Raw genomic sequence first — 57,671 nt, 5'->3', positions numbered from 1 at the left:
TGGGTAGAAGTAAACGAAGCTACAGCAGTAGTAAATCCGGCAACAGGTGAGACGGTTGTCCAGGTTCCTTTATCGGGTTCAACCGATGTGGATGAAGCAGTTGCTGCAGCAAAAAAGGCACAAAAAGAATGGGCATTGGTACCAGCTCCACAACGGGCGGAAGTATTGTACCAGGTTGGCTATTTATTGAAGGAACGCAAAGAGAGAATGGCACAGTTATTAACGCAAGAAAATGGGAAAGTAATTGAAGAAGCACGTGGTGAGGTACAGGAAGGTATTGATATGGCCTTTTATATGGCTGGGGAAGGACGGCGTCTATTCGGGCAAACAACACCAGCTGAATTAAAGGATAAATTCGCGATGAGTCAGCGTTGTCCCGTTGGGGTTGTTGGCATTATTACGCCATGGAACTTTCCTATCGCGATCGCTACATGGAAGTCATTTCCAGCTATTGTGGCAGGAAATGCGGTTGTTTGGAAGCCAGCTACAGAAACACCAATCATGGCATATGAATTGGCTAAGATTTTTGAGGAAGCGGGACTGCCTAAAGGTGTATTGAATGTTGTGTATGGTAGAGGATCAACTGTTGGCGACGCGATGGTTCAACATGAAGGAATTCGGGTGATATCGTTTACCGGATCTGGTGACACTGGTCGGAACATTGCAAGTGAATGTGGCAAGCAATTGAAGAAGGTTTCTCTGGAGATGGGCGGTAAAAACGCAATCATTGTCATGGACGATGCCGATATTGATCTTGCAGTGGAAGGCATTCTGTGGAGTGCCTTTGGTACAAGCGGACAGCGCTGTACAGCTTGTAGCCGCGTGATTGTTCATGAAAAAGTGAAAACTTCATTAGAAGAACGTTTATTAGCAGCGATGGAAAAACTATCGATTGGAAATGGCTTGGATGAATCTATCAAAGTTGGTCCAATTATAAATCAAGCAGGTATGGATAAGATTAATAGTTATATGGAAATTGGTAAAAATGAAGGCGCTAAATTGCTTGCAGGGGGATACGAATATACAGAGGATGTTGATCAGGGAGGAAACTATTTCGCTCCAACTTTGTTCACGGATGTTACAGCAGATATGCGGATTGCACAGGAAGAGATCTTTGGTCCGGTAGTATCTTTAATTCCGGTAAAGAGCTTTGAAGAGGCAATCGACGTAAATAATGGCGTCGAATATGGACTTTCCAGTTCGATTTATACGAGTGATGTGAATCGTGTGTTTAAGGCACAGCGGGATCTGGATACAGGGATTGTGTATGTCAATGCAGGTACATCTGGTGCAGAGATCCATCTGCCATTTGGCGGAACCAAAGGAACAGGAAATGGACATCGTGATTCTGGTGTGCAGGCTTTAGATGTATTTACAGAATGGAAAGCCATTTATGTGGATTACAGTGGCAAACTGCAACGTGCACAGATTGATGTGGAGTAATTTAGTGAATTTCCAGTGCCATGATGAGGATCATGGCACCGGGATAAATATAGCAGGGGCTTGCATAATTTATACAGGGAGTGGATGATATGAAGATTGGTGTATTAGGTTCAGGTTTAATGGGGAAAGAAGCTGCACGTGATTTGGCGGCAAGTGAAGGGGTAACAGCAGTCGGATTAGCGGATATTGATTTAAAGCGCGCGCGTCAAGTCTGTGATCAACTAGGCGACTCAAAGCTCACAGCCTATCAGGTGAATGCGAGTGATGAGCAGGAATTGGCAAACTATATGCGTCAATTTGATGTGATTATTAATGCTTTGTTTTACTCCTTTAATGAAGTTGTGGCGAAAACAGCGATTAAGGTCGGCGTAAATTCTGTTGATCTTGGTGGCCATATTGGGCATATGACAGATAAAGTATTGGCACTTCAGGACAAAGCAAAGGCTGCAGGTGTTACCCTGATACCTGATCTGGGGGTCGCACCAGGCATGATCAATATTTTGTCCGGACATGGGGCAGGCAAGCTGGATCAATTAGACGCGATTAAATTGTATGTCGGTGGTATACCAGTGCGACCAGACGCTCCATTGGAATACAATCATGTATTTTCAATGGAAGGCGTCTTTGATCATTATACAGATCCCTCGCTCATTATCCGTAATGGCGTGAAACAGGAAATTGCTTCCTTATCAGAAATAGAGCGGGTTTATTTTGATAAATTTGGTCCGTTGGAAGCATTCCATACATCAGGCGGAACATCCACATTATCTTTATCCTATCCGGATTTGAATACATTGGAATATAAGACGATTCGTTTCCCGGGACATGCAGAAAAATTTCAATTGTTGGTTGATTTAAACTTAACGCGAATGGATTATGAGGTAGATGTCCATGGACAAAAGATCAATCCACGGGAGGTTTTATTGCAAGTACTGGATCCAATTGTAGAACTCGGTGATAAAGATGATGCGGTATTATTGCGTATTCTCGTATCTGGTGAAAAAGATGGGGTGCCAACAACCTATAAGTATGAAATGACAACATACAAAGACAGAGGAACGAATGTTACAGCGATGGCAAGGGCAACTGCCAATACCATATCTGTTGTGGCACAAATGATTGGAAAAGGAGAGATCACCAAGCGCGGAGTATATCCACCAGAACAAATTGTCACAGGAGAAACCTATATCAAAGAAATGGAAAAACGTGGCGTGAAAATTATAGAAACAGCGCAATCAGAGAAAACACATGTTAATATATAGATGAAGCGGGTCAGTCCCCCACCACGCTAATATGTTAAAGTAGTAGTGTGATGGGGGACTGACCCCCAAGTAAGGAGCTAAACAACATGAACCAGAGTGTGATCAAGGCGATGAAGTTACTTGATTTATTTACAGAAGGAACACCTGAACTAACATTAAAGGAAATCTCCGCGAAGGCTAATATGCCAAAACCTACTGCATATCGTCTGCTATCTGCATTGGAATCCAGTAATATGTTATATAAAACGAAAGAAAACGAGCATGATAGCCGGTATCGTTTAGGATTAAAATTACTGGAATTGGGACAAATTGTTTCAGAGCAAATCGAATTAAGGGAAATTGCACTGCCGTATATGGAACAATTAGCGGAAGAGATTAACGAAGTCATTCACTTGGTTATTATTAATCAAAATGAAGCGACTTATATTGAAAAGGTTGAGAGTACAAAAGCGCTTCGCTTATTTACCAAAATCGGTAAAAGCGTCCCACTATATATGGGTTCCGGTCCAAAGCTGTTGCTCGCCCATTTATCAGAAGAAAAACAAGAGGCGGTTTTGAGCGCTGACAATCTCCAATCATTCCACAACCACCCACCAGTGGATAAAGATAAATTAAAAAAGGAATTAGCAATGATTCGGCAAGCAGGGTATGCTTATAGTATCGGCGAACAGGACGCAGACACGACTGGTATTTCTTATCCCTTATATGATTATCGAGATCAAATGATTGCTGCATTAACGGTGAGTGGTTTGTCGAGTTATTATGAGGGGGAAGGTCTGGAACGCATAAAACGTTCTACTGCACAAACCGCACAAAGGATATCCGAAGAATTAGGCTATCGAAATTCAGCCACACAGCTGATAGAGGGGAATTAGTCATGATGAATACTGTTTTTATTGCTGGACACGCCAGATTACCGTCTGGCATGGCGGCGCAGAATATGTATGAAACGTTAACGATCACCGCAGAAATTGATAAAAAGTATGGCGTCATTGTGAATGCAAGCTGTACGCTTGCGACGCTGCACGGCAGAGAATTTGTCCAGCAACTGCTAAGGGGTTACAGTCTACGGGATGGCATTGAAACACCAACAAAAGAGATTAAAAACCATTATTTTGGTAAAGCAGGCAACGCATTGGCTTCCGCCTTGAAAGATTTGTACAAGCAATATGAAGCACATCAAAAGTAACCCCAACCATTTTTAGGCAGGGGTTATTTGCTTTGTTTGCAGACGCAAAAATAAAATTGATTTATCCATCCAACCCGACAGATATAAACTTTTTCTCAAGGAATTCATCCATGCCATGATGTCCGCCTTCTTTACCAACACCGGATTGTTTGATTCCACCGAATGGCGCTTCCGGAACCGATGGAAAAACATCATTGACTCCAACAATTCCGTATTCTAACTTTTCCGAAGCACGAATTGCACGGTTGGTATTTTCTGTGAAAATATATGCCGCCAAACCATAATCCGTATCATTCGCTTTTCGTAATGCTTCATCTTCATCGGTAAATGTTTGTACAGGAATAATTGGTCCAAATGTTTCTTCGTTCATAATTAGCATATTATCGGTAGCACCTGATAGAATGGTTGGTTGATAGAAATGACCATCAAGATTCCCCTCCCATTGACTACCACCATAAACAACCTTTGCCCCATTTTTAACTGCGTCATCTAAATGGGCTTGCACTTTTTCAAAAGCCTTTTCATTAATGAGTGGTCCCAATTCTACATCATTACCTAAACCGGAGCCAATTTTCATTTGGGCTACTTTATCCTTTAACATGGATGTAAATGCATCGGCAATTGATTCATGTACATATAAGCGGTTTGTACAAATACATGTTTGCCCATTATTTCTAAATTTACTACCTAAGACGAGTGTCGTAGCTTTGTCGATATCTGCATCGTCAAATACAATACTTGGTGCATGACCACCAAGCTCCAATGATAACTTTTTCACATGTTCGGAGCTTTCCCGCATTAAATATTTACCAACTGCAGTGGATCCTGTAAAAGTAATCAACCGCACATCCTTATTTGTGAGCATTTCATTCCCGATTGCTTGTGCATCACCAGTAACTAGATTAACAACGCCATTTGGCATGCCGGCTTTCGCAAAAATCTTCACAATTTCAATTGCCGAAAGTGGTGTTTCTGGTGCAGGTTTTAGTACAGCTGTACATCCTGCTGCCAAGGCTGGGCCTAACTTCCTTGTAATCATCGATGCTGGGAAATTCCATGGTGTGATAGCGCCGATAACCCCAACAGGACGGGGTATGACAAGTAGTCGTTTGGATTTTGTTGAAGAGGGAATCCATTCGCCGTAACCGCGACTCGCTTCCTCTGCATACCATAGTAAGAATCCGGCGGCACCTTTTACTTCGCCGACAGCTTCTTTTAATGGTTTACCTTGTTCTAATGTAAGTATTTCCCCTAAACGATCTGCATCCTCCGTCATGAGCTCAGCAGCTTTGTATAAAATACGTGATCTTTCCCGTCCAGTCATTTCACTCCAGACTGGAAAAGCAGTGGATGCTGCTTCAATGGCGGATTTGGTTTCACTTGCCCCACCATAAGCCACATCTGTGAGGCGCTCAAGTGTAGCAGGATTGTACACTGTTACTGTTTTTTGACTATCCATGTCTTTCCATTTACCATCAATAAAGATACTTTTTGTTCGTTTTTCAAACAAGATAAATCCCTCCTCTTCTAACAAGAATAACGCACCTTGCTAAGACGTTTCAATTGACAGGCTTGCGATGTGTCCTTTTTATTTATCAAAAAATAATGTAGTACAATAAGTTCATTATTTTTCCCAAGCTGGCAGTGTGCGGTCTAGTTGTTTATCTTTCCGATAGCCCAATACGTATTCTGCCTGCATGACAGTGTGAATTTCTCTTGTGCCTTCATAAATGACGGGAGCCTTTGAATTGCGTAGATAACGTTCAACAGGGTACTCATCAGAATAACCATATGCCCCGTGCACTTGTACAGCATCATTCGCAGCTTGGTTGGCAAAGTCACATGCCTGCCATTTGGCAAGAGATGTTTCCCTTGTGTTTCGTATTCCTTGGTTCTTTAATTCCCCTGCACGGTAGACGAGAAGGCGGCTCATTTGCCATCCGGCTTCCATTTTAGCAATCATTTGCTGGACGAGCTGATGTTTCCCAATTGATTTACCAAAAGTTTCCCGCTCATGACAATAGTTGACACTTGCTTCCAAGCACGCCATAATTTGCCCGACAGCGCCTGCTGCAACGGTAAAGCGACCATTATCTAATGAGGCCATGGCAATTTTAAAACCTTCTCCTTCTTCACCAACAAGATTTTCTTTTGGCACTTTTACCTGATCGAAAAATAGTTCACCAGTATTACCGGAGCGAATACCCAACTTGCCTTTCGTCGCCTTAGAAGAGAAACCCTCCCACGTTCTTTCAACGATAAACGCTGAGATTCCATGATGTTTTTTTGCTTTGTCTGTATAGGCAAAAACAAGGAAGTTGTCAGCTGTGTCACATAATGAAATCCATGTTTTTTGTCCGTTTAAAATATAATGGTCGCCATCTTTTACTGCCGTTGTTTGAAGCGCAGCAACATCAGATCCAGCACCAGGTTCTGTCAGTCCAAATGCGCCAATTTGTTCACCCTTTGCTTGTGGAACAAGATATTTCTGTTTTTGTGCTTCTGTTCCCCATTGGAGGATCGACATACTGTTTAATCCAGTGTGGACAGATACAGCGGTACGGAATGCGGTGTCTCCGCGCTCCAGTTCCTCACAAACAATTGCCAATGCATTATAATCCATGCCGCTACCACCATATTCTTCCGGGATACAAACGCCCATTAAGCCGAGTTCAGCAAGCCTTGTGAGGATCTTGGGATCAAATTTCCCTTTCCGATCCCAGTCGGCGATATTTGGCATGATTTCCTTATCTGTAAAATTTCTGACCGTTTGACGTAGCATTTCCTGTTCTTCAGTAAAATTAAAATCCATGTATAACATCTCCTTATTTTTTATTTACTTTGATATACCTAAGTGTTTGCGTATTTCATCGTTATGTTCACCTGGGTCAGGTGGGTGGTGCCTGACTGTAACAGGTGTACGGGATAGCTTTAGCGGACTGCCGATCATTTTGATAGATCCTGCAGTAGGGTGCTCATCATCAATAAACATATGTCTTGCCTGCAGTTGTGGATCCTTGGCGACTTCTGCAATATTTTGGATGGGACCACACGGTATGTTGTTTTCTTGGCATTTTTCCTGCCAGTAAGCAGTTGGTTTGGTAGAGAAAACCTCCTGTAGCAAGGGAACAAGTATATCTCGATGTTTCACTCGATCCGGATTTGTTTGAAATCGTTCATCAATTCCATATTCGGGTTTACTTAAAACTTTTGACAGTGCCTTAAACTGATTATCGTTTCCAACTGCAATTACCATTTGACCGTCTGACGTTTGGAAAGTTTGGTATGGAACAATATTGGCATGATGGTTGCCTAAAGGTGTTGGTACTTTTCCCGACATTAAATAATTACTCCCGATATTAATGAGTGAGCTGACGGCCGTGTCGTACAGGGAAATATCCAGTTGCTGTCCTTTTCCGGATAAGCTTCGCTCCAACAACGCACCTTGAATCCCAATACATGCGTATAACCCGGTCAAAATATCTGTGATCGCGACACCCACTTTTTGCGGACCGGATGTTTCATCCCCAGTAATGCTCATAAGCCCACTCATTGCTTGAATGATAAAATCATAGCCGGGCATATCCTGATATGGTCCAGTTTCACCGAAGCCTGTGATTGAGCAATACACGATTTCCGGATTAAGCGCGGCTAATGTTTCATAATCCAGTCCGAATCGCTGCATGGTACCGGTTTTAAAATTATTAATAATGACATCGCTTTCAACTACAAGCTTTTTAATTAGCTCAATCCCTGCGGCAGATTTCAAATCGACAGTGATGCTTTTTTTATTTCGATTTGCAGATAGGTAATAGGCGCTAACGTCATTTTGGAAGGGGGGACCCCATTTTCGCGTTTCATCACTTCCGCCAGGGGCTTCCACTTTAATTACCTCTGCACCAAGGTCACCTAAAATCATTGAACAATACGGACCAGCAAGGACGCGGGATAAATCAAGCACTTTCATATTCTCTAATGCACCAGACATATTCTTTCTCCTTTCTAAAGCATTTTTGTTTTCTCCTGTTTGATAAGGTCGGGCGAGCAGGCAATAAAAAAGCCAGTTCAAATAAATTACAGGACGTCTGTAATTTAAAATGAACTGGCTTATACCTGTGGACTCAGATCTGGATTGGACCTGTAAACAGATTAGGCAGTATAATAGATTCTGAAAATTGATCATGTGTAATTAAACGCTGTGACGTTTTTACATGATTCACTATTTCCAGTATAATATAATCTGAATAATATGTAAATGTTTTTGGTCAAAACTTTTCTACGTTTGGTTAATCCGGTGTTACAAAAGTGCCCATAAAAGTTTTTGATACATCAACAGACTGTGTCAAATTCATCATTAATTGCTCGTTTTCTTCATTTTCCTGCACACGATCTAAAACCTCTTCATAGTGAGATTGATTGCGGAAGACAGATTGGCCCAGGAAGACCTGTTCATCCGGCTTTAGTTCAACCAAATCCAATATTCCTTGACAGCCATTCTTCCCCTGTAGATCTTCTGCCCGGTAAATTTGATCTTCCAATGCACCGTTATCCAAGAATATTTCTTTTAATTTATCATTCGTTTCAAGGAAAGTCTTTATATTGTTTTTGCCTACCCGATATAAGTAAATTACTGTATACATTTTTCTCCCCCTATATTCCCTTATCGTACTACATTCGATATAAAAAGTGAAAAATCCTTCATAAATCGAGGGAAATTTTTCACGCTGATGCGATTAAAAGGGGAGAATGGGAGAATTACACAAAACTATGGTCAAACACCCCAAATAACCCATGCTAATTGGGCTGCATGAGCTATAGGGCTATCAATCTATTTTGCTGCCTTTTGTAGCTTGTTAATCATCTTCAGCGCTCTTCCTGTTCCAATTGCAACGGACTCAAGTGGATTAGGAGCAAGGTGAACGGGGACGATAATTTCATTTGCCAGCCATTCCTGCATTCCATTTAAAAGAGAACTGCCACCTGTTAAAACAATTCCGTGATCGACAATATCACCACTTAATTCAGGTGGACAATTTTCTAATGTAGCACGGATGGCTTCTAATATTTTAGCGAGTGATTCTTTTAAAGCAGTATGAATTTCTGTCGATGTAACAGTAACTGTCTTTGGCAAACCTGAAACCATGTCACGTCCACGCACTTCCATGGATGCTTCTTTATGATCAGCGTTGGCATAGCCGATTTCTATTTTAATATTTTCCGCGGTGCGTTCCCCAACTAAAATATTATAATTTTTTCGGATATATTGAATAATCTCTTCATCCATCTGGTCGCCACCAACACGCACAGAATTGCACGATACGATACCACCAAATGAAATAATACCTACTTCTGACGTGCCGCCACCGATATCGACAACAACATTTGCGACAGGTTCTTCCACCGGTAAATCCGCTCCAATTGCCGCTGCAACGGGTTCTTCGATAAGGTGAACCTGTTTTGCACCATAGCTTGTTACAGCATTATGAATCGCACGTCGTTCTACGGAAGTACTTCCTGACGGGGTGCACACGACTACAACCGGTTTTCTCATAGATGAACCAATTGTTTTACTTACCTTTTTTAAAACGGCCTTCAACATTTGTGCTGTAACATCATAGTCAGCAATCACGCCATCCCGTAAAGGACGTATGGGAACAATGTTTTGTGGTGTCTTTCCGATCATTTCTTTCGCTTCTGTACCAACCGCAATTACTTGCTTTGTATTAACATCAATAGCCACAACACTCGGCTCATTTAAAACAATTCCTTTTGTTTTTGAATATATAAGTATATTTGCAGTACCTAAATCGATACCAATTTCTGCAGTAGAAAACATTTTTTAAGATCCTCCAATGATGACAAATTTCTATCTATCTCAACGGCGTTACGAATACACCTGCCTTTTAAAAGCAGATGAGAGTGCCGCCAAGCTTCGAATATAAGTACAGTTAAGTTTCAAATGGCTAGTGGACTAATTTGACGACGTTTTGTGCGTCGAAACCCCATTTGAATTCAGTATTCCTTAAAGCAATTCTATTTTTTTGTGATTTTTTGGGGGTAGTTATACAAGATACATAATTTGGTATATTGTTGTAACACTACCTTATTAATTGAGATCAATTTGTGAGCTTGCTATTGTTAAAAATAAAGCATACACCTATGAAAAGGCAAGTAACAATTCAGTTACAAATTTGCTTCTTTGTAACAAAAGTCCTTCAAAAATAATGCTGTCAATAGTAATTTCTATGCATTTATTACCAGTAGATGGAGCTTTTTCCTATATACCCTGTTTCAGCCTTTTCTAAACATGTTTAATAGATAAGGTTTTTTCATATTTTCACAGTGAAAAGAGGTCTGTGGATCTAGATTGGTAAAGCATGCCATAATTATTACAAAAAACACGTGCTATGATAATTTTGCAAAACAAAAAAACCAAAGGAGAGTGTAACAACATGTTTAACAAAATAGGTATCGTCACGGCGTTATCAACTGCTTTATTAGTAGGTGGAGCTTTTCAATCCCCTGTAGATGCGTCAGCAAAAGCTGAACCATCACATGTTCAGTCATATAAAGTCTTTTATTCTGTGGGTGGTCAGTCTGGGAATATTTCAGAGGATCAGATAAACAATCTATTAAATGATTGTTTAGGCAAATTCCAAATCGATTGGAAAAAATCGAGTGAGAATAATCCGCAACCAGAGCAAAAAGAACAGCCTAATGCTGAAACAGCAGAACAACCGGAACAGCAGGCACAACCAGAACCAATGAAAAATGAGCAGCCTGCTAAGCAGGAACAAACTGAACAAAAAGAGGCTCCTGTACAACAACCAGCTCAAGAACAAGAACAGAAAGAACAAAAGCAAACAGAATCACAAGATATTAGTCAATTTGAACAAGAAGTTGTCGACTTAACCAACCAGGAAAGAGAAAAACAAGGTCTTGATCCGCTAGAAGTTGACGCTGAACTAAGTAAGGTAGCACGTGAAAAATCGAAAGATATGGCGACAAACAACTACTTTGACCATAATAGCCCTACATATGGTTCGCCATTTGATATGATGAAGCAATATGGTATCTCATATAGTACAGCAGGAGAGAACATTGCCAAAGGGCAACGTACACCTGCAGAGGTTGTAGATGGCTGGATGAACAGTGAGGGACACCGCGAGAATATTTTAAATGGTAGCTTTACACATATTGGTGTAGGATATGTGGAACAAGGAAACCATTGGACACAACAATTCATTGGCAAATAAGGAATAGATAATGAGAGACGAGCAGCTGCTCGTCTCTTTTTTTTAGGATAATAAAGTATAAACGAAGGGGGATCTAGTCCTTGTTGCACCTTTCTTTTAGAGAGGAAGGTTACCTTAGATTATCATGGATGGTCGCGGAAGGTAGTCGACTCCAGCGGGAAAGCACGTGTCCGAAGACCCCGCAGAGTGGTTTTCTTGAGGAGACTGAGGCCGTGCCCGCGGAAAGCGACTACCTGGAGCAGACATCTTACTTGAATGGGGGGCCATAAGAGCCGAGTGACCTTCTTGGTTTTTCTGCCTTTTTTTGACTATATGCTTCATGATTATTGATTTTGTTGTAATCCGAACTTGTTATGTTTGCTACTTCCAGCAATATCGTTTATATTTTGGATAAATATATCATAATCCAAAAAGGCGTTTTGGGTTAGGATGTTTTTTAATGCCTTTTTGTATTATTCATAAGTATGCTTAAAAAGTCACATTAGCATGAGAATGAAGCAATTTTAGTAAGAAATCATATACTGGTTTAGACTAGGATTACGTTCTAAATACCAACAGCGCATAAAAACGTAGTGATATAATGCTCTAAAATAAAAGAACGAAGAAAATAGTTGAATTGAGGTGGTAGCGGTGGTACAAGGAGCAGCAAATTGGAACACGGAACTGACGGAGGAATGGCTACAAAATTATGTGGATGATTGGGTAGCATTTTATCGAAAAATGACTTCGGACGGGAAGGTAGCATCCTATATCCCAATCCTAGAGGAAGCAAATCAAAATCATCTTGGTATTACGATTATGGGGAATAATGGGATGACCATTCGTTCGGGTGATACGGATATTCCATTTACAATTCAAAGTATATCAAAGGTAATCAGTTTTATAGTTGGTTGTATGGAGCGTGGTGTGCAATATATGCTTGATCGCGTCGATGTGGAGCCTACAGGTGAGGCGTTTAACTCGATCATGCATTTGGAAATGAAACAGTTGAAAAAGCCTTTCAATCCATTTATTAATGCAGGTGCAATCACCGTAACTTCTATGCTAGAAGGGAATACATCCGATGAGAAGCTAAAACCTATCATCGATCTGATGGAAAGGATGTTTGGCTATCGTCCAGCACTTAATGTTGATGTATATGAATCAGAAAGAGATTCATCTATGCGTAATCGTGCCATCGGCTATTATTTATTAGAAACAGGATTTCTCGAATCAGATATGAATATTACTTTAGAAACGTATTTTAAACAATGCTCCATTGAAATTACGATTGATGATCTTGCCAAGTTCGGCATGATTTTGGCCAATGATGGGGAAGATCCAAATTCTCAGGAAGAAATTATTCCTCGACCGATCGCTCGGATTGCTAAAGCATTAATGCTGACATGCGGCATGTATGATGCCTCAGGTAAATTTGCTACATATGTGGGAATACCTGCTAAAAGTGGTGTCTCTGGAGGAATTATTGCAGTATCTCCACCTAGAGTCCGTGAAGAGGAACTGCCGTTTCTTGATGGTTGTGGTATTGGTGTGTACGGACCGGCCCTGGATGAGCAAGGGAACAGTGAGGCTGGTATTCGCTTATTAAGGCATATCGCGAAACAATGGGATTTAAGTATCTTTTAAAGTGGACAAAAAAATTTCATATAAGTATGCTTTTTTTTGCTTAATAGCGGACGAGTTGCTTATAATGTAATTAATCATATGAAAAGTGGGGGAAGCATAATGGGAAAACGTAAATTACTGATTGGTATGGTAGCAGGTGCTGTTGTAGGAGGATTAGTTACCTTATTCGATAAAGAAACAAGAGTATATACAAGTGGTAAACTTTCTGGTGTAAAATCAGGTATATCTTATGTTACTAAAAACCCATCGGAGGCAGTTCATCAATTGCAAGAAACATTCGATGCAATTAGTGAAAAGTTCACGAGTGGGACGGAAAGTGCAATCAATGCATTAGATCAAGTACAGCAAACATTAGGTAAGGTGGAGAATAAAACAGAGGTAAAAGAAATAGAATAAGACAATCACTGTTTCTGGATAAAGAAAGGAGTATTGTTGTGAATAAGCCGAAAGCCTTTGGAAAACAGGTATTTCAACGGATTATGGAAGATGATATCTTTGGGCGAGCTGCACAACTTGCATACTTTTTTCTGTTATCCCTTTTTCCTTTTTTATTATTCTTATTGACATTGATTGGCTACTTTCCTATCGATGAGCAGTCCGTTATCGATTTAATTGCTACATATGCACCAGCGCAAATTGGAGATCTACTCCATGCGAATATCGATCTTTTGGTGAACCAACAGAATGGTGGATTGCTATCCATTAGTATCATTGGAGCCCTGTGGGCGGCATCCAATGGTGTTAATGCATTAATACGGGCATTTAATAAGGCATATGGAGTGAAAGAGGACCGCTCATTTATTGTTGCTAGGTTAATTGCAATGGTCTTAACAATCGCCATGGTGGCGATTATCATTATTGCTTTTTTACTGCCTATTTTTGGTCGAATGATCGGTATTTATTTATTTTCTTTATTTGGCCTGTCAGCAAACTTTATTGCAGTGTGGGAAACTTTGCGCTGGCTCATTTCCTCCATTATCTTTTTTATTGTGTTTTTGGCGTTATATAAATTGGCACCAAACGCGAAGGTAACGTTTGGAAAAGTTATTTGGGGTGCACTTTTTGCGACAGTATTTTGGCAACTGGTGTCATTGGGGTTCTCCTACTATGTAAGTACCATGGGAAACTATTCAGCAACGTATGGTAGCTTAGGTGCGGTAATTGTACTGATGATCTGGTTTTATATTTCGGGAATTATCATTATGATCGGTGGCGCAATCAATGCCACGATCAAGCAGACATAGGGAAAGAAATAAGGTGCTCCGAATTGGAACGCCTTATTTTAACAGTCTTAATCCATTTAAAATAACGAGGATTGTACTCCCTTCATGACCAATCACTCCAAGTGGTAAATCAAGGACTTGCAAGAAATTGGTAAGAATAAGCATCACAATAATACTCAAAGAAAAAATGACATTTTGTTTTACAATCTTATTCATTCGAGCAGATAGAAGCGTCGCATCTGTAATTTTGGATAGATCATTTTTCATTAAAACAACATCGGCTGTTTCTAACGCGACATCTGTACCTTCTCCCATGGCAATCCCCAGATTTGCACTTGCTAAGGCAGGCGCATCGTTAATACCGTCTCCAACCATGGCAACATTTTCGTACGTCTTCTTTAATTGTTTGATTTGGTTCACTTTTTCCTCTGGTAGACAATTAGCAATATACTTTCCGATACCAGCTTCTTTTGCGATGGCTTTCGCAGTAATATCATTATCACCAGTAAGCATAATGGTTTGTATACCCCGTTTGTTCAACTTGTGGATTGCCTGCTTTGTGTCTTTCCTTATCGTGTCTTTCAATGCGAATAAAGCAACAATTTCGTTTTGCCTCTTTACAAAGACAATTGTCTTACCTTGTTCAGCTAAGACTTGAGCGATCCTATTACAAAATCTATCGGCAAGCGCCTGATCAACAAATCCACTTTTCCCAATTTTCCATGTTTCATTGTTTACGATTGCCTGAACACCACTTCCGCTTAAATTCCTCATATCTGTTATTTCAATGGTGTTGGGCTCTGTATCTTGCGCTTCGCTGTATATTGTAATTGCTTGGGCTAATGGATGGGTGGACTCATTTTCAATTGCACCTGCAATTGCCAGGATCTCCTTTTTATCATGATGCTCGCTAAAGTAAGCATCGGTAACAATCGGCTTTCCATTAGTCAATGTCCCAGTTTTATCAAAGGCGATCGCTTTGACATGGCTTAAATTTTCAACATGCATCCCACCTTTAAAAAGGACGCCGTTTTTAGCGCTATTTGATATGGCTGATAAGGTAGGGGGCATGATGGAAGCTACCAATGCGCATGGAGACGCGACAACAAGTAAAATCATGGCTCGATAAATACTATCAGCCCAAGTCCAGCCAAAAACAAAATATGGTAAAAACATCATGATAACAACCGCAATTAAAACAATTTTTACATAAGAGGATTCGAACTTTTCGATAAATAACTGTGAAGGTGATTTTTCATCTTGTGCCGATTGAACGAGTTGGATGATTTTTTGGAATAGCGTTTCGTTGGTCGGCTTTGTTATTTTTATCGTAATGGATCCGTTAAGTGCAACTGTACCAGCGTAAACATTCTCACTGTTATATTTGTTCACTGGGATGGATTCACCAGTGATGGCACTTTCATCGATTGCTGTAGCACCTTTGACAATCATCCCGTCAGCAGGTATCCGTTCGCCCGCACGAACCAGGATCATATCATTTATGTTGAGACGTGCAACCGGGACAATTTCTTGAATGCCGTCTTTTATCAGCAAAGCTTCTTCTGGTTGCAGGTTCATAAGAGCAGCTATTTCTTTATTACTTTTGTTCAGTGTATATGTCTCAAGCGCACCGGATAGGGCGAATATAAATATAAGTATGGCGCCTTCTGTCCAATAACCAATGGCAGCTGAACCAATCGCAGCAAAAATCATCAGCATTTCCACATTTAATGTTTTGTCCGCAATCGTTTCTGTGATTCCTTCTTTTGCCTTTGCGTAGCCCCCGATGGTAAAGGCAATCAAATGAAGAACAATCCATAGAGAGCGTGGAATATAAGGCGTTAATGCCCATGTTGTCAAAATGATGAGCCCGCTCATTAAAGCAGCAATTAATTCCTTGTGTACCAGTATTTTTTCTATTTGAAATGTCTTTCTAAAGGTATAAAAATGGATTGTTTTTGTGATGGTGCTCATTACCTATCATCCCCTTATTATTTGTTTATGTATAATAGCTATTAATACCTATTTATAATGATTATAATCTGATACTGATTATTATGTTACCATGTTTGTAATGAAAGTCAAGAACAATTTTAATAGCATGTCAGTTGTTTTCTCCCATTTATATGTGAAAATAGTAACAGATGCGGAAACGTTGAATGATAAGTCTTTAACTGTTACAATCAAATTTGAATTTATAATATAACAACAATAATTGTGGAGGTTTTTCAATGAAAAAGATACCTATTTTATTTGCTTTATTTTTAGCGATTGTCGTTTTGGCAGCTTGTGGTGATTCAAGTAAAGACAATGCAAAAAAAGATAGCAAGGAAACAAAAGGGGAAAAAACGGAAGATCAAGTATGGAATGATATAGAAGCATCAGGGGAGATTGTTGTCGGTACGTCGGGGACATTAATTGCTGCATCCTATTTTGATGGTGAGGAGGAAAGTGAAGATCAATTAACCGGCTATGATGTTGAATTGATGCGTGAGGTTGCAGAACGTCTCGACCTGGATATTTCATTTGAAATTATGGGGATAGACAGTATGCTTCCGGCCATTAAAAGTGGCAGAATTGATGTTGCTGCAAATGATATTGAACCAACAGAAAAGCGAAAAGAAGCATTCAACTTTAGTGAGCCATATAAATATTCCTATACAACCATGGCAGTCAGGGAAGAAGATAATTCCGGCATTGAGTCGTTAGAAGATTTAGATGGAAAAAAAGCGGGCGGTGGGGCGACAACAATTTATAGTCAAATTGCTGAGCATTTTGGAGCAGAGATTATTACATATGGTAACGCGCCAAACGAAGCCTACCTGCGTGATGTTGATAATGGACGAACAGACGTCGTGGTCAATGATTATTATTTAACGAAATTTGGGGTTGCTGCATTTCCTGACTTCGATATTCAATTGCACCCGACATTAAAATTTCATCCAACAGAGCAAGCAGTTGTACTGCCTAAAGGTGCAGATACGTTAGCAGAAAAGATTAACGGTGCACTAGCTGAAATGCGTAAAGATGGGACATTGTCAGAACTGGCTACGAAATTCTATGATGAAGACGCATCAGAAAAGCCGAAGGGTGACATTGAAGTTATCGAAGACTTAGCGTTATAAGGAGAAATAATTATGGATTTCAATGGGTTTGATTTTGGTGGATTATTTGATATTGAACTGGCAATGGAAAATCTTCCGTTTGTACTGGGTGGATTGCCAATAACGCTACTTGTTTCGATAATTAGTATGGCTATGGGATTGATTTTAGGATTATTACTTGCACTTGCTAGAGGCTCTGAAAAGATGGTATTACGCTGGCCGGCACGTATGTATATTTCATTTATGCGTGGTACACCTATCCTTGTTTTTCTGTTTATACTGTATTTTGGATTGCCGATCATTGGTATAGAGCTGACTGCACTTGTTGCTGCATCACTAGGATTTGGTTTAAACAGTGCGGCATATATTGCTGAAATTGACCGATCATCCTTAAATAGTATTGATCGGGGGCAATGGGAATCAGCCAAAGCCTTAAACATTGGTTACTGGACAACACTAAGAAAAATCATTTTACCACAAGCAACAAGAATTGCCATTCCACCGTTGACAAATGTGTTTATGGATGTAGTGAAAGCTACGTCATTAGCAGCAGTGATAACTGTTCCGGAGTTATTTCAAAAGACACAAATTGTCGCTGGGCGAACCTTTGATGCGATGACCATGTATGTATTGGTCGCATTGATTTATTGGCCAATTTGCATGCTTATTTCGTTTATGCAGGACAGGCTGGAGGATCGCTTTAGTAGATTTTTATAAGCCGTTTGACTTTTAAATAATATGGATTCAAGTGTAGGAGCGTGCAGCATTGAAGAAATTTAATTTGTTATATGTGTTACTCATTATGGTTGCTTTATTGGTGGCCTGTGGTAGTTCGGATGAAAAATCAACAGATGATCAAGCAAATGATGAAGTGTGGGCGAGGGTTCAAGATTCGGGTGAATTAGTGGTCGGGACTGCGGGAACATTATACCCTTCTACGTACTATTCGGAGGGTTCAGATGAATTAACAGGTTATGAAGTAGAAGTTGCCCGTGAGGTAGCGGATCGATTAGGATTGGAAGCCACATTTGAAATCATGGGCTTTGACTCTATGTTAACGGCATTGAGCACGGATCGGGTGGATATCATTTTGGCAGGGCCACGGGAGGAAAGTCGAAAAAAATTCGCATTCAGTGATCCTATTAAATATTCCTATTCTACGATGGTTGTTCGAACGGATGATCATTCGGGAATTGAATCATTAAAGGATTTAAAGGGAAAGAAAGCAGGCGGTGCAGCTACTACGGTATATAGTGAGATTGCAGAGAAATTTGGTGCAGAAGTGGTTACTTACGGCAATGCGACGAATGATGCGTACTTAAGAGATGTAGATAATGGAAGAACGGACACAGTTATTAATGATTATTATTTGCAAAGACTGGCGTTAACTGCTTTTCCTGATTTAGATATTGAATTGCATCCGGATTTGAAATTTCATCCAACAACAGATAATGTGGTGATGAAAAAAGAATCTGATGTATTAATGGATAAAGTAAATGAAGCGATAGATGAGATGAAAGCGGATGGGACACTTGCTGACATATCAGCAGAATTCTTTGATGGTGACGATGTATCCATAGAACCAGCAGAGGAAATTACAGAGATTGAAGGTATTGAATAACCATATTAAATAGGACACGCTCACACCAGCGTGTCCTGTTTTAAATAAACCAATATAAATATCAGAACAAGTATTGCTGCGATTAAATAGAAAAATGATAATCCAGTAAATGCTTGTATATACATTCCACCTAAAAATGGACCACTAATACTGCCTATGCTAAAGGTCATGCCAACCATAATATTTCCCGCTGGTAGTAATGCTGAAGGCAACAAATCGGTCATATAGGAAATGCCTAACGAATATAAGGATCCGACAAACATACCCGCCAAAGCAAACAGAATAAACAACGCAACGACTGATGTTTCAAAGGAAGCAGCTAGAATAAAGCAACCGATCCCACCAATTAAAATAGCTAACAAGACTTTTTTGCGACCAAAGCGGTCACTAAGTATACCCAGAGGCAATTGTGTAATCAAGCTCCCTGCAGCAAAACAAGGGATGATAAGCGCGAGGATACCAACGTCATGTCCGATTCGTAGTCCATAAATAGGAAAAATGCTGTGCAATGAACCCTCTAAAAAACCATAACCGAATCCAGGCAGCAAAGCGACCCAGGCAATTTTTGCCGTTTGGACAAATCGTTTGATAGAGCTGGTGGCATAGTCTGTATTCATTTCTTCTTCCGGCCAACTGTTTCGTACAAAGAACATCGCCAACCAAACAAGCATACAACAAGCTGCTGACAGAATAAAAGGAAGTACCTCGTTAACGGATAGTAGCCTTGTCATTAAAGGCCCCAAGGCAAAACCTAAACTGAAAAACAATCCATAGTAGGCAATGTTTTTCCCACGCGTTTCTTTAGGAGAGGTTGTTGTTATCCACGTTTGTGTACCGAAATGCAGCATTTGATCTCCCATTCCAATGGTTACACGTAAAACAAACCAAAACCATAGCGATTCCCATAAAGGGAAAAATGCCAGTGATATAAATACAAGCATGCCGCCAATTATTATCATTGGTTTAAAACCTAATTTCCGCATTGGTTTTTCCATAAATGGCGAGGCAATTAGTACCCCAATATAAAGTCCGGTTGCATGAAGCCCGTTGATAGATGAAGAGACACCATTTTGCTCTAATATAATTGCAAGCAATGGTAAAAGCATGCCTTGGGAGAAGCCTGATATCGTGACAAGTGCTATCAAAATTCGAAATCTCATTTTTACTGATACCATGTTTCACCACCTCCCTAAGAATAAGCACTCATTTCCATTCCTTTAATTTAATTCTTTTCGTACTAAAGGTCAATCGTTCGACTGTTCATAGAGAAAAAAGTTATAATGAAGACAATATAGGGTAATAGAAAATTAAAAAAAGTAAAATATATAGGAGTGGTCTAATGTTGGATTTTTATTTAAAAGATAATGGTATGCGGATTGATTTAAATTATGGGCAATTAGATATATCCGGAAATGAGGATGATGGGTTTCGACCATTTACATTAATGGTCGCTTCGATTGTAGGCTGTAGTGGTTCTGTATTCAGGAAAATATTGCAAAAGCAGCGTATTCAAGTGGAAGACATACAGATTGGTGCTGAAGTAGTAAGAAATCCACAGGAAGCAAATCGAATCGAAAAAATCACACTTCAATACACGGTGAAAGGGCATCATTTAGATCCGGAAAAGTTGTATAAAAACCTAGGGGTATCGCGCAAGAACTGTTCGATGATCCGTTCCGTTGAGGATAGTATTGAAATTGAGGAGCATATCGAGACGATTGAATTAAGTAGGTAAAAAGGGTTTCAAAAAAATAATCTTAGTATAATAAACACGTGTCCCGAAAAAACTATAGGAAAAGGAAAGGAATGGGACACATGAAAAGTAAATGGTTTGGTGCAATAGCATTAATTGTTTTTGTTTCCTTCAGTTTATTTCCTTCCCCGCACATCGCTGATGCGAAGGAAAAGAAAAAAGAGACAGTGGAGATTCCCAGTCATGTGCTGGATATCTCTAAAGAGAATACGTATCCGAATTCAACGGAAGACCAGGAAGTTGTTGAGCCAAGTGATTTAACGAAAAAGTTAATTGAAGAAATAGAAATCCCAGTTGAAAATCCGGATCTCATAAAAATGTTGAATGAAACATCGTTAAAGCCCTCACCAGTTGCGATTGGTTATAGGGGGATGGTATATATGGGACGCTGGGCGCTGAACTACAAGTCAGATGAAACAAATATAAATTGGGAGTATCAACCAATTAATAAAAATGAGTTGAACAATCTTGGTGGAGATACGAATCAGGAAATGAATTATGTACAGCAGGAAGAAAAGGAAATCAAGGGAGCTTTGACAAACAAAATATCCGACCCAGATGATGTGAAAAAAATGATACTTTTAAAAACAAAGAACAAAACAAAGCTACCAATATCCTATAGCACATTTATTGGGAAAAACACCAAAAAGGATAATTCATATGCCGTTCCTATAAAGAAAAATGCAAGTCTACAAGCATATGCGCCGGCGATTAATGAAAAAGGTCAAGTGACATTTGGAGAAGTCTACATTGAACTGAAAGGATCGAAGAAATCAATTGTTATTAAAAATGTGACCAAACAAGGTATCGGTGCTTGGATTCCAGTCCAAGATCATGTTTCCTTCTCATTTCAACTAAAATAAATCCATCACTATTGAAAAAAATCCTGCAGCTATTTTTGCAGGATTTTTTAATTTTGTATTGACAGATTCACTTTATCGCTTTATCATAGTGAAGTATTATAGTGAATGTGTATTAAAAGGAAACATAATCATAGAGATAAAGGGGGAATAATCATGGAGTGGGTTGTTATTGTTTCGGTATTGGTGATGACTGTTTTAAGTTTACTTCGAGTTAACGTTATTCTTGCAATTATCGCTGCATCACTTACTGCCGGATTGATGGCTGGCTTGTCTGTGGTGGATTCCATTGAAATGTTGGTTAGTGGTATGGGAGGACAGGCAAATACTGCATTGAGCTATATTTTGTTAGGAGCCTTTGCTGTTGCCATTAGTTACACGGGAATTACTTCTATATTAGTCAATTATCTTATCCGTGTTTTAACGGGCAAGAAAACAATGATGGTACTCGCTATTGCAGGTGTGGCTTGTTTATCGCAAAACGTAGTTCCTGTGCATATTGCATTTATACCTATATTAATACCCCCATTGTTAAAGCTGTTTGATGAAATGCGTTTAGACCGTCGTGCGGTTGCATGTGCATTGACGTTTGGATTGAAAGCACCTTATGTCATGATTCCAGCTGGTTTTGGATTGATTTTCCATGGCATTATTGTTGATGGAATGGTACAAAATGGATCGGCTTTAACGATAAAAGAATCTGCTTTATCAATGCTTATTCCTGGTTCAGGCATGATTGTTGGATTATTAATCGCTGTTTTTATCACTTACCGGAAGGATCGGGTTGCAAAACCTGGTGCAGGTGGAACAGAACCAATGATTAAAGCTCCATCTACAGAAAAGGTCACATTCAACAGCAAACATTTACTGACGATTATTGCAATTATAGCGGCTTTGATTGTGCAGATTTGGACGGATAATTTAATTGCAGGTGCATTAACGGGTATTGCACTCATGTTTTTATTTATCGTTGTTCCGTTTAAAAAAGGCGATAAAATTGTTACGGATGGTATAAGTATGATGGGCATGATCGCCTTTGTTATGCTGATTGCATCCGGATACGGAACTGTTTTAAAAGAAACAGGTGCAGTCCAAGCACTAGTAGAGGCCTCCTCAGGCTTCTTAGATAACGGTAATAAATCGGTCATCGCTTTTATATTACTATTGGTTGGATTACTTGTTACTTTAGGGATCGGTTCATCATTTGGAACGATACCAATTATCGCATCTCTTTTCGTACCGATTTGTTTGGCTGCGGGTTTTTCACCAATGGCAACAGCGGCACTGATTGGAACTGCCGGCGCGCTTGGAGATGCGGGTTCACCAGCTTCCGATAGTACACTTGGGCCAACCTCCGGATTGAATGCAGACGGCAAGCATAACCATATATGGGACACTTGTGTACCAACGTTTGTCCATTACAATATCCCATTGTTTGTGTTCGGTTGGATTACAGCGCTTATTCTTTAAAAGGTATAAATTCGTTGAAATAGGAAAAGGTAAGAAAAAAATAGGTGGGTTATTATGCGAACAAAAATCGTTGTAGCTGCTGTCCTGGTTTTTCTTACCTTTTTTATTGGTGTAAAAGACATGGAAGCATCAAGTGGGTTTGGCTGGGGCTATAAAAAGAATGAAAATCATGATGTGCCGGAAATTGGTAAGTACAGAGAAATGTTAGAAAAGTATGGAGCCTATTATGCAGATCATTCCGGTAAAAAGCATATTTATTTAACGTTTGATAATGGCTATGAACAAGGCTATACAGATGACATATTAAATGTATTAAAAGAAGAACATGTTCCAGCAACCTTTTTTGTAACAGGACATTATGTGAAAAGTGAGCCTGAACTTATCAAAAGAATGACAGCTGAAGGACATATCATTGGGAACCATTCTTATCATCACCCAGACTTCACTACAGTTTCAAAGGATACGATGAAAAAAGAACTGGAGACGCTGCAGCAGGCAGTTGCGAAAGTATCCACGCAAAAGGAAATGAAATACTTGCGGGCACCAAGAGGTACTTTTAATGAACAGACTTTAAAATGGTCGAATGAACTCGGTTATATTCAAGTCTTTTGGTCGCTAGCCTTTGCGGATTGGCATACGGATCAGCAAAAAGGGGCCGATTATGCCTATGAACAAATTATGGACCAGGTGCATCCTGGGGCGATTGTATTGCTTCATGCGGTATCCGCAGATAATGCGGCAGCACTTTCTAAGGTAATCAAGGATCTGAAGAAACAAGGCTATGACTTTAAAAGCCTGGATGATTTAGTAATAGAAGATAAGCTCCCGGAAGGAATATATGGTTTGTAAAAAGTGGGGCGCGGCAGATACATGATTTAAACAGGAAGAGCAGACTTCATTGCCTGCTCTTTTTACGTTTGACTACGATATACGTTAGAATGCTAAAGGCAATATATACAACTAATGCTGCTATTCCTAAAGCTGTGTACCTACGAAAAATTCCTATTAGTGACAATGTAGCTCCTATTACCATGTAAACAATAAAGAAATACCCTTTTTTCTTATCATGAACTAAAAAGGAAGCCAAAATACCAAATGCCAAACCGCATGAAATTAATAAAATGAAAATAGATGCTATACTTAGTATTACGTCATTTGAACTACCAGGTGATACCATGTTCTTCCTCCGACTTTTGGATAATTTAACCTTATCAGAAAATAAATGATCATACAAATAAAATTTCGCAGTATAAAAAGTGGGACATTTCCACTTTTTATAAGCCTTCTATATTAGTAGTAAAATACCTTCTTAATCTCCAAAAAGCGTGAGACTAAGGTTCAGATGAATTAAAAATACGATCTGAACTAAGTGTTATATTTTCTCAATCTTTGGTATAATAGATAAATAAAAGGGATGGGAGTTGTCTACATGGAGAAAGAAGAATTAATTGCCCCAAAAGATTATAATATCGTGATGGAAATGGAACGATATGCAAAAGACACGACTAGAAAAGCCTTAATCTGGCAGGATGAAACTGGTCTTAAAAAAGAGATCACGTACACCGATTTAATGAAAAATGTTAATAAAATTGGAAACGCTTTCCTGAAGTGTGGTCTGAAGCGGGGTGATAAAGTTTTAGTGATGATTCCACGCCTGATTGACGTATATGAGGTATATCTAGCCGCATTAAAGACAGGCATCATTATTATTCCGAGCTCCGAGATGCTTAAAACAAAAGAGCTACAATATCGAATAAGCCATGGAGAAGCAAAAGGGGTGATTAGCTATTTTACTTATGTAGATCAATTCAAACCGATCAATGAATACGAACAATTGATCAAGTTTACGGTCGGTGAAGCTGTTGACGGATGGCATTGCCTAGATGGCTTAAAGGAGGAAGCATCAGCACATTTAGAAATGGCACTGACAACACGTAATGACATTGCATTCTTACCTTATACTTCTGGGACGACCGGCAACCCGAAAGGTGTCGTACATACACATGGATGGGGATTTGCCCATTTAAAAACTGCACCAGGAAATTGGCTCTGCATTGAAGATGGCGATCTGGTGTGGGCAACTGCAGGCCCTGGTTGGCAAAAATGGATCTGGAGTCCTTTTTTATCGGTTTTAGGGTCAGGGGCAACCGGGTTTATTTATAATGGGAAATTCGATCCGAAAACATATTTAAGCTTATTGCAGGATAATGATATTAATGTCCTATGTTGCACGCCGACAGAATATCGAATCATGGCGAAGGTGGATCAGTTAGCTGATTATAAGCTGCCTGCGCTTCATAGTGCAGTGTCTGCGGGTGAACCATTAAACGTTGAAGTGATTGATACGTTTCGGAAGTATTTTGATATCACTGTTCGTGATGGTTATGGTCAAACTGAAAATACATTATTATTAGGGTTTATGAAGGGAATGAAGGTGAAGCCTGGATCAATGGGGAAACCGACCCCAGGTAATGAGGTTGAAGTGATCGATGAGAACGGTAATCCTACCGTAACAAATGAAGTTGGTGATATCGCAGTGAAGCTTGATTGCCCTGCATTATTCAAGGAGTACTATAAAGATACAGAACGGACAAAAATGTCCCAGCGCGGGGAATATTATGTAACAGGGGATCAAGCATCCAAAGATGAAGATGGCTACTTTTGGTTTGAGGGACGACGAGACGATATTATTATCAGTTCCGGTTATACAATTGGACCCTTTGAAGTGGAGGATGCCTTGGTGAAACATCCATATGTACAAGAGTGTGCTGTTATTGGTAGTCCTGATGAAATTCGGGGAACGGTTGTAAAGGCGTTTATTGTTTTAAAAGAAAATATTGATGCGGACAACCCGGATTTGATCAAAGCATTACAGGATCATGTTAAAGCATCAACCGCGCCATATAAATATCCAAGGGAGATTGAATTTATCGATGATTTACCGAAAACAACGTCAGGAAAGATAAGAAGAGTGGCGTTAAGGGATAAAGAAAAGATTAAAAAATAATATAAGCGGGAATAGAAAAACAGATGGGGTCATTGGACCTTGTCTGTTTTTGATTGCGAGAAAGGCCTTGTGATGGGCATTTCTAAAAAATGAAGCAAAAGGGTTGAAAGTCAAAGAAGGTCAGGTTATAATATATTCATAAGGTCAAAGATAGTCAAAGTCAAATTTGATGAAATAGATAACGAAAGAATTTTAAGGAGGAATGAAAATGCTTTGTCAAAATTGTGGTGTAAACCCAGCAAGCATTAATTTAAATATGCAAATGAATAATGAAAAGATACAAATGCATTTATGTTCACAATGTTTCCAGGAAATCCAAGGAAAAATGATGGGTTCGAATGACGAATTCTCTGAATCACCTTTTTCTGGAAATGCGAATGATGCATTTGCTAATAACTTTTTCCAAGGAAATGGCGCTAGCGGCGCACAAACAAAAACAAAACAAAAACAAGGAAATCAAGGCAATGGTTTAATTGATCAATTAGCTAAAAATGTTACCAACAGTGCAAGAGCTGGATTGATTGATCCGGTCATTGGTCGCGATAATGAAGTGAAACGCGTCATTGAAACATTAAATAGAAGAAATAAAAACAATCCAGTATTAATTGGTGAACCTGGTGTCGGTAAAACCGCGATTGCGGAAGGACTAGCAGTTAAAATGGTTGAAGGCGATGTACCTACAAAATTAATGAACAAAGAAATCTATTTATTAGATGTAGCGTCATTAGTTGCAAACACCGGAATCCGCGGGCAATTTGAAGAAAGAATGAAACAGTTGATCCAAGAATTGCAATCACGCAAAGATGTCATCCTATTTATTGATGAGATTCATCTACTCGTTGGTGCAGGTACTGCGGAAAGCTCACAAATGGACGCAGGTAATATATTAAAACCAGCACTCGCACGTGGTGATCTGCAAATGATTGGTGCAACGACATTAAAAGAGTATCGTCAAATTGAAAAAGACGCGGCACTTGAACGTCGTTTACAACCGATCATCGTAAATGAACCATCTGCAGAAGAAGCAGTTCAAATTTTAAATGGTATCAAAGATCGCTATGAAGACTTCCATGAAGTACGTTATTCGGATGAAGCAGTTCAAGCATTTGTTACACTATCCAGTCGATATATTCAAGACCGTTTTCTTCCAGATAAAGCGATTGATTTAATGGACGAAGTGGGATCACGTTTGAACTTATCAAACGCAGAAAAAGATTCTAACTCCATTGAAAGTCGGTTAAATGAAATTATTAAAGAAAAAGAACAAGCTGCAGAAAAAGAAGACTATGAACGGGCAGCAAATCTGCGCTATCAAGAAATTCAGTTGGAAAAACAACTGGAAAAAGCAAAAGATGAAAAACAAGTGATTGATGTTGATGTTTCCGATATACAATTGATTGTAGAAGAAAAAACTGGTATTCCAGTAACCAAGCTACAAACAGACGAACAGGAAAAAATGCAAAACATTGCTGCAGATCTTGGCGCAAAAGTAATCGGACAAGAAGAAGCCGTTGATAAAGTTGCCAAAGCAATTCGTCGTAGTCGTGCCGGATTGAAATCAAAATATCGCCCAATCGGATCATTTTTATTCGTCGGTCCAACTGGTGTCGGTAAAACAGAATTGACTAAAGCACTTGCGGAAGAACTATTTGGAACGCGTGAATCACTGATCCGTCTGGATATGAGTGAGTATATGGAAAAACACGCGATATCTAAAATTATCGGTTCACCTCCAGGCTATGTAGGCCATGAAGAAGCTGGTCAATTAACTGAAAAAGTACGTCACAATCCTTATTCAATTATTTTATTGGATGAGATTGAAAAAGCGCATCCTGACGTACAAAACATGTTCCTGCAAATTATGGAAGATGGTCATCTGACTGACTCTCAAGGACGTACTGTCAGCTTTAAAGAAACAGTTATTATCATGACAAGTAATGCAGGCACAGGTGTTAAAGAAGTAAATGTTGGATTCAATCGCGATGCACATGAATCTGTAAAAACAATGGAAACGCTAGGTGAATACTTTAAACCAGAATTCCTGAACCGTTTTGATACGATTATCAACTTCAATGAACTATCTGAAGATAACCTAATGGAAATTGTTGACTTAATGCTTAACGACTTACAACAATCCATTGAAGAAAATAATATAAAAATTACGATCTCAGACGATGCAAAACATGAACTGGTAAGACTTGGCTACGACGTGCGCTTTGGCGCAAGACCTTTACGTCGTGTCATTCAAGATAAAATTGAAGATCAGCTCACAGACTTGATATTAGAAACAGATGCTGATGTAGAAAATGTTCAGGTTGACGTTGAAGAAGAAGAGATTGTCGTTAAAAGTGTATCGTAATGGAACGTGAAAACAATCCGCTGACATGGTTCGGCGGATTTTTTTATGTCCTACATATCGCCAAACCTCCAAAAAGTTTCATATCTGGCTCATAATTAATGGTCTTCTGTAAAAAACTATAGATAACTTTACAGCAGAGGATGTTATTTATGAACCTATTCAGGCAATTATCCATCTCCATCACTATTTTTATGATCATTATTTCATTTTTCATCATGCCAGCTTCTACCTATAGTGAAGCACAGCCAGAGATGCAGGTTCATTTTATTGATGTTGGACAGGGTGACAGCATGCTGATTCAAACACCATCAAATAAAAACATTCTCATTGATGCTGGACCCCCTAAATCAGGAAAAAGGGTGGTTAACTATTTAAAAAAACATCACATTAAAGAAATTGACCTGCTTATTGCGACACACCCCGACATTGATCATATCGGCGGGTTGCCGCTAGTCATGAAATCGGTAAAGGTTGATCAAATACTTGATTCGGGAAAAATGCATTCGACCAAAACTTACGCCAAGTATTTATATCAAATCCGTGCACAGGCAATTCCCTTCAAAATAGCCAAACAGAAGGAAAAAATAGAGGTCGATCCTTTATTAGATATCCGAATTTTAAATAGCTCCGGGCAATCTAAAAATAATAATCAATCATCAATCGCCTTAAAACTTACTTATGGGGATATAGACTTTTTATTAATGAGTGATGTGGAAAGGGAACAGGAAAAGGAGTTACTGGATAAGTTTGATTTGGAAGCAGAAATAATAAAAGTAGCTCACCACGGTTCCAATACAAGTACATCAGCCGAATTCTTAAAGCATGTGAAGCCAAAAGTTGCCATGCTCACCTATAGCAAAACGAATGACTTTGGTCACCCGGTGAATCGTGTGATTGAAAACTTATACAAAATGGATGCATTGATTTATTCGACTGCGGCATTTGGTAATGTGGTCATTACAACGGATGGTAAAGATTACTTTGTTATTCCAGAAAAAAATCCAGCCGAGGGTATATTGGAAAAGGCGAATTAAATCATAAAAGTCCTACAATTGCTTGTTTCAGTGCAATTGTAGGACTTTTTATATTGCGTATAGTTTACAATGTGATATAAAAGTGATATCATTATAGTATAATAATGGAATCGAAATCAAAGAGGAAGGTGTGTTTTTGATGATTCGTGAAAAGAATGCTTGGTCAATGAATGGATTTATTGGAGTTTTATTTATCGCTATTTTGATTGCACTGACAGTCTTTGGTGTAGTGCAACAGAAATTTGTATTAGCTGCACTCTGTCTAATTATCGCAATTATATTAGGAAGCGGAATTACCTTGGTTCAACCCAATCAATCCGTCGTCGTTATTTTCTTGGGAAAATATATGGGAACGATTAGACGTGAAGGAATTGTGATTACAGTACCATTTTCAGTGAAAGAGACAATCTCGCTTCGTGTTCGTAATTTTAACAGCAATCGATTGAAGGTAAATGATGTGGAAGGAAATCCAATTGAAATTGCCGCAGTTATTGTGTTTAAAGTGATCGATTCTGCGAAAGCTGTATTCGATGTAGATCGTTATGAACAATATGTAGAAATACAAAGTGAAACAGCAATCCGTGCTGTTGCAACCAAATATCCGTATGATACATTTGAAAATGCAGCATTGACATTACGTGGAAATGCCGAAGAAGTATCCAATCAATTAACTGTGGAATTGCAGGATCGTTTGAAAGCAGCAGGTGTTGAAGTGATCGAAGCACGTTTAACACATCTTGCTTATTCGACTGAAATCGCTCAAGCAATGCTGCAGCGTCAGCAGGCAAGTGCTATCATTGCAGCTCGAAAACAAATTGTTGAAGGCGCGGTTGGAATGGCCCAGGGAGCGATTGAGCAAATCGAAAAAGACGGTATTGTAGAATTGGATGATGAACGTCGTGTTGCAATGATTAATAATTTACTTGTATCCATTGTATCTGATAATGGTACACAGCCTGTTGTAAATACTGGATCGTTGTATCAATAATGGTGAAAAAAGAGGGTTTCTATGGCTAAAAAGAAAAATTTTCCATTGCGGATTGATCCAAAATTGTACGATGCTATACAAATGTGGGCAAAAGACGAATTTCGCAGCGTAAATAGTCATGTGGAATTTTTGTTACGGGAATCAGTAAAAAAAGCAGGCAGATTACCAAAAAAGGAAGACAAGCAAACAGAAGAAGATTAAAAAGGCTTTGCGCGTTCCCAGAACGCGCAAAGCCTTTTTTACACTGATAGGAAGGAAATGATAACTTTTATAGGAAACCAGTATAAGTGCAACTATGGCTTGAAGATAAGCCAAGTTTTCTTACAAGTAAAGAAAGTATAAAAGAAAGGGGTTATCTAAGACCCGTCGCTCCAGAAATATACTACGCTTTCCACGGGCTTGCGCTCAGCCTTTGACCCACAGGACGTGCTAGTGTAGGTGTTGCGACAATGCTTTTCGATGGGACGAGGAACGACAGTACCGTAGTCCCAGGACGTCGCGAACTTAACCTACCTCGAAAAAGAAGTACACTTTTTCTACGGGGTCTTCCCACTGCGCTTTCCCGTAGGAGTCTACGTACCAGTAATCGAGCATCAGCACCTCGAATTTGAATCTTTTGATAAAAGTTTATTGAAAATCTGTTGACAAAATATTTTTTTAGTTATATGGTTAGTTACATAAGTAATGAACCAATTAACGAAGGAGATAAAAATGAAGCATAACTTAGATGAAAACAAACCAATTTTCCTTCAAATTAAAGAGCAATTAGAGGATTCGATTATCGATGGAAGCATTGAAATCGGAGAGCGCGTTCCCTCAACAAATGAATTTGCAGCATTTTATAAAATAAATCCAGCAACAGCAGCAAAAGGAATTAATGAACTTGTTACAGAGAAAATTCTTTTTAAGAGAAGGGGTGTTGGGATGTTTGTTACGGAAGATGCGAGGGAGATTCTGATCGAAAATAGGAAGAAAACATTTTATGAAAACTATGTGCTGCCATTAAAAGGGGAAGCTGAAAAGTTACGTATTAGTGTGGCCGACCTGTTGGAAATGGTGGAAAGGGAGGGACAGGAATGAAAATTGAAATAAAAAATGTAACGAAGAAATATAAACAAACCTATGCACTAAACAATGTATCATTCACATTGGATGAGCCAAAAATATATGGTCTACTAGGAAGAAATGGCGCCGGAAAGACAACATTTATGGAAATTTTATCTGGTCAAATACTGGCGAGCAGCGGTCAAATTACGATTGATGGGGAGAACCCATTTGATAATCAGCGATTAACGGAATCAATTTGTCTGATTAAAGAAGGGAATAATTTTAAAAAGGATTTAAAAGTGAAAAATGTGCTGAAGATTTATTCTCTCTTTTATCCAACCTGGGATCAGACACTTGCGGATGAGTTGGTCAAAGAATACAAGCTAAAACTTAATGCAAAAGTGAAAACGCTCTCTAAAGGGATGGAGTCAGCACTTGGCATTATTGTTGGTCTTGCAAGTAAAGCGCCAATTACGATTTTTGATGAGCCTTATATTGGTCTTGATGCGGCAGCACGTAAAATGTTTTATGAAATTTTACTGGAAGAATATGAAGCAGAGAAACGCACAATTATCTTTTCTACGCACTTGATTGATGAAGTGAGTCTGCTATTTGAAGAGGTATTAATTTTACAAGAGGGTTCACTGGTATTACAAGAAGAAGCAGAACTTTTACGAAATAATACATGTGCAGTCTCGGGTACCATAAAAAAAGTGGAGACATTTATTGCTGGTAAAAAAGTGCTGGAAAAGAGAAAGCTAGCAGGGATGATGACGGCATATATATATGGAAATATGGAGGATGCAAAAGATGCAGGACTAAGTGTTGAAGGTGTACCAATACAGGAGTTAATGATTTATTTGACTAAAGGGAAGGAAGGGGCATGAAAATGGGAAAACAAATTAGGGGGTTACTCTATTTTTTCACAACAGATATTCGACATGCATTCATCATCTTTTGGACAATTTTATTGAGTACATTATCTGTTTCTTTAATTGCTGCATACGTGCTCATCAATGTTGGAGAAACAAAGATGATCTTTACCTTGTCAATAGCAGTCTATATATTTTGTGGGTTTATCGGATTTTTAACTGCAAAGGAAAGAATCCCTTTTTCGATAAAGGTGGGTGCAACAAGAAAGAATTTGTTTGTAAGTTTAGGAATATTTTTCCTGGGATTAGCAATTGTAAAAGCATTATTAAGCAATACGTTGCAATTGATCATGGAAAGGATGTTTCATGTCGAAACGATTGCATTTATCCATCCCGCACAATTACTGACGAATTCATGGCTAACACGTGTGCTTATCGATACAACTGTCATGTTTTTCATCTTATCCGTGATGTTTTTACTAGGTTTATTATTTTATAAATATGGTTTATTTGGTGGGGGAAGCGTTGTTGGAGTTGCTGTTATTGTTTTATTGCTAGGGCTGGCTCAGGGCTGGTTAGTTGATCTTATTATTGATGTCTATCAGTCATTGTCCATGATGCTTTTTTATCAGATCTTTTTTATAGGAGTCGTACTTTACGGTGTTTCTTGGATGTTTCTAAGAAGAATAACGATTGCAAATACAAAATAGCGAAACAAGGGGATGATCGCTCATCCCTCGTTCTAATTTGCCATTTCTTTTGACTTAAATATAAAGATGGATCCAGTTAACAAAATGATAGTGATTGCCAATGTTATGATGGCCGTTGCAATGAGCTCAGTTGAAATTTGCTCCATCATCAGCATATCAAAAATGTGATCAGATAAATGTATCGGACTCCAGTTCAGGAACCGACCAAATATCTTTGTAACCAGACTCATGAGCATAATCGTTAAAACCGATAAAAAACCGACGACACCGACGGATTTAAATAATGTATTATAAAAAATCGATACAGTCACGACTAACGTGAGCCATAAACCATAAAAAAGTACGACAAGCAATAAGCTGCCAAAAGCTAAACTGCCATAAAGAATCGTAACGTAATACCAGCTTGCAAGCAGTCCTATAAATAATGCCCCCCATACCAAAACAATGAGTGCTGCCCACTTTGCGGTAATATAATTCCGATATGCTACAGGCTTTACAAGAATTAACTCGGAAACACCGCTCTTACGCTCCCCTGCGATCGTTCCCATGGAGATTAGTACAATAACAAGGACACCTAGGCTGCTGATTTGACCAAGGCTCATCATGATCACTTCTGAGGGGGTATAATCCGGTAGTTCAATGTTTGTGCCCTCGGGAAGTCCACCAGTTGCTTCAATGATTTGCGGTAAGTAATAATTAGAAATTGGATCCATGATGGCCATTAATATAATCACTAAAGGAAACCAGATCCATTTTTTATTCCGCCAATTTTCAAGCATCTCTTTTTGGAAAAGTGTTATCCATTGCATTATCTTTTCACCACTTTCATAAACATGTCTTCAAGCGAAGCTCGGTTGAGACTAAAGCTCGTCAGCGGCCAGTTCTCAGCGGATGCAACATGCAGAATGTCTTGCCTGGCTTGTGTAATATCTATTGCATTGACATGAAGCATATTTTGATCTACATAACTGCTTTCAATACTTGCCATTGCATTTACTTTTGCTTGATAGGGAATGCTGTCATGTTGAAATTCCAGTTCAATTTTGGCTGTTTGATACTTTTTTCTCAATTCAGCCATAGTACCGGATTCCACAATTTTACCTTGATGTAAAAGTAATAGTTCATCACTAACTTCATCCGCGTCACCTAAAATATGCGTGGAAAATAGGATCGTCATTTCTTGCTTTAGTTCTTCCATTAAAGTTAAAACTTCCCGTCTGCCAATTGGATCCAGTGAAGATACAGGCTCATCTAGCAATAACAGTTTTGGTTTGTGAATGGTTGCTTGGGCGATGCCTAGTCGTTGTTTCATCCCACCAGAGTATTTAGAAATATGCTGATCTCCAGCTTCTTCAATACCCACCTTTTTCAATAATTCAACTGCCCGTTTCTCGGCCTCTGCTTTTGGAGTATATGCAAGCTTTGCAGCGTAGACTAAAAACTCTTTGCCTGTCATCCAAGAATAAAAGACAGGATATTGCGGGAGGTAGCCAATCCATTTGCGAATATCTTCATTTTTTTCATTGTCAGCAAATGTAACACTTCCGGTTGTAGGAGTCAGGATTCCCGATAATGTTCTTAATATCGTTGTTTTACCGGCACCATTTGGACCAATTAATGCAATACATTTCCCTTTCTGGAATGTAAAACTGACGTGATCAACAGCAGCCTTTTTGTCGTATACCTTTGTTAGATTTGAAACTGTTAATAACGTCATTTAATGCTTGCTCCTTCCGAAAATAAAATATAAAATCGGACCCATTATATTTACAAAGATAATAATAAAAAACCACATCCATTTAGGGCCATTAAATCGATCCGCTTTTGCCCAGTCAATCAACGCCACGATCAATAATATTCCTTGAATGATGATAAAGGGGGCGATGACTGCCCAGTTAATGTTTTCAAAAACTTCCTGCATTTTGATGTCACTCCAATCTTTCTATTAATGTATATACGGATGAAGAACTGAAAAGGTTCTATAAAAATAAAAAAACCGAGTATCAACTCGATTTTTTAAATTTGTTCATATTGGTCAATCATATTGGAAAGTAATTGATGAATAGATAATTGCTTCTTCATTGGTAAACTTTTCAAACGATATATCTGTTCTTTAAGTGTCGGGTGTATCATGATATATTCAACCAATTCAACGACTTCCTCATCGAATGATTTCGACTTCGAACTGTAAATTCGCTTGAAATCTTTTAGAAGATCTTCACGAAAGGAAAGGTTTCCCGTGATATGGTCAAGCGTAATACCAAACACCTTACTCAGTTTAATCAGGGCCTCAATATCAGGTGTAACAGAATTATTCTCCCACTTAGCAATAACAGAACGCGAAACGGCAAGTTTTTCTGCAAGTTCCTTTTGTGTCCAGTCATTTTGTTCGCGGAAAAGTTTGATATTATGCGCTATTTGTTCGGAACTCATTATTATCACACTCTAAGCTATATAGTTTAGGATTAATTTGTGTAAATTTTTTAATCTAGATGTATTTAATCCTAACATGCTTAAAGGACGATAAGCATAAACATTTGTTCCTATTGGTCACATGTAGTAAAATGTTCATATACAGAACAAGAGGAGGGAGAAAGTAATGGTTGGTTGTTTAATATTATATCATGATTCCATTACGAGCATAACCAAATCTAAAATACTGCGGTCGATGTTCCATAAAAAGGAATTTGAAATTCATGTTCAGGATCATCGTACAGTTGTCCTATATGTATGGGATATGGAGGATGAGAAAGAAGAAATTTGGCAAGCAGCAGCTAATTTTGCATCAACGAATATCATTGTCGGTTATGGTTTCGGCAAGAGAAAGCAAGATGCAAAGGAAGCCGCCAATGAAATTTTAAATAGATGGGAATAGCTATGTTTATCTTTATAATAATGTAAGAATAAAAAACCAAAGCATTTAGCTTCGGTTTCCTTTTTGTGTTGATGAATGATAAATTTGATCAGCTTTTTTAAATTCCCGGTGATAATGTACTTCTTGCGTTTTAGATAAGAATCTCTCCTGCTGACTCACATTCGCTTTTTTCATCCAATATACAACCCCTCAGGTAATTTTTTACTTATTATTTAAAGGGTTGCCATCATCTGTAAAATTATACTATCTTAGGAAACCACAATATCGGTTGTGAACGATTCGTTTGACGTAAATTGGCGATAAGCCGTTTAAATCATTCTTATCCTGCATAAGTGCAACTAAAACTTTTGCTATGTAAAAAAACAAGTTTCCTGAACACAAAATCTATAGACTGCGACTTAAGAGCAAGTTGTTTTTCGCTGCGGACCGTTGCTTTCCGCGGGCACGGCTTCAGTCTCCTCGAGAAACCCACTCTGCGGGGTCTTCAGACTCGTGCTATTCCCGCAGGAGTCAACGGTCCTCCGCTCCAAACAACCATCATAAATTAAGCTTAATATTGTACTGTTGTCAAGCACCATGCTAGCGAAGGAAATACACGTAGACTCCTGCGGGAAAGCGAAGACGATGAGACCCCGCAACGAGCGCTCTTTGTGAGTGAGGAGGCTCATCGCGAGCCCGCGGAAAGCGTAGTGTATTTCCGTAGCGATAGGTTATGTTATGTCGCAGTTTCTAGCAAGTAGGAGAATTAAAAAGCACCAAAGCTTACGAAAAGGATGGTACTAAAAGTCATCTCTTTCATTTAATACGTTTATTTACAATTATTTATGCGGAAAGGAAATACTTTTTTTGTGACAAATTATGAATGTAATAAAAAGGACTAATTTCCTAAGGTTTAATTTCACGTAAAGCCTCATTTAAAAAGGGATAGCTAAATTCAAACCTGTAATCCAGTGCTTTCGTCGGCACAACATATTGCCCTTTTGTGATTAATTGACTCATTTCACCAATAGCAGCATGAATGAATGGGGAGGGAACAGGAAGCCAATAAGGCCTCTTTAACACGATTGCGAGTGCTTTCATCAAATCCTTATTGCGTTTTGGATTTGGTGCGGTTACATTAATCGGACCTTTTATGTGCCGGTTTGCTATACAAAATTCAATGAGCCGGACCACGTCTTTAATATGGACCCAAGATACCCACTGCCCTCCATCACCAATTTTACCGCCAGCAAACATTTTCACTGGGAGACTCATGTATGGGAGCGCACCTTTTCCCCCTAAAATCACACCAAATCGTGTGTAAACAGTCCGGATACCAAGTTCCTCCGCTTGTTTGGCACAAGTTTCCCATTTAACAACAACGTCTGCTAAAAAGTCGCGACCTGGTATCGTCGTTTCTTCACTAAACATGATATCTTCGGATGAACCATAATAACCAATAGCAGAACCACTAATGAATACATCGGGCTTTCTTGGAAGTTGCTTGATGATGTCAATCACGTGATTTGTTGCCTCTATTCTACTGTTTAAAATGGCATCCTTTTTCCTGTGGGACCAATAACCAAAAAGCGATTCACCTGCAAGATTGACTACCGCATGTATCGAGGGAAGCTGTTTTGCTGGATAATTGTAGTTAATATAAGTGGCATAATCTGTATTTAGATGTTTATCTGGGGATCTTGTAAGTATGTAGGTATGGTGGTTTTGTTGATGAAGCGACTTCGTTAGATTTTTCCCTACAAATCCTGTGCCACCAGTCATTAATATATTCAATTTGCAGCCTCCTTGTTCTAAGTATTTTAATTATAGTATATGCAGCTTTATCGATTCTTACTGTGGTGCCCGAGATAATTTTTCATGTTATCATAAGGGAAAGGGGGTGGGAAAACTTGAAAAAAATTTCCCGGATCACCACACAAAAGAAAAGTAAGAATCGGTATAATATCTTTTTAAGTAATGGCCAAGATGAAGCATATGGCTTTAGTGTAGACGAATCTATACTGATTGAATATAGGCTCCGCAAGCATCTTGAATTGGATGATGCCATGATCGCTACACTGGTACAAAAAGATACATTACATAAATCATATACCCAAACGATCAACTTTCTAAGCTATAGAATGCGAACTAAAAAAGAAATTCGCGATTATTTGGTGAAAAAAGAAGTCGATTCAGAGCATATTACCCAGATTATTGACAGACTGACGAAGGAAAAGCTACTGGATGATAAAGAGTTTGCTGAGATGTTTGTCCGTACAAGAATAAATACATCATCAAAAGGTCCCATGATTATAAAAAAGGAACTAATTGAAAAAGGTGTTTCCGCCTCGATTGCCGATGAAGCTGTGGAACACTATCCGTATGAAGCGCAATTCGAGAAAGTGACGAAATGGATCGAAAAGAAATTAAACCAAGGGAAAAAAGATTCATTCCGTAAGCAAGTACAGCAGCTGCAGGCAACTTTAATGCAAAAAGGATTTACGCAGGACGTGATTAAAGATGCATTAGCAGAAATAGCTGATGAAAAGGATGAGGACGCAGAATGGGATGCACTCATTTCACAAGGGGAAAAATTGTTAAGAAAGCATGAAGCGAAATTGGAAGGACGAGCACTAAATAATAAAGTTAAAGAAGCATTGTACCGAAAGGGATTTCAACTTGACCAGATTAACCGCTTTTTAGAGGAACATACAGCAGAATAGGGACCTGCTGTATGAACAGCAAATCCCTATTTTAGTGTGGTTTATCATTGATCAATGATAATTTCATTACGGCTGTCGTCTTCATTAAAAATTTGTTCGGCTACGATTTCAGGGCCTTTTAGCTTTGAGGGGTCCTTTACATGTGTTGAATCCTTCCAGAATGGGGTGTTCATGCCACCCATATATACTGCTGTTATAGACATCGGCTCATGTTCCCATTCTTTTTGTAAGCTTTCAGTCAGACCCCGGATTGCGAACTTACTTGCACAATAAAGTGATTCATTCATCTTGCCTCTTAATCCGGCAGTAGAAATGATCGTTAAGATACGTCCCTTGCTTTCTCTTATTAGCGGAAGTGCGGATTGGATGGTAAAAATGGTGCCTTTTATATTTGTGTCGATTGTGGCGTCAATGTCATTCATCTGATATTGATTAACAGGTCCGAAGATTCCGATCCCGGCACTATTAATTAATACATCCAATTCTCCGATTTGCTGGAAAGCAATGCTGACAGAAGCTTCCTGACGAACATCGCAAAGAATGACTTCTGCCTTCCCACCATTTTGTAGAATCATCTTTTGAACGATATGTAACTTTGAATCGGTGCGTCCTAATAAATAAACACTGTAATGATTTTCCGCATACTTAAGGGCCAAAGCTCTTCCAAGACCGCTTCCGGCTCCCGTAATGGCTACAGTAGGCATTGTTTTTCCCCCTTATGTTATATTATATATAAGTAGTATTATTTCTATTGTCCATAACAATGGATAAAATGTAAACTGAAAGGCAACTGAGTTGAAGGGGGAGTTTAAAATGAACTATCGATATAGTGATTATTCGATCGAGCAGCTTCGTCAGGAAGTAGGAAAGTTTAAAGAAAAGGCACAAAAAGCAGAACAACTTGGAAATATTTCTGAAGTAGCCATATATGAGCGAAAAATGCAGGTTGCTATAGCATATACATTAAATCCAGCAGACTTTCAAGCAAATGAGGTCTATTTATTGAACACAGATCCGGGGCATACCTTCAAAATAAATTATGTTAATGGTGTGTTTGCATGGGGGCATCGCATCAATCTTTTAGATGAAGTCTATGAAGCAGAAGAGGCGATTCCAATTTCTTTGTTAGGTGATAAAACGAACAAATGAAAAACAGCAGGTGCTCTCGCCTGCTGTTTTAAATTGGGTTGTCACCGACATACAGTTTGCTTTGCAGTTTCTGTTCGGAGAATATCCAACCGGTATAAGAACTCATGACGCGCATGTTGTCATCAATTTGTACAACGGCAACAAATGGATAGTATTCTTTAGAGCGGTAACGCAGATCAATGAAGCGAATTTCAGTAAAATCATCAAAATCATTTATTTCCCAACGATAAACTGGTGAAAAAGATAAAAATGCTGAAATATTTCTATCTTCTTTGGCAATTGACATCATGTCGGATTTTGGTAAAGGAACTTTTTTAAATTCATCCACAATCTCGATATGACCATTTTCAACTTTACCAACATAAAAATTATCATGGGTTGTAATAGCTACCCGCCAAAAATTTTGTTTAAGCGTTGGTGACGTTGAAATTTGTTCTGTTTGCGGGTAATAATCCTTGATTTTCTTAACAATTTCCCTTTTATCCATATATCGTTTAATGTAATATAGTACAATTACCGCGTAAATGATTAAAAAGGTGTATCCAGGATTTGCACCAAGTAGCCATGCACCAATACCTGCAATATGGAGAGCGAAAATGTAAGGATCAAAAGTGTTTATAAACCCATGGGCTATCCATTTATTGGAAAATGGCCTATAAGCCTGTGTACCGTAGGCATTAAATATATCCACAAAAACGTGAATGATCACGGCTAAAAAGGTCCACATCCATAAATGCAGCAGGTTTACTTGTGGAGCAAACAGGTGAATAATTCCTGCAATCAGAAGTCCCCATGTTATAACGGCTGGTAGAGAATGCGTTAATCCACGGTGATTGCGTATATAGGTTGCATTATTTTTCAATTTTAAAATTGTATCAAAGTCGGGGGCATGAGAGCCAACAATAGTGCCAACTAATACGGCATTAAACAGCGCTGGGTCACTACTTACAACAGGATCTAATGTAGCTAATCCACCCAGTGCAATCCCCATAACAATATGGGTACCGGTATCCATAGGTAAAAGTCCTCCTTCGGTTGTAAAGTATTTATTTGAACATGTTATTTATAGGTCATTTGGCTTAAATTTTATTTTGGAAAAGTATTTTATTCGTTTATTGTACCATAAAGGATGTGGAATTATGATAGAAAAGACGTTACAACATTTTAACATAGATGGATTTCAGCAGGATTTACTCACCTGGTATCAGGCAAATAAACGTGATCTTCCATGGCGTGCAGACCAGGACCCATATAGGGTATGGGTATCTGAAATTATGCTTCAGCAAACAAAAGTTGATACAGTTATTCCTTATTTTCAACGATTTATTGACAAATATCCAACTGTTTATGAACTGGCAGATGCAGACCCCCAGGATGTTCTAAAAGCCTGGGAGGGCTTAGGATACTATTCCCGCGCAAGGAACCTGCAAAACGCTGTTAAGGAAGTTGTTGCTACATATGGCGGAAAAGTTCCCAAAGATAGGGAGGAATTAGGTGCTTTAAAAGGAATTGGTCCATATACAAGAGGTGCGATTCTTTCGATTGCATACGATCAACCTGAGCCAGCAGTGGATGGTAATGTGATGCGTGTTATTTCCCGTGTTTTAAAAATTGAAGAAAATATTGCAGAACAGCGTGTGAAGAAATTGTTTGAAGCGTATGTTAGGGAGATAATCTCAGTGAATGATCCCGCATCCTTTAACCAAGCTTTAATGGAGCTGGGTGCACTTGTTTGTACCCCGAAATCACCAGATTGTCCTGTTTGCCCAATAAAGGAGCATTGTACTGCGTATAGAGAAGGAATCCAGCAAGAACTGCCAATCAAAACAAAGGCAAAGAAACAAAAAAGAATTCCATATGCAGTTCTTTTAATCAAGAATCAAAAAGAGGAATACTTGATTGAAAAGCGGCCTGACAGCGGACTATTAGCGAATCTTTGGCATTTTCCGATGGTACCGCTGGAAGAGGTTGAATTTGACGAGATAGCAAATTGGATATTTCGTGAATACGGCATCCGTGTGACGTTACATGATAAATTGGGGGAACTGAAGCATGTATTTACCCATCTTATTTGGCAGTTAGATATATACAATGCTGAAACGGATGATTCCAATATAAAGCATAGTGAGTTAATATTTGAAGAAAAAAGAAATCTGAAGGCATACCCATTTCCTGTTTCGCATTTAAAAATGATGAAATATTTGTAAGACGACATTTTAATTTCATTTTATAATGGTATACTTTACCATCGTCATTCGGTGGATAACATCTCGAATAATGGAGAAATTAATTATTGCGGAGGTGATACTGATGGCTAAAAAACCTAACAAAACAGCTGCAGGTACAAATGCTCAACATGTAAAACAGCAAAATCAACAAGCGGCACAGGGACAAAGTCAGTACGGTACTGAATTTGCGTCTGAGACAAACGCACAAGAAGTAAAACAGCAAAATCAAAAATCAGCACAACAAGCATCTCAACAAGCATCTCAGAACCAGGGTCAATACGGTACTGAATTTGCATCCGAAACAGATGCTCAGAAAGTGAAAAAGCAAAATCAAAAGTCGCAACAAAATAAAAAGTAATTACCTACCCCCAAATGTAATAGTTAAAAGAGCTTCCTTTCTTCAAGGGAGCTCTTTTTTTCTATAGTAAGAATAGGCTGTAGTCATAAAACTTTATATTTCGCACTAATGCCTTTATACTTAATGCAGATACGTAATGTGACGTGATTTAAATAATCAGGAAGGAAGATTGAATGGTAGCTCCGAGTGTAGGTGATCAAATTCAAATAAAAAGCTATAAACATAATGGCCAATTGCACCGTGTTTGGGAAAATAGCCAAGTGCTAAAAGGTACAGAAACAGTCGTAATTGGAGCCAATGACAAAACAACAGTTATCGAAAGCGATGGGCGCAAATGGGTAACAAGGGAGCCGGCAATATGCTACTTTCACTCTCAGTATTGGTTCAATGTGATTGGAATGCTTAAAAATGACGGTATTTATTATTATTGTAATATAAGTTCACCATTTGTTTATGATGAAGAAGCATTGAAATATATTGACTATGATCTGGATGTGAAGGTTTACCCGGATATGACGCATACCTTGCTGGATGAAGATGAATATGAAGAACATAAAAGACAAATGAACTATCCGCAAGTTCTCGATCGTATTTTGTACAAGAACATTGACTATCTCCTTAGGTGGGTTCGTCAACGACAGGGACCATTTTCACCTGATTTCGTCGATGAATGGTATGAACGTTATCTGACTTACCGCTAACTAATCCTTGTTACTTTTGTAGCAAGGCTTTTCTAATGACTAATAGATGTTGTTCAAAAATCCGGTAAAAATAATAGATCGAAATTCTGACGCTATTAATCAAGGAACTTCTGCTAAAACTACCTTGTTCTGTGGACGCCTAGGAAAGGCTAATGCAGGCATTTTCGCAGGTAAATAAGTATAAACAAAGAGGGTTATCTAGTCCATGTCGCTACAGAAATATACTACGCTTTCCACAGGCTGCACTGAGTCTCCTCAGAAAAGAAGACCACTTTTCTTGCGGGGTCTCAGCGACTACGCTTATCCTGTAGGAGTCTCCGTATATTTCTTACGCTCTGATGATATTTGGTTTTTGACAGTTAACTATTCTTGCATGATTAAAAAGGGAAAACAAGGGAAAATCGCTACTTCTTCCTTTTTAGAGAAGGAAGGTTACCTTAGATTATCATGGATGGTCGCGGAAGGTAGTCGACTCCAGCGGGCATTGAACCAAGTGATCTTCTTTGGTTTTTCTTTGCCTGTGGACGTCCAAGAGGGGCTAATGTAGGCGTTGTAAGAATTCTTTTCGATAGAAAGACGTAATCAGATTTAAGAGCGTTAGAAATCATCAGACTCGATCTTTTTTACCCTCTAATTTGAACTCGTACTAATAATGATTTTAATGAGGAAGATACATTTATGAGCAGTATTAAACAATATCTTAAATATGTAAAACCCTATAAATGGAAAATAGTTTGGACGATACTCATAGGGATCGTAAAATTTGGGATCCCGCTACTCATGCCACTTATTTTAAAGTATGTGATCGATAATATTATTGATGCTGGTCATTTGAGTGATTCAGAAAAAATAACACAATTATTCTGGATTATGGGTATCTCATTCATCGTTTTCCTCATATTACGGCCGCCGGTGGAATATATTCGACAGTATTTAGCACAATGGGTCGGTAATACAATTCTATATGATATAAGGGATAAATTATTTGATCATCTACAAAAGTTAAGTCTGAAATTTTACTCCAAGACAAAAACCGGGGAAATTATTTCCCGGGTAATAAATGATGTCGAACAATCGAAAAACTTTGTCATAACGGGATTAATGAATATTTGGCTCGATCTGGCTACAATTCTAATTGCCATTGGAATTATGCTCTCCATGGATGTTTGGTTAACGATTGTTGCGATCATCCTGTTTCCATTTTTCGGTATTTCCATCAAATACTTTTTTGGAAAGCTGCGGGAATTAACCAGGGAGCGCTCGCAAGCATTGGCGGAAGTCCAAGGGCATCTTCATGAACGTGTACAAGGCATACCAGTTACAAGAAGCTTTGCTCTGGAAGACTATGAACAGGCACAGTTTGCTGATCGAAACAAAAACTTTTTAGATAAAGCATTACGCCATACAAGCTGGAATGCGAAGACATTTGCCGTAACCAATACAATTACGGATGTAGCACCATTACTTGTTATTGCATTTGCTGGTTACCAGGTGATTAGTGGGAACCTGACATTGGGTACGATGGTCGCTTTTGTAGGATATATGGATAGAGTATATAGCCCATTAAGACGTTTAATTAATTCATCGACTACACTCGTCCAAGCAATGGCGTCAATTGACCGCGTATTTGAATTGTTAAATGTAAAACACGATATCACTGATAAAGATAACGCTGTTCAACTTCAACGGGTGAATGGTGATGTAGATATTGAAAATGTTTCCTTTCAATATGATGAAGAAGAGCGCTACGTATTGAAAAATGTCAATTTACATGTAAAAAAAGGCGAAACGATCGCCTTTGTAGGTATGAGTGGCGGCGGGAAATCGACATTAATCAGTTTGATTCCACGTTTTTATGATGTTAATAGTGGTTCAATTAAGGTTGATGGAATGGACGTTCGTGATGTAAAGGCCCGTTCATTGCGGGACAACATTGGTATGGTATTACAGGATAATATATTATTCAGTGAATCGATCGCAATGAATATTCGCATGGGTTATCCGGATGCAACAGATGAAGAGGTGATTACCGCAGCAAAAGCCGCTAAGGCACATGAATTCATTGAGGATTTGCCATATGGTTATGATACGTTAGTCGGCGAGCGCGGTGTGAAATTATCCGGAGGACAAAAGCAACGAATTGCCATTGCACGGGTATTTTTAAAAAATCCACCAATCCTTATTTTTGATGAAGCAACATCCGCGCTCGATCTGGAAAGTGAACATGCGATACAAGAAGCACTCGGGGAACTTGCATCAGACCGTACGACATTTATCGTGGCACATCGTCTGGCAACAATTACACATGCCGACAGAATTGTCGTAATAGAAAATGGAGCAATCCAGGAAATTGGGTCACACGATGAACTGATGCACTTGCAAGGCAGTTACTATAATTTATATCAGGTGCAAGATCTTGATAGTGGCATACCTGTAAAATAATGGAAAAAATAGCTTCTCACAATTATTGTGAGGAGCTATTTTTGTAACAGGATGATAAACGTATGCAACTTTTTAAAACACTATTTACTCATTTCTGCAAAGGCATGGCCAACAGCTTCTATCGTTTGATCGATATCTGTTTCGGTATGTTCTGTTGTTAAGAACCATGCTTCAAATTTGGATGGAGCCAGGTTGATTCCTTGTTGGAGCATAAGCTTAAAGAATCGTCCAAATGCTACACCGTCACTTGCATCCGCTTGGTCATAGTTGGTGATTTCATTTTCACCGAAGTAGACGGTCAATGCACCACGTAATCTATTGATAGAAATTGGAACACCATAATGACGGGCATGTTCCCAAATCCCTTTTTCCAGACGTGCACCAAGTTGATCCAGCTTTTCATATACACCTTGTGCTTGTAATACTTCTAAACAGGCGATTCCTGCAGCCATCGATGCAGGGTTACCGGCCATTGTTCCTGCCTGATATGCAGGCCCAAGTGGTGCAACCTGTTCCATGACATCTTGACGTCCACCATAGGCACCAATCGGTAAACCACCACCGATAATTTTCCCCATTGCAGTCATGTCTGGTTCAACGCCGTAAACTTGTTGTGCACTTCCATATGTAAAACGGAATGCAGTGATTACTTCGTCATATATAACTAAGGCGCCAGCATTGTGTGTTAGATCATTTACTGCTTGCAGGAAACCTTCATGCGGTTCGACAATCCCGAAGTTTCCTACGATTGGTTCTACTAAAACGGCAGCGATTTGATCTCCCCAATGGTCCAATGCCTCTTTGAAAGCATCTAAATTATTAAATGGAACGGTTATGACGTCTTCAGCGACAGCGGGAGGGATCCCAGCTGAATCTGGTGTTCCGAGTGTTGCTGGCCCTGAACCTGCTTCAACTAGTACGGCATCAAAATGACCATGATAACAGCCAGCAAATTTAATCACTTTATTGCGATTGGTGTATGCACGTGCCACGCGAATTGTGGTCATAACTGCTTCCGTACCAGAATTTACAAAACGAACTTTATCCAGTGATGGAATGGCGTTTTTTAACATCTTTGCGAATTTATTTTCCAATTTAGTTGGCGTACCATAGAGTACACCGTTTGTCGCAGCGGTAGAAATAGCTTCAGCAATGTGTGGGTGGGCATGTCCGGTAATGATTGGACCATATGCAGCTAAATAATCAATGTATTTATTGCCATCCACATCCCAGAAATAAGGGCCCTTCGCGTGTTCCATATAGATTGGAGTTCCACCTCCAACCCCTTTATAAGCGCGTGATGGAGAGTTAACACCACCAACAATATGTTTTTGGGCTTCTTCATGTAATGCCTCTGATTTTGAAAAATCCATGTTAAAAACTTCCTCCTTTAAATTACATTACTTTCTTTAGCTTTGCTGTGTATATATTTCGGATAAAAATAAAGTTTGCAAAATGAATCACAAAATATACGGATATAACGGTAATACTTGGTAAAACAACCGATGCAGAGAGCATGTTTTGTAGAATTTTAAATGCGAATAGAGCGTGAATAACAGCAATTAAAAATGGGATGAAAAATAGAATACCCAACTGTTTGGTTGCGATTTTTTTCATCTCCTTATCGGTTAAACCAATGCGATATAAAGAATGAAAATGGTTTAGATCCTTGTCGATACCCTGATACATTCGGAAATAAAGTATCGATCCAGCAGCTAAAAAGAAAAGCACACTAATAAATATACCAAAAAAGAAGGTATATGACATGCTTTCCTTCATGGTAACGTAAAAATCAGCCTGTGAATCAGCATGAAAGTTTTCATTAAAATCATAATCTGTAATATCAGCAATGTCATTGGCATAACGGATCCAATGAGGCGTATGCATCGCGTGCATGTACATTACTTCGTCATTTTCAGCTGCTCGATAAAAACGGTCGAACACTTCGTCAGAGACGATCATCGTAAAGTGGCCGAATATATTACCGTTTAATTGGGCCCCGATTAATTGAGCATGGAGGTCTGACTTTTCATTCCCTGACCTGATGGAAAGCCCTTTAAGTGGGTCCAATTGACGAATGTAGGCAAACTCGTCCACCATTAAATACGCATCATTTCCGGTAACTTTCGGCACCGCATTGTCTTGATTCAATTCCATCAGATGCTTATAGTCTGTATAAGCATAAATGGCTATCGATAGATCGTTCCAGTCACTGTACGCTGAATCTGACTTAACCACCATTGAACGGGCACTCATGGAATGATATGGAATCTCTTTCTTTTGGAACTTTTCTTCCACTTTGTTCACATGGTCCATAAATGCTGCTTGATTATCTTCTCCTTCGGTTATGAAAGTAACGTCCTGCGGAACAAATCGTTTTGCCTCTGTTTGGGCGCTTTGTAATAATCCATAAAGCACACCAGAGGAAGTGAAGGCAACAGCACTTAAAATGGTTACTAGAAAAAGCAAGCGGGCATTATCTTTTAATTTGAATGTTAAATCGGAAACGGTTAACATATTCAAATTGCGATAATATAGATGTTTATTTCTTCTTAGCCCATTTGTGAATGCGATGCTAAATTGCGTATAAAGGAAATAAGTCCCTGGAATGATAAAAACCAGGATGAGACCCATGCGTGGGAAAACATTAAACCAATTAGCTGTATAGGCTAAGTAGTAGGCATATCCAACAGCAGCAAGAGATAAGGAACTCAAAATATAGGAAAACCTCGGTGCTTTTTTAGATGTTTTAGCACCACGAAACACTTCCATCACAGATTTTGTTCGAAGCGTCCAAACAACAGCTAAGGAATTTACTTCAAACATGACAAAAAATAATAAAGCAGTTAAACCAATCGCTTTAAGCGATATATAAAAGGGTAAAGTGTGGTCTATATCAAGAATGAGAGAAAACACCATTAAAAATAGCTTTGTGAATAAGGAGCCAACGATTATCCCGGCTACAATAGAGGCAATACCGATGATCGTATTTTCCCATATCAGCATGCGATTCAATTGTGATTTACTGATTCCCAGTGTCGTTAACAGTCCATATTCCTTTTGACGAGATTTAACAAAGGAACTGGTTGAATAAAGAACAAACAGAAAAGAAAAACCGTAAATAATAACTTGTGAAAAGACAACGCCGCTTTTAACGATATCACGAAATTCATAGTGCGCGATATCTGGATGAAAGACAACGACGGCATACATGAAAAAGACAGTTACGGCAAACAGACAGCTTAAAAAGTAACTTAAATAGGCGCGGGTATTCCGCTTTACATTATTAAAAGCGAATTGTCTGAAGGTCATCCGTGTTGCCTCCTAACAATGATTGCACATTCAGAATGTCCTGGAAAAAGGTCTGTCGATTGTCACCACGGTGGATTTCATTAAATAATTTTCCATCTTTAATAAAAACGACTCGTCCTGAGAAGCTTGCGGCAAATGGATCATGGGTAACCATCACGGTTGTTGTTTTGCTTACTTTCTGTAAAGTACTCAATGACTCCATTACTTGTAAGGAGGCTTTTGAATCCAAATTTCCAGTTGGTTCGTCAGCAAATATGATTGCGGGGTCATGAATCAGCGCACGTGCAATTGCGGTCCGCTGCATTTGTCCGCCGGAAACTTCAAATGTCCGTTTATCGATAATCGATCCGATTCCTAACTGCTTTGATATGGTGCTCAGCTTATTTTTCATTTCGCTTACTTTTACTTTGTTTAATGTTAACGGGAGTAATATATTTTCACCAATCGTAAGGGTATCCAACAGGTTGTAATCTTGAAATATAAAACCCATATTTTTTCGTCTGAACTTTGCTAATTTATTTTTCGAAAAGCTGGTAATGGCAGATCCATTAATCGTAATTTTCCCGGATGTTGCTGTATCAATGGATGATAACAGGTTAAGCAAGGTTGTCTTACCACTGCCGGAAGGGCCCATTACAGCAATGAATTCTCCTTTTTCTACTGTTAAATTAAATTGACGTAAAGCTTCATAGCGCTTACCAAGCCTACTACCGTAAACTTTAGATAAGTTTTCAGCTACTAAAATGGACAATATAATCCCTCCTGATAAAACCGGCTATTTCTGTTTAGTATAACGATATAATTGTCTCTACTATAATGATTTACATTGCAAATCATTAAATGAAGCTTACAGTTTCGTAAGATTGTTTGTTTCCGTACTGCTGAATTCGATTGTAACCGTTGTTCCTATATTTCGTTGTGAAGTGACATTTAGGTCATGGCCCAGTGCATCACATATTTGCTTGGATAAGTGCAATCCCATTCCCGTTGATTCCCGGAAGCTTCGGCCATTTATGCCTGTAAAAAATGGATCAAAGATACGATGCACATCCTGAGATGGAATTCCATGTCCTGTATCACGAATCACCAGCTGCACCTTTCCTGGATTTTCTAGCACCGAAAAGTATATTTTATCCGAATCTTCCTTTGAGTATTTGATGGCGTTAGAAATAATCTGATTTAGAACAAAGCGAAGCCATTTGGAGTCAGTAACCACGATTATATGCTCGTCCATACTAACGGAGGGAAATACTTGATTACGGATAAAACTCGACTTAAAGTCACTGATCACTTCTTTCACCATATCTTTCAAGTTCATTTTATCTACATGAAAGTCTCGATCGAATTTTTGCAAGCGTGATTGGTATAAAGCAAGATCCAGACCTTGTTGTAGCTGTTCCAACTCTTCCTGCATGCTGTGGTAGAATGCTTCGGAAACAGCTAGTTTATCTTTTTGTAGTGTCAGATGCATCACGGATACAGGGGTTTTCATTTGGTGAACCCATTGTTGAATAAAATTGAATTCCAGTTGTTTTTGTTGCTTCAGTTGCTCAATCTCCGCAGCATAGTCACTCGTTTCCTGATCCCTTTGTGATTTTATATTTTCTAACATCTGGTTAGGGGGATCGGGAAACACACCTGATTGATTTTTTGTATAAAACGCTCGAAACTTATAATAACGAAAGGAAAGAAAGATAATCAAACAACTCGTTGGTAACACGAATAAATATATAATAATGTCAGCGCCTAATGGATTATCTGCTATCATCGAAGCAATTTGTGCGACCCCAATAATTAATACGCATTGCGAATAGAAAAACAAAATCAATGGAATTTCATCTTTTAAAAATTGCTTCACTGTGTTCCACTCCATGTATCTGTCATTTTATAGCCTGCCCCACGAACGGTATGGATACTGCCCGTGATTCCAATATCATCCAGCTTTTTGCGCAAGCGGGTCATATTCACGGAAAGGGTATTATCATCGACGAATTGTTCGTCATCCCAGAGCAACTCCAATAAATAAGTTCTCGATAAGACGTTGTTCATCTGGTCGACAAAGGCTTTCAATAAAACAAACTCATTTTTCGTAAGGGCTATCGATTGTGCTTTAAATTCCGCTTCCATTGCAGTTAAATGCAAATAAAATCCATTGATCTCGAGAAAATCCGTCTGCTTGCTGACTGCATAGGCTCCATAAATTCGCCGCATGATGCCTTTGATTTTTGCCTGAACCACGTCAAAGTTAAATGGCTTCGTAATATAGTCATCACCACCATTTTCAATTGCCATCACCTGATCCATGCCGGAGTCGCGTGCAGAAACAAAAATGATGGGGCAATTAGAAACACTGCGGATTTGTCTGCACCAATAAAATCCATCATAGCGTGGTAAGTTGATATCTAGCAACACAAGGTGTGGTTCCAATGCATGGAATTCTTCGATGATTTTATCGAACTGCTTTACAATTGTAACGTCATATTCATATCGTTCGAGGTAATCCTTTAATAAATTGGCAATTTTCGGGTCATCTTCAATTAAAAAAATCCGCTTCATTATAAACACCGCCTTTTATATGTATCTTACACTGATTGTATATAAATCACAGGAAAAAATAAATGACAAGCTTCCAAAGATGAAGCATACATTAGAGTATAAAGTGAAACTTCATTCAATGGGAGTTTTACTGCCCGCCAAACCGCGATAAAGTGATGAAGGGGATACGTATGCATATAATTCCTTTACTGTTGCTATTAGGAATCTGCCTCGTTATAGTGATAAGCTTATATGAATTTATTCGGGGGCGGAATTTCCGTCCTGTGATAAAATTGAAGGAAAGTCGTTTTTCTATGGAGTTATTTTACACATTATTAATTATATATATTATTGTTATCCTTGGGTTTGGGATGATTTATTTTATCCTATCCTTCCAAGATATCATTTTAGTGGAGTATGGTGAAATGAGACAAGTCGATATAATTGGATCGGCGGTTCACTCTGTTTATTTTAGTGGCGTGACATTATTAACGATAGGCTATGGAGATATTACTCCCCTTGGGATTGGACGGGCTATTGCATTGATAGAAGCACTGATCGGTTATGTATTGCCAACTGCATTTGTATTAAAATTGGTACAATCACAACAAGTAAGTAAAGATGAATGAATCAATCCCTGCTCTATGCTATAGTTATGATATAGTTAAACACGCATGGAGGGATTTAGTAATGACCGTAGAAATTGGAAAACAAGTAGCAGATTTCACATTACCCAATCAGCAAGGTGAGGATGTAAGCTTGTCTGATTTTAAAGGCAAGAAAGTGGTTTTATATTTTTATCCTAAGGATATGACGCCAGGCTGTACAACACAAGCATGCGATTTTAGGGATGAACATGAAAAGTTTGGTGAACTGAATGCAGTGATTATCGGGGTAAGTCCGGATCCGGTGGAAAGCCATCAGAAATTTATCGATAAGCATGATTTACCGTTTTTACTTTTAGCTGATGCTGATCATAAACTGGCAGAAGCATTTGATGTATGGAAACTGAAAAAGAATTTCGGAAAAGAATATTATGGGATTGAGCGATCGACATTTATCATCGATGAAACAGGGAAATTGCAAAAGGAATATCGCAAAGTAAGTGTAAAAGGGCATGTCGAAGAAGCGTTGAATTTCATTAAAGAAAATAAATAATTGTTCAAAAGCAGTCCTAATATATGGGGCTGCTTTTGTTGCCTAAAAAAGCAAAAAACAGGTATGATAGAAGCAACTAGAAAAGAGGGGGAATGGTAATGATTCTTTTTTCTGCAAAAATATCAAGCAAACACCAGGAAAGATTAAAAGTAAATTATCCGAAACAAGACTTTATGTTCTGTGAAAATCAGATGGCGCTCGAGCAGCACATTAGCGAAGCAGAAATTGTAGTTACTTTTGGCAGAGATCTTTCAGCTGAATTAATAGAGAAGGCCCATCAATTGAAATGGATTATGGTGATGTCTGCCGGGCTGGAGGATTTGCCGTTTAAGGAAATCAAGAAAAAGGGTATACTTGTTACAAATACGCGTGGTATCCATAAGGTTCAAATGGCAGAATATGCCATTTCAATGCTTTTACAAGTTTATCGTCAAGGCAAAGTTATTATGAAAAATGAACAGCAACACATTTGGGACAAATCGGTTCGCATGCAAGAAATTACGAACAAAACGCTCATCGTTGTAGGAACAGGTGCGATCGGACAAGAAGTTGCACGGCTCGCTAAGGCTTTTCGTATGAAAACAATCGGTGTTTCCCGGAGTGGTAGACCAGTGGAGTTCTTTGATGAAAATTATAAACAAGGTGAGATAAGTCAGTTACTGCCAGAAGCAGATTTCATTGTATCCGTTCTTCCAAGTACAGACGAAACAAAGGGCTTCTTTACATACGAACATTTCAGATTGCTTCCTGAACATGCGGTATTTTTAAACATGGGACGCGGAAACGTTGTCAGCACAGAAGATTTGTTGAAAGCTATACAAAATAAAGAAATTGCACATGTTGTCCTGGATGTATTTGAAGAAGAACCATTACCAGAAGACCATGCTTTTTGGCAAGCGGAAAATATAACCATTACACCTCATATTTCAGGACTTTCCCCATATTATATGGTACGTGCCTTGGAGATATTTGAACCGAACCTGGACACTTATTTGACTGGTAAGGGTGCATATATGAATGAAATCGATCCTACGAGGGGGTATTAATCATGCGAATTTATACACGTTCAGGTGATAAAGGGAAGACTTCATTAATTTATGGGCAGCGCGTTGCAAAAAATGATTTACGTGTGGAAGCCTATGGGACATGTGATGAAGCTAACTCTATGATTGGCTTGGCACTAAGCTTCTTGGATAAAGAAGATTGGGACGGAAAGGAAGCTTTTCTCGAGCGCATGCACCGTGTCCAAACGATTCTATTTCATGTTGGTGCAGAGCTCGCTACACCAAACGGGAAAAAGGTAACCTGGGAATTAAAAAAGGAACATATTCAGGAGCTGGAAGACCAAATTGATGAATGGGACAAAGATCTAGAAGCATTAACACAGTTTATCCTTCCGTCAGGTAATAGTACATCAAGTGCGCTGCATACAGCACGAACAATCACTAGAAGGGCAGAACGTACAGCAGTTGGATTAGGTGACGAACTGACCAATCCGCTCGTTGTTTCTTATATTAATCGCTTATCCGACTATTTGTTTGTTGCAGCACGGTATGTCAATCAGTGTTTAGGTGGAGAGGAAATTCCGCTGAAAGCAGACATTTAAAGAAACGAAGATATCTGCTAGATAAATGGTAGGTATCTTTTTTTAGGTAGAAGTGCTAAATACTAATGGATCATAATATGCTAAGATTGACAGGACGTACTAATAGATAGTACACTAATTATAAAGATTATAATGTAATAATATTGTTAGATACGAATATATTATCGAAAGTGAGGTGGTTGACGGTGTCTGAACAGCGTTTACAAGAAGCAATTGGTACATTAAAAGAATCAGGCGTCCGGATAACACCACAACGGCATGCTGTCCTTGAATTTCTTCTGAACTCGATGACCCATCCTACAGCTGATGAGATCTACAAAGCACTCGAAAGTAAATTCCCTAATATGAGTGTGGCAACTGTGTACAATAATCTGCGTGTGTTGCGTGAAATTGGACTTGTTCGTGAATTAACCTATGGTGATTCGTCAAGCAGGTTTGATTGCAGCACAACAGAACATTATCATATTATTTGTGATGTATGCGGTAAGATTGTGGATTTCCATTATCCATCTTTAGATGAGGTGGAGTCCTTAGCTGAACAGGTAACAGGGTTCGATGTAAGTTATCATCGACTGGAGATTTATGGGACGTGCGAGAAATGTAAGGCCTTGGCAACACAAAAGCATTAATACTTCTTAAAAAATCCAAAGACACATTGATGTCTTTGGATTTTTTTTAGCAGTTAAGAAAGCATAACTACTTTCTTAGCACCTTAGTTTTCTAAGGAGAGCATTACTTGAACCCACTTCCGAACACTGTTTATTAACCAGATGCCCGTACAATCGCGAAGATCATCAAGCGTGATCTTTCTTTCACTTATTGTGCCGGATTCTACCAATGAATCTCGATAGGTACCGGCAAGTAAGCCGCATTCGACTGGTGGGGTATAAAGACCATCGTTTATTTCAACGACGATATTGCCAATTGTAAATTCCGTTATTTCTCGTTTTTTATTCCATAGTAAAACATCGAAAACCCCAGGAAATTCATTCAATCGTTTTTCATATACCATTCTGTTTGTTGTTTTATGATATAAGAATATATTTGCTATATCAATAGGTGTACTTGCAAGCCTTACAGGGACTGGTGTGCTGATAGGGCTTAATTCATTTGCTTCCAATGTAATTGCAGCGTTTTCGTTTACAAGTAAACGCACTTTCCATTGTTTATTATCATTTTCTTTTGCGAAATCAACCAGTTTATTTTGAACTAACGCAAGATCTATATTAAATTGAAAAAAGTCTGCAGAACGCTTTAGCCGCTTTAGATGATTTTCTAACAAGAGATAGCTCCCGTTAGAAAGGGAAAGGGATTCAAGTAATTGGAATTGCTTCCTATTTTTTTCGAGTATTCTCGCCTTAACCAAAACTTCCTCATATTCTTCTACGGCAGTGGAATCCTTAGTAATAGCGCCACCTGCGCCGTATGTGGCAGTGCCATTTTGATTATCAATCATTACAGTACGAATCGGCACATTGAAAATTGCCTCTTGTTCAGGTGTAATAAAACCAATTGCGCCACAATATATTTCCCGCGGGTCAGACTCCAAATCCTTGATGATATTAATTGCTTCCGTTTTAGGTGATCCAGTGATGGAACCGCATGGAAACATTGCTTTGAAAATATCTATTATGTCCTTACTAGGTGAAATATCTGCCGTTACGGTTGATGTCATTTGATAGACGGTTGGATATGTTTCAATAGAAAATAACGCTGGTACTTTAATTGTTCCAGGGATTGCAATTGTGTCTAGTTCTTGCTGCATCACCTGGACAATCATTTCATTTTCAGCCCGATTTTTCTTAGAATGATAGAGCCACTTAGCATTTGCCTGATCTTCTGCAGTTGTTTTCCCACGGCCGATTGTTCCTTTCATTGGCTTCGTCGTAATCTTGTTATCTTTTAAATGAAAAAACAACTCAGGAGAAGCAGATAGTATTGTAAAGTCGCCAATATCTAAATAGGCACTATAGTTAGCAGATTGTGCTTCTGCCAGTTGTTCGTAGTAAGCTATGGAGTCACCTCTAAATTGTGATTCCATCTGGAGCGTATAATTTACCTGAGATATATCTCCTTGTTTAATGTGTTGTTTTATTTGAGTAATATTGCGATTATATGTTTCAATATTGGTTTGCTCTCGCCATTTTGAAGTATAGAAAGGCTTCGTAGATTGTGATGAATTTCTTGCCGGTTGATCGAACAGTCCAAACCAGAGTAAAGGCATTTTTTGATTGGTATGTACACGGAATGAACGATTAAATGCCGGGGCAGCTTCATAAGATAGATAACCTGCGGCATAATATCCATTTTTTACAGCGTCTTGTACTTTCTGTAAAGCGGGAAGAACTTCGTCTATGGTTGAAGCGGTGATTATTTCTTGTGGGTTTCTGAATGTAAAAGTATTCTCTTTCCCCTGATAGTCTTTAAAATCAAAACGGAGCAATGGATTCATTATTGGACACTTCCTTTATGAAAATAACATTAAGTGAAGTATACCAAAAAATAGAACCCGACATATGGCGGATTCTATTTTTCATCACTATTCTTTTTTGCGGCTTCTCTTTTGTAGCGCCGTGTATTATATTTCTCATCGAATTCCTTGCCTTCTAAATCCTTATCCAATGTTAAAGGTTGCTTACAGTGCATGCATGCGTCCACGCGTCCAAGCATCTTGGTCGGTTTCTCGCAATTTGGGCAGATGATTGGCACAGCTTTCATCGACAATGTACCGATCCATAAATAAACAACACAGCTTAATAAGACGAATATAACGCCAAGAATAAAGAATGTTAACATTAACCATCCAATTTTTTTACTTAAAATGCCACCATACATTAATAAAATGCCTGCAAAAATTAAAATCAAGGCAAATGAACGTATTTTATTTATTTTACTTGAATAAACTAATTGTTGTTCAGCCATGGTTGTCCTCCTTCAATCTTACATTGGTAGTATAGCATATTATAAATTGAAATTCGTTTTTGAGAAAGGGATTTGACTTAATTGTAACGAATTAGAATTGGGAATACGGAGGTGATAATAGTTGGAGGAAATGATGGAGGGATTGGTAGAATTGATTTTATCTATAAAAATGATATGCGCTTAACTTAGGCGTAGTTAATGCTGAAAATGATAGAAGAATATAAAAACAAAATAGATTAAAAAATAAAAGGCAGGTTTTTCATTCTTATAAAGTGAAACTTCATTCAGGGAAGGTTTCGACGCACAAGACGTGCTAATGCAAAGGTTTTCAGTGGGGCGAGCGATAGCGGAGTCCCAGGCGTTGCTACTAGAGGTGGCAATTTTAATCTTGTGTCCCTGCTTGCAGGGCTTGTGCGGACAATTATCCTCACCTAAAGTTTTCGGTGTCCTTATTTTTTTAGGGGGGAGTTTACTGCCCACCAAACTGCGATAAAATGACTTGCGCAAAATAGTTGCGTGCCACAAGGGAGTAAATAGTATTTGTTGCCGATTTTCTAATCTCTTTGTATTCCTCTTTCTTCATATAATAGGATCAATTTGATTTGCATAAAAAACATTTTTTGTAAATTAGTCGTTGACTTTGTATTTGAACCATGATAAAGTTTTGAATGTCGCCAAAAACGAATTGGTTTTCGCGACACAGTAAAATTAAAAAACATACAAAAAAGAGTTGACATTAAAAACTCTCTATGGTATATTAATGAAGTCGCTGTTTTGAAGCGGCGCAAAACATTTGCTCCTTGAAAACTGAACAAAACAACCAGTATGTCAAGAAAAACAGAGACTGTTTTTCGAACAT

The 57,671-nt window shown here is 38.8% G+C and carries 59 protein-coding genes (1 of these 59 running past the window's edge); 35 read left to right on the top strand and 24 right to left on the bottom strand.

What is annotated here, in order from left to right:
- From JOC34_RS21375 to JOC34_RS21360, 4 genes are all read left to right on the top strand, one after another.
- A protein-coding gene (locus JOC34_RS21375) for an aldehyde dehydrogenase family protein (RefSeq protein ID WP_205138833.1) crosses the window boundary here: on the top strand, positions 1–1,443 show its 3' portion. The gene continues 54 nt to the left of window position 1, outside the view; 1,443 of the gene's 1,497 nt are visible here — the last part of the coding sequence; the start codon falls outside the window, past its left edge; its stop codon occupies positions 1,441–1,443.
- Positions 1,444–1,514: 71 nt separating this feature from the next.
- Positions 1,515–2,705 carry a saccharopine dehydrogenase family protein gene (locus tag JOC34_RS21370; protein WP_338062706.1) on the top strand — a complete coding sequence of 397 codons (1,191 nt, stop codon included), beginning with the start codon at positions 1,515–1,517 and terminating at the stop codon, positions 2,703–2,705.
- 86 nt (positions 2,706–2,791) lie between these two features.
- Complete coding sequence (locus JOC34_RS21365) at positions 2,792–3,580, top strand: IclR family transcriptional regulator (RefSeq protein ID WP_205138831.1); 789 nt, start codon at positions 2,792–2,794, stop codon at positions 3,578–3,580.
- A gap of 5 nt (positions 3,581–3,585) precedes the next feature.
- Positions 3,586–3,894: a DUF3870 domain-containing protein gene (locus JOC34_RS21360; RefSeq protein ID WP_205138849.1), complete on the top strand. Its 309-nt coding sequence runs from the start codon at positions 3,586–3,588 to the stop codon at positions 3,892–3,894.
- A 61-nt stretch (positions 3,895–3,955) separates the two neighbouring features.
- Here JOC34_RS21360 and JOC34_RS21355 read toward each other — a convergent pair whose 3' ends face one another.
- The 5 genes from JOC34_RS21355 to mreBH form a co-directional block, all read right to left on the bottom strand.
- Entirely contained in the window at positions 3,956–5,353 is a 1,398-nt protein-coding gene (locus JOC34_RS21355; RefSeq protein WP_205138848.1) for an NAD-dependent succinate-semialdehyde dehydrogenase, read from the bottom strand.
- Positions 5,354–5,518: 165 nt separating this feature from the next.
- Positions 5,519–6,706: an acyl-CoA dehydrogenase family protein gene (locus JOC34_RS21350; RefSeq protein WP_205138830.1), complete on the bottom strand. Its 1,188-nt coding sequence runs from the start codon at positions 6,704–6,706 to the stop codon at positions 5,519–5,521.
- Positions 6,707–6,730: 24 nt separating this feature from the next.
- Positions 6,731–7,882, bottom strand: a complete 1,152-nt coding sequence (locus tag JOC34_RS21345) for a CaiB/BaiF CoA transferase family protein (RefSeq protein ID WP_205138829.1) — start codon at positions 7,880–7,882, stop codon at positions 6,731–6,733.
- Positions 7,883–8,180: 298 nt separating this feature from the next.
- A complete protein-coding gene (locus tag JOC34_RS21340; protein ID WP_205138828.1) occupies positions 8,181–8,534 on the bottom strand; it encodes a DUF1428 family protein in 354 nt (117 codons plus the stop codon).
- Positions 8,535–8,722: 188 nt separating this feature from the next.
- A complete protein-coding gene (mreBH, locus tag JOC34_RS21335) occupies positions 8,723–9,730 on the bottom strand; it encodes a rod-share determining protein MreBH (RefSeq protein WP_205138827.1) in 1,008 nt (335 codons plus the stop codon).
- A gap of 616 nt (positions 9,731–10,346) precedes the next feature.
- Between mreBH and JOC34_RS21330 the strand changes: the two genes are divergently transcribed.
- From JOC34_RS21330 to JOC34_RS21315, 4 genes are all read left to right on the top strand, one after another.
- On the top strand, positions 10,347–11,150 hold the full coding sequence (locus JOC34_RS21330; RefSeq protein WP_205138826.1) for a CAP domain-containing protein: 804 nt from the start codon (positions 10,347–10,349) through the stop codon (positions 11,148–11,150).
- Between the two features lie 630 nt (positions 11,151–11,780).
- The gene (locus JOC34_RS21325) at positions 11,781–12,776 is read left to right on the top strand and encodes a glutaminase (RefSeq protein ID WP_205138825.1); all 996 of its coding nucleotides are present in this window, start codon (positions 11,781–11,783) and stop codon (positions 12,774–12,776) included.
- A 99-nt stretch (positions 12,777–12,875) separates the two neighbouring features.
- Positions 12,876–13,172, top strand: a complete 297-nt coding sequence (locus JOC34_RS21320) for a YtxH domain-containing protein (RefSeq protein WP_205138824.1) — start codon at positions 12,876–12,878, stop codon at positions 13,170–13,172.
- A gap of 38 nt (positions 13,173–13,210) precedes the next feature.
- The gene (locus JOC34_RS21315; RefSeq protein WP_205138823.1) at positions 13,211–14,020 is read left to right on the top strand and encodes a YhjD/YihY/BrkB family envelope integrity protein; all 810 of its coding nucleotides are present in this window, start codon (positions 13,211–13,213) and stop codon (positions 14,018–14,020) included.
- A gap of 33 nt (positions 14,021–14,053) precedes the next feature.
- On the opposite strand, the gene JOC34_RS21310 is transcribed toward JOC34_RS21315, so the two are convergent.
- The gene (locus JOC34_RS21310) at positions 14,054–15,973 is read right to left on the bottom strand and encodes a heavy metal translocating P-type ATPase (protein WP_205138822.1); all 1,920 of its coding nucleotides are present in this window, start codon (positions 15,971–15,973) and stop codon (positions 14,054–14,056) included.
- 257 nt (positions 15,974–16,230) lie between these two features.
- Here JOC34_RS21310 and JOC34_RS21305 point away from each other — a divergent pair, with 257 nt between their 5' ends.
- Genes JOC34_RS21305 through JOC34_RS21295 form a run of 3 tightly spaced genes read left to right on the top strand, consistent with a single transcriptional unit; the run spans position 16,231 to position 18,724 of the window.
- A complete protein-coding gene (locus JOC34_RS21305; RefSeq protein WP_205138821.1) occupies positions 16,231–17,124 on the top strand; it encodes a transporter substrate-binding domain-containing protein in 894 nt (297 codons plus the stop codon).
- A gap of 12 nt (positions 17,125–17,136) precedes the next feature.
- Complete coding sequence (locus JOC34_RS21300) at positions 17,137–17,820, top strand: amino acid ABC transporter permease (protein ID WP_205138820.1); 684 nt, start codon at positions 17,137–17,139, stop codon at positions 17,818–17,820.
- Between the two features lie 49 nt (positions 17,821–17,869).
- Positions 17,870–18,724, top strand: coding sequence for a transporter substrate-binding domain-containing protein (locus JOC34_RS21295; protein WP_205138819.1), 855 nt, complete (start codon positions 17,870–17,872; stop codon positions 18,722–18,724).
- Positions 18,725–18,744: 20 nt separating this feature from the next.
- Here the strand turns inward: JOC34_RS21295 and JOC34_RS21290 are convergent, their stop codons facing one another.
- Positions 18,745–19,899, bottom strand: a complete 1,155-nt coding sequence (locus JOC34_RS21290; protein WP_205138818.1) for an MFS transporter — start codon at positions 19,897–19,899, stop codon at positions 18,745–18,747.
- Positions 19,900–20,066: 167 nt separating this feature from the next.
- Here JOC34_RS21290 and JOC34_RS21285 point away from each other — a divergent pair, with 167 nt between their 5' ends.
- The 4 genes from JOC34_RS21285 (at position 20,067) to pdaA (ending at position 23,656) form a co-directional block, all read left to right on the top strand.
- The gene (locus tag JOC34_RS21285) at positions 20,067–20,459 is read left to right on the top strand and encodes an OsmC family protein (RefSeq protein ID WP_205138847.1); all 393 of its coding nucleotides are present in this window, start codon (positions 20,067–20,069) and stop codon (positions 20,457–20,459) included.
- An 80-nt stretch (positions 20,460–20,539) separates the two neighbouring features.
- Entirely contained in the window at positions 20,540–21,340 is an 801-nt protein-coding gene (locus JOC34_RS21280) for a YfkD famly protein (protein WP_205138817.1), read from the top strand.
- Between the two features lie 153 nt (positions 21,341–21,493).
- Positions 21,494–22,807: a Na+/H+ antiporter family protein gene (locus JOC34_RS21275; RefSeq protein ID WP_205138816.1), complete on the top strand. Its 1,314-nt coding sequence runs from the start codon at positions 21,494–21,496 to the stop codon at positions 22,805–22,807.
- A 54-nt stretch (positions 22,808–22,861) separates the two neighbouring features.
- A complete protein-coding gene (gene pdaA / locus JOC34_RS21270) occupies positions 22,862–23,656 on the top strand; it encodes a delta-lactam-biosynthetic de-N-acetylase (RefSeq protein WP_205138815.1) in 795 nt (264 codons plus the stop codon).
- 46 nt (positions 23,657–23,702) lie between these two features.
- Here pdaA and JOC34_RS21265 read toward each other — a convergent pair whose 3' ends face one another.
- Entirely contained in the window at positions 23,703–23,984 is a 282-nt protein-coding gene (locus JOC34_RS21265) for a hypothetical protein (RefSeq protein ID WP_205138814.1), read from the bottom strand.
- A 252-nt stretch (positions 23,985–24,236) separates the two neighbouring features.
- On the opposite strand from JOC34_RS21265, the gene mbcS reads away from it, so the two are divergent.
- The 8 genes from mbcS (at position 24,237) to JOC34_RS21225 (ending at position 32,824) form a co-directional block, all read left to right on the top strand.
- Positions 24,237–25,814, top strand: coding sequence for an acyl-CoA synthetase MbcS (mbcS, locus tag JOC34_RS21260; protein ID WP_205138813.1), 1,578 nt, complete (start codon positions 24,237–24,239; stop codon positions 25,812–25,814).
- A 208-nt stretch (positions 25,815–26,022) separates the two neighbouring features.
- The gene (locus JOC34_RS21255) at positions 26,023–28,173 is read left to right on the top strand and encodes an ATP-dependent Clp protease ATP-binding subunit (RefSeq protein ID WP_205138812.1); all 2,151 of its coding nucleotides are present in this window, start codon (positions 26,023–26,025) and stop codon (positions 28,171–28,173) included.
- A gap of 149 nt (positions 28,174–28,322) precedes the next feature.
- Positions 28,323–29,207, top strand: coding sequence for a ComEC/Rec2 family competence protein (locus JOC34_RS21250; protein ID WP_205138811.1), 885 nt, complete (start codon positions 28,323–28,325; stop codon positions 29,205–29,207).
- A 142-nt stretch (positions 29,208–29,349) separates the two neighbouring features.
- Positions 29,350–30,195 (top strand): SPFH domain-containing protein, encoded by an 846-nt coding sequence (locus tag JOC34_RS21245; protein WP_205138846.1) that lies wholly within the window; start codon positions 29,350–29,352, stop codon positions 30,193–30,195.
- A gap of 21 nt (positions 30,196–30,216) precedes the next feature.
- Positions 30,217–30,396, top strand: a complete 180-nt coding sequence (locus JOC34_RS21240) for a type II toxin-antitoxin system antitoxin (protein WP_205138810.1) — start codon at positions 30,217–30,219, stop codon at positions 30,394–30,396.
- A 510-nt stretch (positions 30,397–30,906) separates the two neighbouring features.
- The gene (locus tag JOC34_RS21235) at positions 30,907–31,275 is read left to right on the top strand and encodes a GntR family transcriptional regulator (RefSeq protein ID WP_205138809.1); all 369 of its coding nucleotides are present in this window, start codon (positions 30,907–30,909) and stop codon (positions 31,273–31,275) included.
- Entirely contained in the window at positions 31,272–32,129 is an 858-nt protein-coding gene (locus tag JOC34_RS21230) for an ABC transporter ATP-binding protein (RefSeq protein WP_205138808.1), read from the top strand. The genes JOC34_RS21235 and JOC34_RS21230 overlap by 4 nt, the downstream gene beginning before the upstream one ends.
- A gap of 2 nt (positions 32,130–32,131) precedes the next feature.
- The gene (locus tag JOC34_RS21225) at positions 32,132–32,824 is read left to right on the top strand and encodes a hypothetical protein (RefSeq protein ID WP_205138807.1); all 693 of its coding nucleotides are present in this window, start codon (positions 32,132–32,134) and stop codon (positions 32,822–32,824) included.
- Positions 32,825–32,856: 32 nt separating this feature from the next.
- Here JOC34_RS21225 and JOC34_RS21220 read toward each other — a convergent pair whose 3' ends face one another.
- From JOC34_RS21220 to JOC34_RS21205, 4 genes are all read right to left on the bottom strand, one after another.
- Positions 32,857–33,633 (bottom strand): ABC transporter permease, encoded by a 777-nt coding sequence (locus tag JOC34_RS21220; RefSeq protein WP_205138806.1) that lies wholly within the window; start codon positions 33,631–33,633, stop codon positions 32,857–32,859.
- Entirely contained in the window at positions 33,633–34,541 is a 909-nt protein-coding gene (locus tag JOC34_RS21215; RefSeq protein WP_205138805.1) for an ABC transporter ATP-binding protein, read from the bottom strand. The genes JOC34_RS21220 and JOC34_RS21215 overlap by 1 nt, the downstream gene beginning before the upstream one ends.
- A complete protein-coding gene (locus tag JOC34_RS21210) occupies positions 34,542–34,745 on the bottom strand; it encodes a PLD nuclease N-terminal domain-containing protein (protein WP_205138804.1) in 204 nt (67 codons plus the stop codon).
- 95 nt (positions 34,746–34,840) lie between these two features.
- A complete protein-coding gene (locus JOC34_RS21205) occupies positions 34,841–35,257 on the bottom strand; it encodes a helix-turn-helix domain-containing protein (RefSeq protein WP_205138803.1) in 417 nt (138 codons plus the stop codon).
- A 166-nt stretch (positions 35,258–35,423) separates the two neighbouring features.
- On the opposite strand from JOC34_RS21205, the gene JOC34_RS21200 reads away from it, so the two are divergent.
- On the top strand, positions 35,424–35,699 hold the full coding sequence (locus JOC34_RS21200; RefSeq protein ID WP_205138802.1) for a hypothetical protein: 276 nt from the start codon (positions 35,424–35,426) through the stop codon (positions 35,697–35,699).
- A gap of 45 nt (positions 35,700–35,744) precedes the next feature.
- Here the strand turns inward: JOC34_RS21200 and JOC34_RS21195 are convergent, their stop codons facing one another.
- Together JOC34_RS21195 and JOC34_RS21190 are read right to left on the bottom strand one after the other, a co-directional pair.
- Positions 35,745–35,873, bottom strand: coding sequence for a YfhE family protein (locus tag JOC34_RS21195; RefSeq protein WP_205138801.1), 129 nt, complete (start codon positions 35,871–35,873; stop codon positions 35,745–35,747).
- 711 nt (positions 35,874–36,584) lie between these two features.
- Positions 36,585–37,472 (bottom strand): TIGR01777 family oxidoreductase, encoded by an 888-nt coding sequence (locus JOC34_RS21190; protein WP_205138800.1) that lies wholly within the window; start codon positions 37,470–37,472, stop codon positions 36,585–36,587.
- 116 nt (positions 37,473–37,588) lie between these two features.
- Between JOC34_RS21190 and recX the strand changes: the two genes are divergently transcribed.
- A complete protein-coding gene (gene recX, locus JOC34_RS21185) occupies positions 37,589–38,401 on the top strand; it encodes a recombination regulator RecX (RefSeq protein WP_205138799.1) in 813 nt (270 codons plus the stop codon).
- Between the two features lie 44 nt (positions 38,402–38,445).
- Here recX and JOC34_RS21180 read toward each other — a convergent pair whose 3' ends face one another.
- Positions 38,446–39,105, bottom strand: a complete 660-nt coding sequence (locus JOC34_RS21180) for an SDR family NAD(P)-dependent oxidoreductase (protein ID WP_205138798.1) — start codon at positions 39,103–39,105, stop codon at positions 38,446–38,448.
- A gap of 109 nt (positions 39,106–39,214) precedes the next feature.
- Here JOC34_RS21180 and JOC34_RS21175 point away from each other — a divergent pair, with 109 nt between their 5' ends.
- The gene (locus tag JOC34_RS21175; protein WP_205138797.1) at positions 39,215–39,550 is read left to right on the top strand and encodes a YfhH family protein; all 336 of its coding nucleotides are present in this window, start codon (positions 39,215–39,217) and stop codon (positions 39,548–39,550) included.
- Positions 39,551–39,578: 28 nt separating this feature from the next.
- Here JOC34_RS21175 and JOC34_RS21170 read toward each other — a convergent pair whose 3' ends face one another.
- A complete protein-coding gene (locus JOC34_RS21170; protein WP_205138796.1) occupies positions 39,579–40,565 on the bottom strand; it encodes a metal-dependent hydrolase in 987 nt (328 codons plus the stop codon).
- 124 nt (positions 40,566–40,689) lie between these two features.
- Between JOC34_RS21170 and mutY the strand changes: the two genes are divergently transcribed.
- The 4 genes from mutY to JOC34_RS21150 all read left to right on the top strand — a co-directional run bounded on the left by mutY (position 40,690) and on the right by JOC34_RS21150 (position 45,279).
- On the top strand, positions 40,690–41,757 hold the full coding sequence (mutY, locus tag JOC34_RS21165) for an A/G-specific adenine glycosylase (protein ID WP_205138795.1): 1,068 nt from the start codon (positions 40,690–40,692) through the stop codon (positions 41,755–41,757).
- Between the two features lie 103 nt (positions 41,758–41,860).
- Positions 41,861–42,136 carry a gamma-type small acid-soluble spore protein gene (locus tag JOC34_RS21160; protein ID WP_205138794.1) on the top strand — a complete coding sequence of 92 codons (276 nt, stop codon included), beginning with the start codon at positions 41,861–41,863 and terminating at the stop codon, positions 42,134–42,136.
- A gap of 173 nt (positions 42,137–42,309) precedes the next feature.
- A complete protein-coding gene (gene ntdP, locus JOC34_RS21155) occupies positions 42,310–42,837 on the top strand; it encodes a nucleoside tri-diphosphate phosphatase (RefSeq protein WP_205138793.1) in 528 nt (175 codons plus the stop codon).
- Between the two features lie 678 nt (positions 42,838–43,515).
- Positions 43,516–45,279, top strand: coding sequence for an ABC transporter ATP-binding protein (locus JOC34_RS21150; RefSeq protein WP_205138792.1), 1,764 nt, complete (start codon positions 43,516–43,518; stop codon positions 45,277–45,279).
- An 80-nt stretch (positions 45,280–45,359) separates the two neighbouring features.
- Here the strand turns inward: JOC34_RS21150 and JOC34_RS21145 are convergent, their stop codons facing one another.
- From JOC34_RS21145 to JOC34_RS21125, 5 genes are all read right to left on the bottom strand, one after another.
- The gene (locus JOC34_RS21145; protein ID WP_205138791.1) at positions 45,360–46,652 is read right to left on the bottom strand and encodes a glutamate-1-semialdehyde 2,1-aminomutase; all 1,293 of its coding nucleotides are present in this window, start codon (positions 46,650–46,652) and stop codon (positions 45,360–45,362) included.
- 22 nt (positions 46,653–46,674) lie between these two features.
- The gene (locus tag JOC34_RS21140; protein WP_205138790.1) at positions 46,675–48,591 is read right to left on the bottom strand and encodes an ABC transporter permease; all 1,917 of its coding nucleotides are present in this window, start codon (positions 48,589–48,591) and stop codon (positions 46,675–46,677) included.
- The gene (locus JOC34_RS21135) at positions 48,566–49,342 is read right to left on the bottom strand and encodes an ABC transporter ATP-binding protein (RefSeq protein ID WP_205138789.1); all 777 of its coding nucleotides are present in this window, start codon (positions 49,340–49,342) and stop codon (positions 48,566–48,568) included. Before JOC34_RS21135 ends, JOC34_RS21140 begins: the two co-directional genes overlap by 26 nt.
- 96 nt (positions 49,343–49,438) lie before the next feature.
- Complete coding sequence (locus tag JOC34_RS22140; RefSeq protein WP_205138788.1) at positions 49,439–50,449, bottom strand: ATP-binding protein; 1,011 nt, start codon at positions 50,447–50,449, stop codon at positions 49,439–49,441.
- Complete coding sequence (locus tag JOC34_RS21125; protein WP_205138787.1) at positions 50,446–51,147, bottom strand: response regulator transcription factor; 702 nt, start codon at positions 51,145–51,147, stop codon at positions 50,446–50,448. The genes JOC34_RS22140 and JOC34_RS21125 overlap by 4 nt, the downstream gene beginning before the upstream one ends.
- A gap of 293 nt (positions 51,148–51,440) precedes the next feature.
- Here JOC34_RS21125 and JOC34_RS21120 point away from each other — a divergent pair, with 293 nt between their 5' ends.
- The 5 genes from JOC34_RS21120 to perR all read left to right on the top strand — a co-directional run bounded on the left by JOC34_RS21120 (position 51,441) and on the right by perR (position 54,519).
- Complete coding sequence (locus JOC34_RS21120; protein ID WP_239544662.1) at positions 51,441–51,755, top strand: potassium channel family protein; 315 nt, start codon at positions 51,441–51,443, stop codon at positions 51,753–51,755.
- A 61-nt stretch (positions 51,756–51,816) separates the two neighbouring features.
- Positions 51,817–52,284, top strand: coding sequence for a thioredoxin-dependent thiol peroxidase (bcp, locus tag JOC34_RS21115; RefSeq protein WP_205138785.1), 468 nt, complete (start codon positions 51,817–51,819; stop codon positions 52,282–52,284).
- A 98-nt stretch (positions 52,285–52,382) separates the two neighbouring features.
- Positions 52,383–53,330: a D-2-hydroxyacid dehydrogenase gene (locus JOC34_RS21110; protein ID WP_205138784.1), complete on the top strand. Its 948-nt coding sequence runs from the start codon at positions 52,383–52,385 to the stop codon at positions 53,328–53,330.
- 2 nt (positions 53,331–53,332) lie between these two features.
- Positions 53,333–53,890, top strand: coding sequence for a cob(I)yrinic acid a,c-diamide adenosyltransferase (locus JOC34_RS21105; protein ID WP_205138783.1), 558 nt, complete (start codon positions 53,333–53,335; stop codon positions 53,888–53,890).
- 185 nt (positions 53,891–54,075) lie between these two features.
- Positions 54,076–54,519: a peroxide-responsive transcriptional repressor PerR gene (gene perR / locus JOC34_RS21100; RefSeq protein ID WP_205138782.1), complete on the top strand. Its 444-nt coding sequence runs from the start codon at positions 54,076–54,078 to the stop codon at positions 54,517–54,519.
- Between the two features lie 83 nt (positions 54,520–54,602).
- On the opposite strand, the gene pabB is transcribed toward perR, so the two are convergent.
- From pabB to JOC34_RS21085, 3 genes are all read right to left on the bottom strand, one after another.
- Positions 54,603–56,342: an aminodeoxychorismate synthase component I gene (gene pabB, locus JOC34_RS21095; RefSeq protein ID WP_205138781.1), complete on the bottom strand. Its 1,740-nt coding sequence runs from the start codon at positions 56,340–56,342 to the stop codon at positions 54,603–54,605.
- A gap of 74 nt (positions 56,343–56,416) precedes the next feature.
- On the bottom strand, positions 56,417–56,812 hold the full coding sequence (locus JOC34_RS21090) for a YgzB family protein (protein WP_205138780.1): 396 nt from the start codon (positions 56,810–56,812) through the stop codon (positions 56,417–56,419).
- A gap of 554 nt (positions 56,813–57,366) precedes the next feature.
- A partial coding sequence (locus JOC34_RS21085; RefSeq protein WP_205138779.1) for a hypothetical protein occupies positions 57,367–57,671 on the bottom strand: 305 nt, incomplete at its 5' end.

Source organism: Virgibacillus halotolerans, from assembly GCF_016908515.1.
In the GTDB taxonomy this organism is placed as follows: domain Bacteria; phylum Bacillota; class Bacilli; order Bacillales; family Amphibacillaceae; genus Virgibacillus_M; species Virgibacillus_M halotolerans.
Note: the sequence above shows the minus strand (reverse complement) of the source record. Positions and strands in the feature narration are given on the sequence as shown.

What these genes read in the sequence shown, in the direction of transcription:
- JOC34_RS21365 (WP_205138831.1), top strand. Translation starts at nt 2,792, where the DNA reads ATGAACCAGAGTGTGATCAAGGCGATGAAGTTACTTGATTTATTTACA.
- JOC34_RS21360 (WP_205138849.1), top strand. Translation starts at nt 3,586, where the DNA reads ATGAATACTGTTTTTATTGCTGGACACGCCAGATTACCGTCTGGCATG.
- JOC34_RS21355 (WP_205138848.1), bottom strand. Translation starts at nt 5,353, where the DNA reads ATGGATAGTCAAAAAACAGTAACAGTGTACAATCCTGCTACACTTGAG.
- JOC34_RS21350 (WP_205138830.1), bottom strand. Translation starts at nt 6,706, where the DNA reads ATGGATTTTAATTTTACTGAAGAACAGGAAATGCTACGTCAAACGGTC.
- JOC34_RS21345 (WP_205138829.1), bottom strand. Translation starts at nt 7,882, where the DNA reads ATGTCTGGTGCATTAGAGAATATGAAAGTGCTTGATTTATCCCGCGTC.
- JOC34_RS21340 (WP_205138828.1), bottom strand. Translation starts at nt 8,534, where the DNA reads ATGTATACAGTAATTTACTTATATCGGGTAGGCAAAAACAATATAAAG.
- mreBH (WP_205138827.1), bottom strand. Translation starts at nt 9,730, where the DNA reads ATGTTTTCTACTGCAGAAATTGGTATCGATTTAGGTACTGCAAATATA.
- JOC34_RS21330 (WP_205138826.1), top strand. Translation starts at nt 10,347, where the DNA reads ATGTTTAACAAAATAGGTATCGTCACGGCGTTATCAACTGCTTTATTA.
- JOC34_RS21320 (WP_205138824.1), top strand. Translation starts at nt 12,876, where the DNA reads ATGGGAAAACGTAAATTACTGATTGGTATGGTAGCAGGTGCTGTTGTA.
- JOC34_RS21310 (WP_205138822.1), bottom strand. Translation starts at nt 15,973, where the DNA reads ATGAGCACCATCACAAAAACAATCCATTTTTATACCTTTAGAAAGACA.
- JOC34_RS21305 (WP_205138821.1), top strand. Translation starts at nt 16,231, where the DNA reads ATGAAAAAGATACCTATTTTATTTGCTTTATTTTTAGCGATTGTCGTT.
- JOC34_RS21300 (WP_205138820.1), top strand. Translation starts at nt 17,137, where the DNA reads ATGGATTTCAATGGGTTTGATTTTGGTGGATTATTTGATATTGAACTG.
- JOC34_RS21290 (WP_205138818.1), bottom strand. Translation starts at nt 19,899, where the DNA reads ATGGTATCAGTAAAAATGAGATTTCGAATTTTGATAGCACTTGTCACG.
- JOC34_RS21280 (WP_205138817.1), top strand. Translation starts at nt 20,540, where the DNA reads ATGAAAAGTAAATGGTTTGGTGCAATAGCATTAATTGTTTTTGTTTCC.
- JOC34_RS21275 (WP_205138816.1), top strand. Translation starts at nt 21,494, where the DNA reads ATGGAGTGGGTTGTTATTGTTTCGGTATTGGTGATGACTGTTTTAAGT.
- pdaA (WP_205138815.1), top strand. Translation starts at nt 22,862, where the DNA reads ATGCGAACAAAAATCGTTGTAGCTGCTGTCCTGGTTTTTCTTACCTTT.
- JOC34_RS21265 (WP_205138814.1), bottom strand. Translation starts at nt 23,984, where the DNA reads ATGGTATCACCTGGTAGTTCAAATGACGTAATACTAAGTATAGCATCT.
- mbcS (WP_205138813.1), top strand. Translation starts at nt 24,237, where the DNA reads ATGGAGAAAGAAGAATTAATTGCCCCAAAAGATTATAATATCGTGATG.
- JOC34_RS21255 (WP_205138812.1), top strand. Translation starts at nt 26,023, where the DNA reads ATGCTTTGTCAAAATTGTGGTGTAAACCCAGCAAGCATTAATTTAAAT.
- JOC34_RS21250 (WP_205138811.1), top strand. Translation starts at nt 28,323, where the DNA reads ATGAACCTATTCAGGCAATTATCCATCTCCATCACTATTTTTATGATC.
- JOC34_RS21240 (WP_205138810.1), top strand. Translation starts at nt 30,217, where the DNA reads ATGGCTAAAAAGAAAAATTTTCCATTGCGGATTGATCCAAAATTGTAC.
- JOC34_RS21235 (WP_205138809.1), top strand. Translation starts at nt 30,907, where the DNA reads ATGAAGCATAACTTAGATGAAAACAAACCAATTTTCCTTCAAATTAAA.
- JOC34_RS21230 (WP_205138808.1), top strand. Translation starts at nt 31,272, where the DNA reads ATGAAAATTGAAATAAAAAATGTAACGAAGAAATATAAACAAACCTAT.
- JOC34_RS21225 (WP_205138807.1), top strand. Translation starts at nt 32,132, where the DNA reads ATGGGAAAACAAATTAGGGGGTTACTCTATTTTTTCACAACAGATATT.
- JOC34_RS21220 (WP_205138806.1), bottom strand. Translation starts at nt 33,633, where the DNA reads ATGCAATGGATAACACTTTTCCAAAAAGAGATGCTTGAAAATTGGCGG.
- JOC34_RS21215 (WP_205138805.1), bottom strand. Translation starts at nt 34,541, where the DNA reads ATGACGTTATTAACAGTTTCAAATCTAACAAAGGTATACGACAAAAAG.
- JOC34_RS21210 (WP_205138804.1), bottom strand. Translation starts at nt 34,745, where the DNA reads ATGCAGGAAGTTTTTGAAAACATTAACTGGGCAGTCATCGCCCCCTTT.
- JOC34_RS21205 (WP_205138803.1), bottom strand. Translation starts at nt 35,257, where the DNA reads ATGAGTTCCGAACAAATAGCGCATAATATCAAACTTTTCCGCGAACAA.
- JOC34_RS21200 (WP_205138802.1), top strand. Translation starts at nt 35,424, where the DNA reads ATGGTTGGTTGTTTAATATTATATCATGATTCCATTACGAGCATAACC.
- JOC34_RS21195 (WP_205138801.1), bottom strand. Translation starts at nt 35,873, where the DNA reads ATGAAAAAAGCGAATGTGAGTCAGCAGGAGAGATTCTTATCTAAAACG.
- JOC34_RS21180 (WP_205138798.1), bottom strand. Translation starts at nt 39,105, where the DNA reads ATGCCTACTGTAGCCATTACGGGAGCCGGAAGCGGTCTTGGAAGAGCT.
- JOC34_RS21175 (WP_205138797.1), top strand. Translation starts at nt 39,215, where the DNA reads ATGAACTATCGATATAGTGATTATTCGATCGAGCAGCTTCGTCAGGAA.
- JOC34_RS21170 (WP_205138796.1), bottom strand. Translation starts at nt 40,565, where the DNA reads ATGGATACCGGTACCCATATTGTTATGGGGATTGCACTGGGTGGATTA.
- mutY (WP_205138795.1), top strand. Translation starts at nt 40,690, where the DNA reads ATGATAGAAAAGACGTTACAACATTTTAACATAGATGGATTTCAGCAG.
- JOC34_RS21160 (WP_205138794.1), top strand. Translation starts at nt 41,861, where the DNA reads ATGGCTAAAAAACCTAACAAAACAGCTGCAGGTACAAATGCTCAACAT.
- ntdP (WP_205138793.1), top strand. Translation starts at nt 42,310, where the DNA reads ATGGTAGCTCCGAGTGTAGGTGATCAAATTCAAATAAAAAGCTATAAA.
- JOC34_RS21150 (WP_205138792.1), top strand. Translation starts at nt 43,516, where the DNA reads ATGAGCAGTATTAAACAATATCTTAAATATGTAAAACCCTATAAATGG.
- JOC34_RS21145 (WP_205138791.1), bottom strand. Translation starts at nt 46,652, where the DNA reads ATGGATTTTTCAAAATCAGAGGCATTACATGAAGAAGCCCAAAAACAT.
- JOC34_RS21140 (WP_205138790.1), bottom strand. Translation starts at nt 48,591, where the DNA reads ATGACCTTCAGACAATTCGCTTTTAATAATGTAAAGCGGAATACCCGC.
- JOC34_RS21125 (WP_205138787.1), bottom strand. Translation starts at nt 51,147, where the DNA reads ATGAAGCGGATTTTTTTAATTGAAGATGACCCGAAAATTGCCAATTTA.
- JOC34_RS21120 (WP_239544662.1), top strand. Translation starts at nt 51,441, where the DNA reads ATGGAGTTATTTTACACATTATTAATTATATATATTATTGTTATCCTT.
- bcp (WP_205138785.1), top strand. Translation starts at nt 51,817, where the DNA reads ATGACCGTAGAAATTGGAAAACAAGTAGCAGATTTCACATTACCCAAT.
- JOC34_RS21110 (WP_205138784.1), top strand. Translation starts at nt 52,383, where the DNA reads ATGATTCTTTTTTCTGCAAAAATATCAAGCAAACACCAGGAAAGATTA.
- JOC34_RS21105 (WP_205138783.1), top strand. Translation starts at nt 53,333, where the DNA reads ATGCGAATTTATACACGTTCAGGTGATAAAGGGAAGACTTCATTAATT.
- pabB (WP_205138781.1), bottom strand. Translation starts at nt 56,342, where the DNA reads ATGAATCCATTGCTCCGTTTTGATTTTAAAGACTATCAGGGGAAAGAG.
- JOC34_RS21090 (WP_205138780.1), bottom strand. Translation starts at nt 56,812, where the DNA reads ATGGCTGAACAACAATTAGTTTATTCAAGTAAAATAAATAAAATACGT.